This is a genomic window from Streptomyces sp. NPDC007905, assembly GCF_042959345.1.
GTDB lineage: Bacteria > Actinomycetota > Actinomycetes > Streptomycetales > Streptomycetaceae > Streptomyces.
Genome location: NZ_JBIBKS010000029.1, coordinates 1 through 56051, shown reverse-complemented (window position 1 = coordinate 56051; position 56051 = coordinate 1). Strand labels below are relative to the sequence as shown.

Here is a 56051-nt window from a genome sequence, read left to right as displayed (position 1 = left end):
ACTGCCCTTTTGTCTTTCCGTCCGTCGCCGCTCATCACTTCTCCGTGCAGCCGGCGCACGGTCCGGCCCGTTTCGAAAAGAGTTCGGTTTCTGGCGACGGACGCCGCCCGCCTCCTCGTAGAGCAGACGAAGGCACCACCCGTACCGCTACGCACCACCACCCTTGGTCCGACTCGCGAACCCACGAGGTACCTGTGGCTCTCCTCTCCGCACTCCGTCTTCACCGCCCCCCGCGGTCGCGGGGGCGTCTCGCCGTCGGGTTGCTGGCACTCTTCGCCGGCACCCTGCCGAGTGTGTCGGCCGGCGCCACCACCCCGCCCTCCGGATCAGTCAGCGACACTGCGCCCACGACCACGTGGAGCGCCGGTCCCTTCGCCGTCCCGAACGTCTCCGGCACGACCGGGACGGTGAGCTGCGGTAATGGGCAACTCTGCGACGACTACAGCCTGAAGGTGTCCGTGCCCGTGGGCTACGACGCCGGTCACAGCCTGCGCGTCGACGTCAAGTGGCCCGACTCCGCAGCCGACTTCGACGTGTACGTCCTCGACGCGGACGGCCGCGAGGTGGCCGCCTCCGCCTCTTCCAGCGACCCGGAGACCGTGCTGCTTCCGGCGGTGTCGGCGTCGTACACCGTGCGCGTGGTGCCGTACGCACCGCTCGGCGACAGCTTTACCGGTACCGCGAGCCTGATCGCCGACCCGACCGATCCGCCGCCGAGTACGGCCACCCCTCCGACCTACGAGAACTCCTCGGCACCTGGCAGTATCGCGGACGCCCACAACGCGGGTGAACCCTCGATCGGCGTCGACCACGCGAGTGGCGCCGCGATGTTCCAGGCATACACCTCGACGCTCAAGGTCACCTACGACAGCGCCGGCGCCGCCACGTGGCAGGACAAGAGCGCGAACGCGGCCAACGGCTGTCCCCAGGGCAGCACCACAAGCCTCGACCCGATCCTGTTCACCGACCCGATCACCCACCGCACCTTCGAGTCGCAGCTCATCGGCAAGACCGCCCTGACCTGCTACACCGACGACGACGGTGAGACGTGGACGCCGACGGGCGGCTCGGGCATCAACTCCGGTGTGGACCACCAGACCATCGGCGGCGGTCCCTTCAACACGGGCGAGCCGGGCGCCGTCACGTCGTACCCGAACGCCGTCTACTACTGCTCCCAGGACATCGCCGACGCTTCCTGCGCGGTCAGCCGGGACGGCGGTCTGACATATGGACCGGCCGTCCCCATGTACTCGCTACTGGACTGCGGCGGCCTGCACGGGCACGTGAAGATGGGCCCGGACGGCACGGTGTACGTGCCCAACAAGGGCTGCGGCGGCCATCAGGCTGTGGCCGTCTCCGAGGACAACGGGCTGACCTGGGCCGTCCGTAAGAACCCGGCCAGCACCCCTGGTGACTCCGACCCGAGCGTGGGCATTGGGGCCGGGGGGACCGTCTACATGGGCTACCAGAACAGCGACGGCACGGCCCGTGTCGCTGTCAGCCACGACAAGGGCCGGACGTGGCTGTACGACCAGAACGTCGGCGCTGCCCTCGGCATCAAGAACGTCGTATTCCCTGCCGTGACCGCCGGCGACGACAACCGCGCCGCCTTCGCATTCCTCGGCACCACCACGGGTGGCAACTACCAGGACCCGGCCGCCTTCAAGGGCCTGTGGCATCTGTATGTGGCCACCACCTACGACGGCGGCCAGTCCTGGGCCACCGTCGACGCCACCCCCACCGACCCCGTTCAGAGAGGATCGATCTGCACGGGCGGCACCACCTGCGGCAAGGACCGCAATCTCCTCGACTTCATCGACGTCACAGTCGACGCCCAGGGCCGCGTGCTCGCCGCCTACGCCGACGGCTGCACCGGCACCTGCGCGAGCGGCGGGGCGCAGAACTATGACGCACTGGCCTCCATCGCCCGCCAGTCCTCCGGCAACACGCTGTACGGCGCCCACGACGCCGTGGTCCGCGGCAAGCACAAGAAGCCCTGAGGAGGCCACCGTATGAAGTCATCGCCCTCGGTCGCCGCACTGGTAGGCGCCGTCCTCAGCCTCGCCGCGGTCACCGGATGCTCGGCGACGAACAAGCACGCAGAGCTCCCGGGGGCGACGCCGCACGCGGCCGGGCAGGCAACCGCTCCACCGGCCGGGACAACGGCCGGCGGTGCGCAGGGAGGCTGTCCCACTGCCGCCTCGCTGCCGTTGCCCAAGGACTTCCCGGAGAACCTGCCGGTGCCCGACGGCGCGGTCGTGACGTCGGTGGAGCACCGCACCGGCGGCCGGCTCGTCGTCGCCACCGTCGTACGGGGCGGCTTCGACGCCGCCCTGTCATTCCTGCACAAGCGGCTCCCGAAGGCCGGATACGCGCTGAAGGACGGTGAGGTGGAGGAGGACGACGCCGAGTCGAACTTCTCCTCCACGACCGTCCGAGGCCGCTGGGCCCTGCGGAAGATGCCCGACTGCGAGAAAGGGGTGTACCTGACGTACCTGACGTCTGCCGTCTCCTGACCTCGGCCCGCCCTAGGTGTTCTGTCCGGGGCGGTTGTGGACAGGTGAGCGAGGTCTCGGCTGAGGGATCTTGAACAGGTGAGGGCCTCCGACTGATTGTTCGACTGACGGATCGTTCACGAGGGCAGGTTCGGCTACCGGGCCTCCCCCGCACCACCGAATATCCGGCGCGCCTCTTGGCACGTCGCCCCGGGTGCCCAACACTGTGCCGATGACGCAGCGCGTGGAGCTCGCTACCGTGATGGACCGGCTGGCCGTGGACGAGATGGTCACCGAGTACGCGGTGGCCGTGGACGACGGTGACTGGGCGGCGTATCGAGGGCTGTTCACGGTGGACGGGCGGGCCGACTACCGTTCCGCCGGTGGCATCGAGGGCGAGGCCGGCCGGGTGGCCGGGTGGCTCGCCGGGAGCCTGGAGCTGTTCGCGATGCGGCAGCATCTGATCGTCAACCGGCAGGTGCGGTTCGGGATCCTGGAGCACGACACCGGGGACACCGCCCGGGTGCGGGCCGACTACCTCAGCCCCATGCGGTTCGCCGACGACGGCGTCGGCGGCTCCGGCGCGCCGGACCTGGTCTGCGGCGGCCGGTACGACTTCGAGCTGCTGCGCACACCGGAGGGCTGGCGGCTGCGCTCGGTCGTGGTGCACGAGATGTGGCGCCGGATGCCCGAGCGGAGCCCGGCGGCCGTGCCCGAGTGAGCCGCTGAGCCGCCCACGGCGTCCTCTGTCGGAGATCGCTCACGGCGCGCACACTGGAAGCAGCCCTGGGTAGGGAGATCCGTATGAGGACGATCGACCGCTGGCTGACCTCCCCCTGGCGGCGCTCGTGCGCCGCCGCCCTCGCGGGCGCCCTGCCCGTGCTCGCGTTCCCCGCGCCTTCGCTGTGGTGGTTCGCGTATGTCGCGCTGGTCCCCTGGATCCTGCTGGCACGCTGGGCGCCGACCGGGCGGCGCGCGGCGTACGACGGCTGGTGCGGAGGCTTCGGGTTCTTGATGGCCGTGCACCACTGGCTGCTGCCGAGCCTGCACGTGTTCATCTTCCTGATAGCCGGGCTGCTGAGCGTGCTGTGGATGCCCTGGGGCTGGCTGACACGCCGGTACCTCAGTGGGACGCCGTCGCCGGGGCGGGGCGCGGCCGCGCTGCTGGTCCTGCCGTCGGCATGGCTTGCGGTGGAGCTGGTGCGCTCCTGGCAGGGCCTGGGCGGCCCCTGGGGCATGCTCGGCTCCAGCCAGTGGCAGCTGGGCCCGGCGCTGCGACTGGCCTCGGTGGGCGGGGTGTGGCTGCTCAGCTTCCTGGTGGTGGCGGTGAACGTCGCGGTCGCGGTGCTGGTGTCGGTGCGGGAGTCCCGGGTGCCCGCGGTGGCCTCCCTGGTCGCCACGGCGGCGGCGACCTCGGCCGCCTGGGCGTGGGCGCCGCGCCCTGACGTCGACGGTGGGGTGCGGATCGCCGTCGTCCAGCCGGGCATCGTCGACGGACACGCCAGCGCCGAGAAACGCTTCGACCGCGAGGAACAGCTGACCCGGCGGCTCACCGGGCAGGGTGTCGACCTGGTGGTCTGGGGCGAGTCCAGCGTCGGCTTCGATCTGGGGCACCGGCCCGACCTGGCTCGGCGGATCGCCGCGCTGTCCCGGCAGACCGACGCCGACGTGCTGGTCAACGTGGACGCCCGGCGCGCCGACCGGCCCGGCATCTACAAGAGTTCGGTGCTCGTCGGCCCGACCGGCCCGACCGGCGAGCGCTACGACAAGATGCGGCTCATCCCGTTCGGCGAGTACATACCGGCCCGCTCCCTGCTGGGCTGGGCCACCTCGGTGGGCAGGGCGGCCGGCGAGGACCGGCGGCGCGGCACCGAACAGGTCGTGATGAACGTCGGGCACGGACTGCGGGTCGGCCCGCTGGTGTGCTTCGAGACCGCGTTCCCGGACATGAGCCGTCATCTCGCCGAGGACGGCGCGGACGTGCTCCTCGGCCAGTCCTCCACCTCGACCTTCCAGGGCAGTTGGGCCCCCGAGCAGCACGCCTCGCTGGCCGCCCTGCGTGCCGCCGAGACCGGCCGCCCGATGGTGCACGCGACCCTGACCGGTGTCTCCGCCGTCTACGGCCCGAGCGGACGGCGCCTCGGCCCGTGGCTCGGCACCGACGCGAGCACCGCCCGCGTGTACGACGTACCGCTCGCGCACGGCGTCACGCCGTACGTCCGCTACGGCGACTGGCCCGTGCACGGCGCGCTGCTCGTGCTGGCCGCCCTGGGCGCGACCGAGGGTGTGCGTGCGCTCAGGCAGCGCCGGAGCGGTCCAGAACCGCTCGTACCACCCGCTCGCACAGCTCATGGGTCGCCAGTGCGTCCCGGGCGCTGAGCACCTTGCCCGCGCGCACGGCTTCGAGGAAGGCGAGGACCGCCTGCTCGATGCCCCGCTGGCGCGCCACGGGCACCCAGTCGCCGCGCCGGCGCACCGTCGGCTGCCCCTTGTGATCGACGACCTCGGCGAGGTTGAGCACCTGCCGCTTGGTGTCCTGCCCGGAGACCTCCAGGATCTCCTCGGCGGAGCCGCTGAGCCGGTTCATCACGCCGAGCGCGGTGAAGCCGTCCCCGGCGAGCTGGAGCACGACGTGGTGGAGCAGGCCGCCCTCGGTACGGGCGCGCACGGTCACGTCGTCGACCGGGCCCGGCACCAGGAACCGCAGGGTGTCGACGACGTGGATGAAGTCGTCGAGGATCATCGGGCGCGGTTCCTCGGGGAGCCCGATCCGGTTCTTCTGCATGAGGACCAGCTCGCGCGGGTGGTCCAGGCACTGCGTGTACGCGGGGGCGTACCGGCGGTTGAAACCGACGAAGAGCGGGACGTTCCGCTGCTCGGCCAGGGTCACCAGCCGCTCGGAGTCGGCGAGTTCGTAGGCGAGCGGCTTGTCCACGTACGTGGGCACGCCCGCCTCCAGCAGCCGGGTGACGATCTCCGGGTGGACGGTGGTGGGCGCGTGCACGAAGGCCGCGTCGAGGCCCGCCTCCAGGAGGGAGTCCAGGGTCGGGTGCCGCCGTTGCGCGGGCAGGTGCAGGCAGTCCGCGACCCGGTTCAGCGTGGCGGGTGTGCGGGTCTGGAGGTGGAGGTCGATCTCCGGCTGGGTGCCCAGCACCGGCAGGTACGCCTTCTGCGCGATGTCCCCGAGTCCGATGCAGCCGACCTTCAACGTGCTCTCCCCTACCGCTCGCCTGCGCGTGCTTCCCCGGAAGCATACGGGGGCCGCCAGTCGGCGATGCCGTCGAAGCCGCGCGGGAACAGCGCGGGACCGGCCTTGGACAGGGCGGTGACGGCGGTGTCGCGCGCGGCGACGGCGGCGCGGCTGCCGGCCTGTCGAGGCGGGCGACTCGGATGGCTTGACGGGTGACCGCGGTCGCACGAGGGAGGCGGGCGGCGGTGTAGGCGTCCAGGCCGTCGCTGGTGGTGGGCCAGGACGACGGCCTCCTCGATCGCCTGGTTGCCGCCTGTCCGAGCGTCGGCGGCATGGCGTGGGCGGCGTCGCCGAGGAGGGCGGCCCGGCCCGAGTGGCAGGCGGGCAGGGGCTCGGCGATGTGGTGGACGTCGTGGCGGAGCACGTCCTCGGGGCGGCCGGCGACGATGACGGCGGGGATCGGTCGTGCCAGTCGCCGTACCGGCGCAGGAGTTCGGCCCTCTCGTCGTCGGGAGCGTGCTGGGCTGCGGGAGCTGCTGGGGGGAAATGCTGGAAACCTGAAAATTCGCTGGTGGCCCGGCACGCGGCGTTGCGAGGATGCGGGCATGACGACCGAACGGCGAGAACCCGCCCCGAACGCCGGTGAACGCGCCATGCTCGAGGGCTGGCTGGACTACCACCGCAAGACACTGGCCTGGAAGTGCGAGGGACTGACCGACGAGCAGCTGCGGACCGCGTCCGTACCGCCTTCCGAACTGTCCCTCATGGGCCTGGTGCGGCACATGGCCGAGGTGGAACGGGGCTGGTTCCGCAAGGTGCTGGTGGGCGACGACGCCGGGCCGATCTACTACACCGAGGACGACCGGGACGGCGAGTTCCACCTCACCGGGGCGGATTCCTGGGAGGAGGCGTACGGCACCTGGCAGGCGGAGATCGAGACGGCCCGACGCAACGCGGCCGGCTTCGGGCTCGACGACCTCTCCCAGGGAACGAGCCGGTTCACCGAGGAGCCGTTCAGCCTCCGCTGGATCTACACGCACATGATCGAGGAGTACGCCCGGCACAACGGCCATGCCGACCTCGTCCGCGAGAGGATCGACGGGGCCACCGGCGACTGACCGTCACCCACGGTACGCAAGGGCCCTCCGTAAGGAGCACGAGATCACCCGTGCGGGGGCCTCAATCTCCGGTGTACGGTGCCAAGGCCGGGGCCGACCCAGCAGAGTTGCCCGGGTGCATCGAACGACGACGACCGCAGCGCTCCTGGTCACCGTGGCCGTCTCGGCCCTCTCCGGCTGTGTGACGGTACAACACTCGGCGACGCCCGGGCCCCCGCCGGACACGGCACCCTCGCAGCCCACCGCGCCCCGGCCGGAGGGCAGGGCGCAGCCGCGGGTGGTGCAGGCACCCGCGCGGGAGGCGCTGGAGATGGCCGGCCCGTCCGGGAACCCGCACCACACCGCTCCGGCCGCCCCGCACCGGGCACCGGCGCCACCCCCGGCCGGCCACCGCCCGGCGGCACCGCCCGCACGCTCCCGGCCGCACGCGGACCGTCCGCGGCGGCCGCGGGTCGACGTCCCGGACGTGGCACGGCCGGCCCCGAAGGCCCCTGACGTGTGCGCCCTCGGCAAGGAGTACGGCGGCTGGCGCGGGGACAGCCCCGAGGCGGCGATCTGTGAGCAGGCGTACGGCCATTGACCTGGGCGTACGGATGTGTGCCGGCTAGGCCGTGTATCGAAAATGGATCTTGGGCCGTGAATGATCACGGTTCCTGGGGCGGGGAGATCTCACGCACGAGCACTGGGCGGTGCTGGAGCCGTTGGTGCCGAAGGGTGCCAGGGCGGGGGGCGGCCGCTCCGGCCTCGGCGGCAGTTGATCGCCCGCGGCGCCGGCCGAAGCACACCATCCATACCGACCACGAAGGTGAACGGTTCGGCCGGCTCCGCCGCCGATTGCTCCGCGAACCAGCCACCGAAGTCAGCCGCCGATCCGACGCCCGCCGTCACCAGGCCGGACCGCAGCCCTCGCCGATCCGGTCCGGCTGCGCCTGTTCTCGGCGGTGGCCTCGCACCAGAAGCTCAAGGAGGCCGGGCTGCTCACCTCCGAGCGGCGCGGCACGTGGGTCTGCTACCGGGTCGAGCCCTCGGTCGTGGCCGCCATGGGGCGCATGCGCGCGCCCTGGGGCCGAGCCACTGGGGCGAGTGCGCCACCGGGAGGCGAACCACCGCGTTCGCCGAAGGACGTCGGATCGAATGTTCCCTGGGAGCGGCTCGTACCGGGACTCATACCGGGACCTCCGGATTCTCGTGTGAGCGGAGCCTGGTGGCGGCGCCTGTCGCGCGGCGCCCGGCGCGATCAGGTAATCAGGAAAGGTGAACAAGGACGCGAGCGACCCCTTCGTGCATGTCCGGGGTGCCAGTGAGAACAACCTGCGGAACATCGATGTCGACGTTCCGCGGGACGCGATGGTCGCCTTCACCGGTGTTTCCGGTTCGGGCAAGTCCTCGCTCGCGTTCGGCACGCTCTACGCGGAGGCCCAGCGGCGTTACTTCGAGTCCGTGGCACCGTACGCCCGAAGGCTGTTGCAACAGGTCGGCGCACCGCACGTGCAGGAGATCACCGGACTGCCACCGGCCGTGGCCCTGCAGCAGCGACGCGGGTCGCCGAGCTCGCGCTCGACGGTCGGCACCATCACCACGCTGTCCAATCTGCTGCGCATTCTGTACTCCCGTGCCGGCACCTATCCGCCCGGGGCCGCACGGCTGGATGCCGAGTCGTTCTCGCCCAACACCGCGGCCGGCGCCTGCCCGGAATGCCATGGACTGGGCGTCGTGCACGACGTCGCCGAGGACCTGCTCGTCCCGGACCCCTCGCTGAGCATCCGGGAGGGGGCGATCGCCGCCTGGCCGGGCGCCTGGCAGGGCGCCAACCTGCGCAGTGTGGTGAACGGCCTGGGCATCGACATCGACCGGCCGTGGCGCAGGCTCAGGAAGAGGGACCGGGACTGGCTGCTGTACACGGACGAGCAGCCCTCCGTGTACATCGAGCCGGAGGAGGACCGCATCGACTACGGCTACCAGGGCAAGTTCTGGAGCGCCCGCAAGCACGTCATGCACGTCCTCGCCGACTCCAAGAGCGAGAAGATGCGCGAACGGGCGCTCCGGTTCGTCAGGAGTGTGCCCTGCCCCGAGTGTCACGGCAGCGGACTGCGGCCCGAGGCGCTCGCGGTGACCTTCGCCGGACGTTCCATCGCCGAGATCAACGCGATGCCGCTCACCGAGGTCGTGGCGCTGCTGCGGCCCGTCGCGAGGCGGTCCAAGGCCGACGCCACCACGTCGACCGCCCGGTCCGGGGAGACGACCGAGGTCGCGGTCCGGATCTGCGGCGATCTGGTCGCGCGCATCGACGTACTGCTCGACCTGGGCCTGGGATATCTCAGCCTCGGGCGCCGCTCGACGACCCTGTCGCCCGGCGAGGCGCAGCGCCTGCGGATCGCCACCCAGCTGCGCTCGGGGCTGTTCGGCGTCGTCTACGTCCTCGACGAACCCTCCGCGGGCCTGCACCCGGCTGACGCGGAACCGCTGCTGGACGTGCTGGACCGCCTCAAGGCGGCGGGCAACTCGCTGTTCGTCGTGGAGCACGACATGGACGTCGTACGGCGGGCGGACTGGGTGGTCGACATCGGCCCCGGCGCGGGCGAGGGCGGCGGACGCGTGCTGTACAGCGGCCCGGTCGCCGGTCTTGAAGGGGTCGGGGAGTCGGCCACGAGCCAGTACCTGTTCGGGCGCGCCCGGCCGCTCGACCACCGCCCGCGCACACCGCACGGCTGGCTGCACCTGCGCGGCGTCTCCCGCCACAATCTGCTCGACGTGTCCGTCGACGTACCGCTCTGCGTACTGACGGCGGTGACGGGCGTGTCCGGTTCCGGAAAGTCGACGCTGGTGACGCAGGTGCTCGCCGAGGTCGTCCGCGGCCACCTCGGACTCGTGTCCGAGGAGCCCGACGAGGCGCAGTTGGAGGTCGACGTCCAGGACGCGTCGGGGGTCGAGTCGTTCGACCGGCTGGTCCTGGTCGACCAACGGCCCATCGGCCGAACTCCCCGGTCCAACCTGGCCACGTACACGGGGATGTTCGACGCGGTGCGCAAGCTGTACGCGGCGACGGACGAGGCCAGGGCGCGCGGCTACTCGGCCGGGCGGTTCTCCTTCAACGTGCCCGAAGGACGGTGCGAGACCTGCCAGGGCGAAGGATTCGTCGCGGTGGAACTGCTGTTCCTGCCCGGCACCTACGCGCCGTGCCCGACCTGCCAGGGCGCCCGGTACAACGCCGAAACGCTGGAAGTCACCTACCGCGGCAAGAACATCGCGGAAGTGCTGGCGCTGTCCGTCGACGCCGCCGCCGAGTTCCTGTCCGCCGTCCCGGCCGCCTCCCGCAGTCTGGAGACGTTGCGCGAGGTGGGACTGGGGTACCTGCGGCTGGGCCAGCCCGCGACGGAACTCAGCGGTGGTGAGGCGCAACGCATCAAACTGGCCACCGAACTGCAGCGAGCCCGCCGCGGGCACGCGCTCTACCTGCTCGACGAGCCGACGGCGGGGCTGCACCCCTCGGACATCGCGCTGCTGCTGCGACAGCTGCACCGGCTCGTCGACGCCGGCAACACGGTCGTCCTCGTCGAGCACGACCTGGACACGATCGCCACCGCCGACTGGGTCATCGACCTCGGGCCGGGCGGCGGCGACGCGGGCGGGCGGGTGGTCGCGGCGGGCCCGCCGGCCAAGGTGGCGAGGGCCCGCCGCAGCGCCACCGCGCGCTATCTCGCGGCCCGGCTCGCGCGCACCTGACGACGGCGCGAGGGGCTGAGCACCGCTCAGCCGGGTCGGGGCGCGGGGCCGCGCGCGTCGCCATGCCGCATTCCAGCTCGTGGCGGATATCGCTCGTGGCTTTGTCCACGAGAACGGGCTCCGGCACAGCTTCTGTGAACTCATCACAGACAGTCGCCGCGGATCCCACCCCTCGCGAAACGGTTGGCAGGCGCAGCGTCGGTTCCGGCAGGGTTCCGTCCCTATGGACTGCACCTTCTGCCGCCTGATACGGAACGACTCCGCCCGGTGGGTGACGCGCGGTCCCGTGGCCAGCGCGTTCGCTCCGTTGGATCCCCTCGCGCCAGGTCACACGGGCAGGCGTGCCGGGCGTCGGGGGGCAGGCGGGACTTTCGCACCAGGCCCTAGCTGGTGGGCCGCTGCCGGGGCGGCCCCCAGGAGTCGCCGCCCGGAAAGCCGTCGTCCCCGAGGCGCAGTTCCAGACGGCTGATCGCCGCCCGTACCCCGTCGCCGTAGCCGTCGTCGGACAGGGAGCCGGCGGCGCGGCGGGCCCGGCGCAGATGGCTGCGCGCGGCCTCGGCGCGGCCCAGCTTGACGTAGTCGGCGGCCAGGTTGAGGTGGAGGGAGGGGAAGAAGGCGCGCACGCTCAGTGGGTCGCCTGCGCCGCGGCCGTCCGCCAGTTCCTCGGCCGCCGACAACGCCCGCAGGTCCCAGGCCAGTTCGTCGGACGGGTCGTCCTGGGTGTCGGCCAGGTAGTGGGCCAGGGTGCACCGGTGCAGCGGAGCGCCGTGCTCGCCGATCTCCGCCCACAGCTGGAGGAAGCGGCGTCTGGCCTCCTCGCGGTCGCCACCGTGATGCAGCATCACGACCTGCCCGATCCGCGTCAGCACGGCATCCGGCGCCGCCTGCTCCGGTCGCTCCGCCACCACGTCCTCCGGGCCGTCGTCGGCTGTCTGGTCAGCCGCATGTGCCGACGCTAACCGGCGGCACCGGCAATCCCGGGCAGGCAGCCCCGTACGACATGGGCCGCGCGGGCGCGGGCCGCGCTTTGCGTCATGCGCGCCGATCAGCCCAGGTTGGGGATCCGCCAGTCGACGGGCTCGTGCCCCTGCCGGGCCACCGCCTCGTTGATCTGCGTGAACGGGCGGGACCCGAAGAACTTCTTCGCGGACAGCGGCGAGGGGTGCGCGCCCTTGACCACGATGTGCCGGCTCTCGTCGATCAGCGGGAGCTTCTTCTGCGCGTAGTTGCCCCACAGCACGAAGACCGCCGGGTCGGGCCGGGAGGACACCGCGCGGATGACGGCGTCGGTGAACTTCTCCCATCCCCTGCCCTTGTGCGAGTTGGCCTCGCCTCCACGGACGGTGAGCACCGCGTTGAGCAGCAGCACGCCCTGCCGGGCCCACGGCATCAGATAGCCGTTGTCCGGGACGGGCAGGCCCAGCTCCTGCTGCATCTCCTTGTAGATGTTCCTGAGGGAGGGCGGGGTCTTCACTCCCGGGCGGACGGAGAAGCACAGGCCGTGCCCCTGGCCCTCGCCGTGATACGGGTCCTGGCCGAGGATGAGGACCTTGACCCTGTCGTACGGCGTGGCGTCCAGCGCGGCGAAGACCTCCTCGCGCGGCGGATAGACGGGACCCTTCGCCCGCTCCTCCTCGACGAACTCGGTCAGCTCCTTGAAGTAGGGCTGCTGCAGTTCGTCACCCAGAACCCCGCGCCAGGACTCGGGCAGCATGGCGATGTCGGTCACGTCAACGTCCTCACGATGTGCGGTCACTTCCAGGCCCCAGAACCTACAGGCGACCACTGACAACCGGTGCCGCGAGGGCGGTTCACCAGCTGGTCTTGCGGTGCAGCTCCCACATCATCATGATCGTCGACGGGTCCAGGGCCTGCTCGCCGCCCGAGATGTCGTCGCTGGCCGCCACGTACTGCCGCCCCTGCCACAGCGGGACCAGGCGGGCGTCGTTCACCATGATCTGCTGAGCCGCCTCCAGGTCCTTCACCACCTTGGCGCGGTCGCTCTGGGCGCGCGAGCGGGGCAGCAGCACCGAGGTGATCTGCTTGGACGGGTAGGGCGTACCGAGGGCGTTGTGCTCGCCGACGAACGGCGCGATGAAGTTGTCGGCGTCGGGGAAGTCCGGGAACCAGCCGCGGCCGAACACCGGGTACTCGCCCTTCTGGTAGCCGACCACATAGGTCTTCCAGGGGCGGCTCTTGAGGGTGATCGTGAACAGGCCGGAGGCCTCCAGCTGCCGCTTGAGCTCCTGGAACATCACGGCCGTCTCGGAGCCGTAGCGGTCGGTGGTGTACCAGAGGGTGAGCGGGACGCGCTGGGTGATGCCCGCGTTCGTCAGGACCCTGCGGGCCTTGGAGACGCTCGGGTCGCCGAAGTCGTCGAAGAAGGCCGTGGTGTGGGCGGTCAGGCCCTTGGGGACCATGGAGTACAGCGGGTCCACGGTGTCCTTGTAGACCTTGTGCGCGATCGCCCCGCGGTCGACCACCTGGGCGATGGCCTTGCGGACGGCGGGCTGCTTGGCCCACGGGTCCTTGGGGTTGAACACCAGGTAGCTGATGTCGGTGCCCGCGCCGTCCACCAGCTGCAGGTCGGAGCTGCTCTGCCGCTGCAGGGTGAGGATGTCGTCGGCGGCCAGGCCGCGGTAGGTGACGTCGATCTGCTTGTCGCGCAGCGCCTTGACCATGGTGGCCGAGTCTTGGAAGTAGCGGATGGTCACCGCGTCGTTCTGCCGGTCGGCGAAGCCCTCGTAGTGGTCGTTGCGGACCAGGACGGCCTGCTTGTCCTCGTCGTAGGACTGCAGCTCGTAGGGCCCGGAGCCGAAGACCTTGTCGTCCTTGCGCAGGGAGTTCGCGGGGTAGTCGTCGGGGTCGACGATCGACATGGCCGGGGTGGCCAGCACGAACGGGAACGTGGCGTCGGACTGGTTGAGGTGGAAGACCACCTCGCGGTCGCCGACCGCGTCCACCCGGTCCAGGCTGCCGAGCAGTCCGGCGGGACCGCCGGGCGCGTTGATGGTGCGGATGCGGTCGATGGAGTGCTGGACGGCCTCGGCGTTCAGCGGGGCGCCGTCGGCGAACTTCATGCCCGCGCGCAGCTTGCAGCGGTAGGTGCGGCTGCTGGAGTCGGTGAAGGAACACCTCTCGGCCGCGTCGGGCTGGGGGGTGGTGGCGCCGTTCGGGTAGGCGAGGAGCGTCTGAAAGATGTTGCGGTACAGCTCCCAGGAGCCGTCCCAGGCGCCGGCCGGGTCCAGCGTGCTGGGGGCGCTGGTGGTTCCCACGACGATCGGCCCCTTGCCGGCGGAATCGCCGTTGGACAACAGGCTGCAGCCGGCCACCAGGGATATGGACGCGATCGCCGCGACTCTCCGCAGGAATCGGTTCCGGTTGAACACGCGCACGCTCCTCGATCCGCCATACCAAGGGTCGGCAGACCATACCGCAGCGTCCGCTCCCCCGAACCTCCCCCGGAACAACACTTCTTGATCGATTGAGCTATGACTACGTTGTCATCCCACGGTACGCATCCCGCAGGGCGTTTCGGGCGCCGTTCCGCTGGGAAACGGCGCCCGAACGAGACGACCGGCAGAGGCGGTCAGCCCACGCCGGCGTTGAGGAAGATGCCGCCGTCCACGACGAGCGTCTGACCGGTGACCCAGTCGGACTGCTGGGAGGTGAGGAACGCGGCCGCCCCGCCGATGTCGGCGGGCACGCCGAGCCGGGCCAGCGGGTAGGCGGCGGCCGCCTCCGCCTCCCGGCCCTCGTACAGGGCCTCGGCGAACTTGGTCTTCACGACGGCCGGGGCGATCGCGTTGACCCGCACCTTCGGCGCGAACTCGTGCGCCAGCTGCTGGGTCAGGTTGATCATCGCGGCCTTGCTGACGCCGTAGGCGCCGATGAACGGCGAGGGCGCGAGGCCCGCGACGGAGGCGATGTTGACGATGGCGCCGCCGTTGTCCTTCTGCCAGGCGTGCCAGGTCTTCTGGGCGAAGCCCAGCGCCGAGACGACGTTGGTCTCGAAGACCTTGCGGGCGACGTCCAGGTCGAGGTCGGCGATGGGCCCGAAGACCGGGTTGGTGCCGGCGTTGTTGATCAGGAAGTCGAGGCGGCCGAAGGCCTCTATGGTGCGCTCGACGGCCTCGGTCTGGTGGCCGAGGTCGTGGGCCTTGCCGGCGACGCCGATGACCCGCTCCGAGCCGAGCTGCTCGACGGCCTCCTTCAGCGCGTCCTCGTTGCGGCCGGTGATGCACACGCGGTCACCGCGGGCGACCAGCGCCTCGGCGATGCCGTAGCCGATGCCGCGACTGGCGCCCGTGATGAGGGCGACCTTGCCGGAAAGCTCCGGGCGTTCAGTCATGTCCGTGTTCTCCGTTTTTCCCGAAGCCCTAGTTCAGCGGTCCGCCGGCGACGTACAGCACCTGGCCGGAGACGAAGCCGGCCGCCTCGCCGGTGAAGAAGGCGATGGCGTTGGCGATGTCCTCGGGCTCGCCGACGCGCTGCACCGGGATCTGGGTGGCGGCGGCCTTCTTGAAGTCCTCGAAGCCCATGCCGACGCGGTCGGCGGTGGCCTTGGTCATCTCCGTGGCGATGAAGCCGGGGGCGACGGCGTTGGCGGTGATGCCGAACTTGCCGAGCTCGATGGCGAGGGTCTTGGTGAAGCCCTGCAGACCGGCCTTGGCGGCGGAGTAGTTGGCCTGGCCGCGGTTGCCGAGCGCCGAGGAGGAGGAGAGGTTGACGACCCGGCCGAAGCCCGCGTCGACCATGTGCTTCTGGACGGCCTTGGTCATCAGGAACGAACCGCGCAGGTGGACGTTCAGGACGGTGTCCCAGTCGGAGACGCTCATCTTGAACAGCAGGTTGTCGCGCAGCACGCCCGCGTTGTTGACGAGGATCGTCGGGGCGCCCAGCTCCTCCACGATCCGGGCGACGGCCGCCTCGACCTGCGCCTCGTCGGAGACGTCCGCGCCGACCGCGATGGCCTTGCCGCCGGCCGCGGTGATCTTCTCGACCGTGTCCTTGCAGGCGGCCTCGTCCAGGTCGATCACGGCGACCGCGCGGCCTTCGGCGGCCAGTCGTACGGCGACTGCGGCGCCGATGCCGCGCGCCGCGCCGGTGACAACCGCAACCCGCTGTTCAGTGGTGGACATGTGCTGCTTCTCCTCGCCCTTGAGAGAACGTATCTGGCCCCGAGAGAGCCAAGCATGCGGTGAGCGACCGCTTAGTACCTTCAGCACCCGTGACGCTAGAAGCCCTGGCACCCGGTGTCAACGGGACACCGGGCCGGTGTGATCCATTACCTCACCAGGAGGTCCAGCAGGCGCTCCGTTTCGGCCGGCGGATCGGTGGTCAGTCCGGTGTGCACCGGCCCGGGCTGCACGATGGTGGAGCGGGGCGCGATCAGCCAGCGGAAGCGGCGCCCCGCGTCGTCGCGGGCCGCCTGCCCTGCCTCCTCGCCGCCCGCGCACACCCGCTCGACGGCACCGAGCGCGGCCCGCACCCCCGCGACGTCGGCGTTCGCGTCGAGGGCCAGCAGCCGGGCCTCGTCCAGGTGAGTCCGGGCGCCGACGTAGGCCTGGGCGCGGCAGTAGACGAGCACGCCCGCGTTGATGCACTCGCCGCGCTCCACGCGGGGTACGACCCGCAGCAGCGCGTACTCGAACACGTCCCGGTCGCCGCCCTGGCCCGCCCGGGTGATGTGGCGCTCGGTCACATGACCGGCCATGTGGATGTGGCGCTCGCTCACTTGCCCTCCTCGATGCCGGTGATGCGCTCGGCGATGACGGCCGACCGGGCGAGCAGGGGCCGCGCATAGGCCCGCCGGAGGTCGTCCGGGGTGTCGAAGCCGGGTTCGCCGGCGAGCCAGGCGTCGGGGATCTCGGCGGTGACCTCGGTGAGGAGGTCCTCGGTGACCAGGGGCGCCAGCTCGGCCCCGGCCGCCGTGACGTCCGGGGTGAACCGGGCGAGGGCGTGGTCGCGGGCGTCGTAGGGGCGTGCCGCGGAGGCCTCGGCGGAGGGCCAGTTGTGGTGCCAGATCATCGTGGCGCCGTGGTCGATGAGCCACAGCTCGCCGTGGTGCACCAGGAGGTTGGGGTTGCGCCAGGAGCGGTCCACGTTGTTGATCAGCGCGTCGAACCAGACGATCCGTCCGGCCTCCCCGGGGCTGACCGGGAAGGCGAGCGGGTCGTAGCCGAGGGCTCCGGAGAGGAAGTCCATGCCGAGGTTGGTGCCGCCGCTGGACCTCAGCAGCTCCTGCACCTGCTGTTCGGGCTCGCCGAGTCCCAGCACGGAGTCCAGCTGGAGGGTGACCAGGCGGGGCATCCGGAATCCGAGCCTGCGGGCGAGTTCGCCGCAGACGACCTCGGCGACCAGTGTCTTGCGGCCCTGTCCGGCGCCGGTGAACTTCATGACGTACGTCCCGAAGTCGTCGGCCTCGACGAGCCCCGGCAGCGAGCCACCCTCACGCAGGGGCGTGATGTAGCGGGTCGCGGTGACTTCCTTGAGCATCGTCCCAGGCTACTGGGGCGACTGCCGGCCCGTCCGACAGCTGTGACCTACAGCCGTGGTGCACGTCGGTCTCGTGCCACGGAGGCAAGGATCCGGGTGCCGTCTGAACAGGCGGGGCCCCAGGACCGTACCCCTGGACGGATCACGAACAGCCCCGCGGAAGGAACGCCCACATGACCAGCGCATCGCTCATGCCCGAATCGGGACCGGCCCGCCGTACCGTCATGGCGGCGGCCGGAGCGGCCGGGCTCGCCGCCGCGCTGACCGCCTGCGGTTCGGGCGACGATTCGTCGAACACCGGCAACACCGGGGCCGGTTCCTCCGGCTCGACCGGAGGCACCGGGTCGACCGGTTCCTCGCAGGACAGCGGCTCCTCGTCCTCGGGCGGCTCGGCCGGCGGCACGGCCCTCGCCAAGACCTCGGACATCCCGGAGGGCGGCGGCAAGATCTTCAAGGACCAGGGCGTGGTGGTCACGCAGCCGACGGCGGGCACCTACAAGGCGTTCTCCTCGAAGTGCACCCATCTGGGCTGCGCGGTCGGCAGCATCGCGAACGGCGTGATCGTCTGCCCGTGTCACAACAGCCACTTCTCCGTCGAGGACGGCAGTGTGAAGAAGGGTCCCGCGACCCAGGCGCTGCCCGCCGAGAAGATCACCGTCTCCGGCGACGAGATCAAGCTGGCCTGAGCCGCGTCACGCCCGCCGGCGCGGCCGTTCGAGGCAGCCGAGCACCTCGTCCGTGGTCGTGATGGTGGCGACCAGGGCGAGAGTGTTGCGGATCACGAGGGGTGTGTACTCGGCGGGCACGCCCGCGATGGCGTCGGCCGGGACGACGGCGGTGTAGCCGCGGTTGACGGCGTCGAACACCGCGTTGGGGATCGCCACGTTGGCCGAGACGCCGGTGACGACCAGGGTGCGGCAGCCGAGGTTGCGCAGCAGGGCGTCGACATCGGTGCCCTGGATCGGGGACAGGCCGTGCAGCCGTCGTACGACGAGGTCCTCCTCGGCGACCTCGATCGGGGGCGCGACCCGCACCGCGGTGGTGCCGGTCAACTGCTGGACGGGAAGCCGTTCGGCGGCGCGGAAGAGGCGGGCGTTGCGGCCGGCGCCGCGGCCGTCCGGGCGGCGCTCGGCGATCGCGTGGATGACCTGGATCCCGGTCTCGTGCGCGGCGGCGACCAGGCGGGCCACGTTGCGCAGGGCGCCGGAGGAGCGGGCCTCGCGGGCGAGTTCGGGCAGCGCGCCGTCCGGGCCGACCACCCCCTGCTGGCACTCCACGGTCAGCAGCACGGTCCCCGGCGGATCGAGCAGTTCGCCCAGCTCTTCGTACGACGGCATGGCGCCTCCTTCGGCCGAGGTGCGGGGCGGTGAGAGTAACCAGATCGAGGCGTGAGGGGAAGCCGACCCATTCCCTTTTCTGACGTGATGTCAGAGGATCACCGGTAGACGGATGTTCTCTGGCACGACGTGGGAGAAGAGGGGGCCGTATGACCGTCACTCAGCAGCGCCGGGGCCGGAAGATCATGATGACGCCCGGTGAGCTGGACGAGTTCCTCACGACCCAGCGCACCTGCCGGGTCGCGACCGTCTCGGCGGACGGCGCGCCGCACGTGAGCGCGCTGTGGTTCGCCTGGGACGGCACCTCGCTGTGGCTGTACTCGGTGGTGCGCAGCAGGCGCTGGGCCCAGCTGCGCCGCGACCCCCGGGTGGCGGTCGTGGTCGACTCGGGCGAGGAGTACGACCAGCTGCGCGGGGTCGAGCTGTCCGGGCGGGTGGAGTTCGTGGGCGAGGTACCGCGGACCGGAGAGCTGTGCGCCGAACTCGACACGGCGGAAACGCTGTTCGCACGCAAGAACTTCGGTCTGGACGAGATGCCGCACGACGGCCGGCACGCCTGGGCCCGGCTGACCCCGGAGAAGATCGTGTCCTGGGACTTCCGGAAGCTGGGGATGGCGTAGCTCTCAGCCGAGCCGCCGCGCCGACTCCCGCAGGGCCTCCACCGCCGCGCGGATCGAGGGGCGGCGGTCGGCGTCGGCCCGCCAGAGGACGTACACATGCCTGCGCACACGCTGCTGGAGCGGGATCATGACGATGCCAGGGGGCACCGGGTGCCGGCCCAGCAGCGGCGCGATGCACACACCCAGCCCGGCGGCCACCAGGCCGAGTTGGGTGTGGGTCTCGCCCGCGCGGTGGCCGACGATCGGCTCGATGCCTTTCGAGCGCAGCGTGAACATCAGCCACTCGTGGCAGAACTCGCCCTCGCCCCAGGTGATCCACTCGTCCTCCGCGAACTCGGCGAGGTCCACCTCGTCCCGGTCCGCGAGCCGGTGCCCGGCGGGCATCGCGACATCGGCCGGGTCGTCCAGCAGGGGCGCCTTGACCAGGCCGTCGGGCACCGGCATCGGCTTGTTGTACCAGTCGAGGACGACGGCGAGGTCGAGGTCGCCGCGCACGACGCCGGCGACGCCCTGCTCGGGTTCCAGTTCGCTGGAGCGCACCCGCAGCCCCGGGTGCTGGGCGCGCAGGGCGGACAGCGCGCTCGGGAACAGGCCGCGGGCGGCCGTCGGGAACGCGGAGAGGCGCAGTTCACCGACGACCTGGCCCCGGTGCGCCTCCAGGTCGGACTGGGCGAGCTCCACCTGCGACAAGATGCGGGCCGCGTGTTCGGAGAGCAGCCGTCCGGCGTCCGTGAGCCGCACGCCCCGCCCGTTCTTGGCCAGCAGCTGCTGGCCGACCTCCCGCTCCAGCTTGCCGAGCTGCTGGGAGACCGCGGACGTGGTGACGTGCAGCGCGTCGGCGGCGGCGCTGACCGAGCCGTGCCGGGCGAGGGCGTCCAGGGTGCGCAGGCGCTCGAGGTTCAACATGTAAGTGATACTAAGAGATATCAGGTGAGAAATATCGATTGTGCTACGAGGTTGCCTCCAGCATCGTTGAGGCCATGAGCACGGTCACCGCATCCAGGACCCAGTCCCCCGCCCCGTCCCGGCCCCACGCCCGCCTCGACTGGCGGCTGCGCTTCGGCGCGCTCTCGCTGATCTGGGGCTTCAGCTTCCTGTTGATCAAGGTGGGCACGTCGGGCTACGCACCCTTCCAGGTCACCCTGGGCCGTCTGGTGTTCGGTACGGCGGTACTCGCGGCGGCGATGGCCGTGAAGCGGGAGCGGCTGCCGCGGGGGGCGCGGACCTGGGGGCACCTGGCGGTCGCCGCGTTCTTTCTGAACGCCCTGCCGTTCTCCCTCTTCGCCTACTCGGAGCTCACCATCCCGTCCACGCTGGCCGGCGTCTGCAACGCCACCTCGCCGCTGTGGGGCATGGCCCTCTCCCTGGTCGCACTCTCCGAGGACCGGCCGACACGGGTTCGCTTCGCCGGCCTCGGCCTGGGCTTCCTCGGGGTACTGACCGTGCTCGGGGCCTGGCAGGGGTTCCATGGGCTGGATGCGACGGGTACGGCGATGGCGCTGCTGGCGTCGCTGAGCTATCCCGTCGGCTGGATCCATGTGCGGCGGACGCTGGCCGGAACCGGGAACTCGCATCTGTCGATGACAGGGGCGCAGTTGCTGCTGGCGACGGTTCAACTGGCCGTGGTGACACCTCTGTTCACGTCGTTCCCGTCCCATTTCCCGGTCGCCCCGCTGCTGGCGATCGCCGCGCTGGGGGCCCTGGGGACCGGGCTTGCGGTGCTCATTCAGTACGGGTTGGTCGCCGAGGTCGGGCCCACGACGGCACAGATGGTCACGTACTTCATTCCGGTCATCGCCACGGCTGCTGGTGTGGCGATTCTCGGGGAATCGCTGCGCTGGACCACACCGGTCGGGGCGGTCGTCGTCCTGGCGGGGGCCGCGCTCACCCAGGTGAAGCCGAAGGGGGTACCTCCCGAGGGCCGTGCGCGACTGCGGGTTCGTCGTGGCTGGTCGCGCAGTTCCCCGCGCCCCCAGCGCTGCGACCGGATGCCCTGACCTACGCATAAGTCCGGGCCGGTGTCGGGCCCACCGCCGCCGCCACCGCCTCCGCCAGCGGACCGGCCTCCTCGGGAGCCAGCGTCGAGATCGTGATGCGGATGCCCGGAGGCGAGGCCAGGCGGAAGCGGGCTCCCGGAGTGACCGCCCAGCCCCCGTGCAGCAGGCGGGCCACCGCGCCCGTCTCATCGGGGACGGGCACCCAGACGTTCATGCCACTGCGGCCGTGCGCCGCCACCCCGCGCTCGGCCAGCTCCTCGATCACAGCGTCCCGGCGACCCTTGTACGCCGCCGCCACCGCGCTCGTGTCCACCGCGCCGTCGGCCCACAGCCGCACCACGGCCCGCTGGACGAGCCGACTCACCCACCCGGGACCCAGCCGCTGCCGCCCACGCACCCGGTCGACCGTGACGTCGTCGCCGGTGAACACCGCCAGGCGCAGATCCGGGCCCCAGGCCTTGGCCGCGGAGCGCACGAAGGCCCAGTGCCGGGTGACCCCGGCCAGCGGATGCAGAGGAACATCGACGATGCCGTGGCCGTGGTCGTCCTCGATCAAGAGCGTCTCCGGATGCTCCCGGAGCACCGACCGGAGCGCACGCGCGCGTGTGGCGGTCAGCGCGGCGCCGGTCGGGTTCTGCGCCCGGTCCGTGACGATCAGGGCCCGCGCCCCCGACTCCAGCGCGCGGCGGACGTCGTCGGGGCGTGGCCCTTCGTCGTCCACGCCGACGGGCACCGTGCGCAGTCCGAGCGCCGGGACCAGATCCAGCACGCTGCCCCAGCCAGGGTCCTCCACAGCGACCCGATCGCCCGGCTTGAGGTGCACCGCGAGGACCCGCTCGACGGCGTCCAGAGAGCCGGAGGCCACGGCGACGGGTCCGTCCGGCACCCCGTCGGCATCCAGGGCGGCGCGGGCGATGCGCACCAGCTCCGGCTCCACCGGGTCGTGCCCGTACAGCACCGGTTCCCGGTCGCTCTGCGCCGCGGCCGCGGCGAACGCGTCCGCCAGCCGTGGCAGCAGCGCGGGGTCCGGGTTGCCGTCGGCCATGTCCCGCACCCCCTCCGGCACGTCCACCCGGATCTGCTCGCGCCCCGTCGTGGCCGGCTTGGGCCGGACCCTGCTGCCCCGGCGCCCGGCGGTCTCGATCACCCCGCGCTCGCGCAGGGTGCGATAGGCGGCCGCCACCGTGTTCGGGTTCACCCCGAGCCGGGCCGCCAACTCCCGCATGGGAGGCAGCGACTGGCCCGGTTCCAGCTCCCCGGCGCCCACCGCACGCTCGACACTGGCCGCGATCTCCGCTGCGCCGTGTCCCTGGATCCGATACTCTCCTAGCACAAAACTAATTATGCACTAGTGCAATGGAGGCGTCATGCAGGGGACCCAGGAAACTCCGCCGCAGTCCGCCGCGTACACCCCGACCGGCCGCACGGTGCCCACGCGATCCGCGCAGAGGGCGTCGTACGACAAGGACGTGGTGCACGCGATACTCGACGAGGGCTACGTCTGCCACCTCGGCTTCGTCCGCGACGGTGCCCCCGTGGTGCTGCCTACGCTGTACGCCCGGGTGGGCGAGCGGCTCTATGTCCACGGGTCCACCGGTTCGCGGCCGTTGCGGATGACCGGTGAGGCCGACCCGGGCCTCGCGGTGTGTCTGACGGTCACCCATGTCGACGGGCTGGTGCTGGCCCGTTCGGCCTTCCACCACTCGGTCAACTACCGCTCCGTGGTGGTGCACGGCATCGCGCACGAGGTCACCGACCCCGAGGAGCGGCGGCTGGCCCTGGACGCACTGGTCGACCACGTGGTGCCGGGCCGGGCCGCCGACTCCCGGCCCGCGAACAGGAAGGAGCTGGCCGCCACCGCGGTGATCCGCCTCGACCTCGACGAGGTCTCCGCCAAGATCCGCACGGGTGGCGCGAACGACGAGCCCGAGGACCTCTCCCTGCCGCACTGGGCCGGGGTCGTCCCGCTCCGCAAGGGTTACGACACCCCCGTCGCCAACGCCGACCTGGCGCCCGGCATCGAGGTGCCGGGCTACCTGGCGGCGCTGTGACGTAGGCCGCCGGTCGCTCAGACGGGGAGCGGCTCCCGGCGCCCGCGGGCCTCGCTCGACGCCAGGCCCGCGACCGCGCCGAGCATCAGCAGGGTGCCGGTCAACGTGGCCGCGGTGAGGTGCTCACCGAGCAGGACGACGGCGAGCACGGCCGCGGTCACCGGCTCCAGCAGCATGATCACGGAGACGGTGGCGGACCGTACGACGGCGGCGCCGGCGAAGTACAGGGCGTAGGCGAGCGCCGTCGGGACGGACGCGATGTACGCGAGGAGCACCAGCAGCCGCACGGGGTGGTCGGTGTGCGGGAACACTCCCTCGGCCAGGGCGAACGGCAACAGACACAGGGCGGTGACCCCGAAGGCCCCCATGGTGGTGCCGGAGGCGTCGGCGCCGGCGTCGCGCCCCCACCACCGGGTCAGCAGCGTCATCGCGCAGTAGCCGGCCGCGGACACGAGGGCGTAGAACACACCGAGCGGCCGGACGGTCCCTGCCGAGCCGCCGAGGGTCAGCACGACCAGCCCGGCGAGGGCCCCGCCGACCGCGAGGACGCCGCCCGCGCCCAGCCGCTCCCCCAGGGTGAGCCGGGCGCCGAGCGCGATGAGGACGGGCCCGGCACCGAGGGTGACCACGGTGGCCACGGCCAGCCCGGTCGACTCGACGGCCGCGAAGTAGGCGGTCTGGAACACGGCAAGCCCGAGACCCGTGGCAAGGGCCTTGCCGGCCCTGCGGCGCAGCGGTTCGGGCGTGGCCGTGCGCCCCCGGGAGCGCAGCAGGCGGCCGGCCAGCAGCAGCACGAGCCCGGCGGCGCAGCGCCAGAAGGAGAGGGTGAAGGCGCCCATCTCGCCGGTCCGGTAGACCAGGGAGGCGGCGGCGCCCACGGTGCCCCAGGTGGCACCGGTGACGATCAGGTAGAGCAGGCCACGCCCGACGGGCAGGCCTGAGGCAGCGTTCGACACGAGATTTTCTCCGCAGAAGCGCACGAGAGTGCGGAAGTTCGGAAGGCGGCCCGCCTCGGCGGGGCGCGGGGACTTCGTCTGCGGGCAGCACCGTCACCGCCCGGCGCCGTGTGCCAGGGCGTGATCTTGCCGGAGGCCCGCCTCAGGCGGCCGGGGGCGGAAGGACGAGTGCGTTCGACGGCATGACCAGCACCTTAGGCGGCCGTACCCCGGGCGGACAACTCTCTTTCCGCGCCGGCCGCGGCCACCGGGTCCGGCGAGCCCTTGGCGGGTGTCGAGGACTGGGCGATGAACGCGCCGACGAGGACGACGGCGCCGCCCAGGACCTGCGGTGCCGACAGGTGCTCGCCGAGCAGCACCCAGGCCAGCACGGTCGCGATGACCGCCTCCAGACAGGCGACGACACCCGCGACCTGGGGGGACAGCCGCCGCACGGAGAGCACGCCGGTGATGTACGCGACGACCGTGGCGACCAGGATGATCCAGGCCAGCAGGGCGACGGCCGGCACGGCGGTGCCGTTCAGCCGCGCGGAGCCGACCAGCACCGCCCAGTTCATGCTCCAGGGGCGGGCCACGACGGTCAGTACGGCGGCGCCGACGAGCAGGCCGTAGGCGATGACGCCGAGCGGGTCCGGCGCCTGGTCACCCGTCTCGCTGCCCTGGTCGGCGAGGACGAAGTAGCCGACCTGGCAGCAGGCTGCGCCGAGCGCGAGCACCAGGCCGAGCGCGTCGAAGCTCAGCCCCGACCACACCTCCACCACACAGGCGAGACCACCGGCGGCGAGGACCACTCCGAGTGCGGCCGCGCGTGACACGGGCCGCCGCTGCACGAACCGCACCCAGCCGAGCACGAGCGCGGGAGCCAGGTACTCGACGAGGAGCGCCACGCCGACCGGGATGCGGGAGAGCGCGGCGAAGTAGCAGGCCTGGACACCGGCGACGGCGAGCAGCCCGAACCCGGCGAGCAGCGCGGGGCGGCGGCGCAGCAGGGCGCGGTGCCGCACGGCGAGCGGCAGCATCACCATTGCGGCGCCCGCGACCCTGAGCCACACCACGTGGAGCGGGTCGAGTCCCGCCTCGATCAGCGGCTTGGCCGCCACTCCGGACCCGCCGAAGGCCAGTGCCGAGGCGAGCGCGAGACCGAGCCCGACGCCCTTGCCGCGGCTGCCCTGACTGCTCTCAGACGTATGCACCGGCACATGATGACAGGCGACGACAGGAGCGTCATCCCCATTGACACCTGTCTCAGGGGATGGACAGGGGCGGGTCGGTCCGGTCCCCGGTTGCGCAGGCCGCCCCGCCGTCGCCGGCGTACTCCCCCGCCGGGGTCTCCATCCGGGCGCGCAGATCGCGGGTGGGGATGCCGGCGCTCTCGAGGACCTCGACGGCGCGGGACTGCGGGTCCAGGACCAGCGCGGCGAGCAGATCGGTGCCGACCGCCCGTACATCACCGCGCTGCCGGGCGCGGCGACGGGCGTCCTCCATGGCGGCGGCCGCGACGGGCGACCAGGCCCCCGCGTCCTTGGGCTCACCGCCGTACAGGGCGGGGTCCGGTACGACGGTGATCGCGCCGGAGTCCTCCACGGCGCTCTGCCAGCGCAGCCCGTAGCCGATGCTGCGCTGCACGAGGTAGCCGAGCAGCCGGGCGAGCTGCGGCGGGTCGCCGACGGCGGAGCGGACCTCGGGATCGGACTCGAGGAGCGAGTGGAGCAGATGGGCGGTGTCGATCAGCCGGTCCCCGTCGCGCACGGCCCTCCTGCGGGCACCGGCGACCACCGCCGCCAGCCCGGCACTGAGCGCGGCGTCGTCGTCCGGGCGCCGGCCGCCCTGGTCATCGGCGGGCTGCCGGGCTATACGGTGTTGCACATCCTCCACCCCATCAGCCCCGAGGGCCGGGGTCATCCGCGAGGGGAACCATCTTCGCGTCCCACACAGAGTGGACATCGGCGCCCGGAATCTCATCCCTGGGGAGGAGATCAGGCCCGATTGCGGACAAGGGCGCGCGCCGCTTCGCCTCGTGTGCTCCATGCCATCGGGGCGCCACGATTCCTGACGGTTCATCAGTATTGAATGTTCGAGGCCCCGCGGCTACGTTCCGCGACACCGTAGCCCGATACGAAGGGGTGGTCGCATGGCCGAAGTCAGCGCGGAGGCACGCATCCAGGCACCGGCCGAGAAGGTGTGGGCCCAGCTCACGGACTGGTCGGCGTACGGCGAGTGGAACGCCACCCACACCAGCTTCCCCAAGGGCGGACCCGAGAACCTGGCGGTGGGCGGGACGTTCCAGGAGAACATGAAGCTGATGGGCTTCCCGGCGGAGGTCGACTGGACCATCGAGGAGCTGGAACCGGCTCGGGTGTTCGCCATCCGCGGCAAGGGTCCGATGGCGGTGACCGTCGCCACCCGCTACACGCTCACCCCGGACGGCGACGCCACCACGGTCCGCATCGACGGCGAGTTCACCGGCGCCGCGGTGTCACTGATGGCGGGCAGGCTCAAGGACTCGGCGACGGCCGCCCTGGACGAGTCGCTGCGCAAGCTCGGCGGACTGGTGGCCTGAGCTCGGCCCCGGCTCCGGCCCGGCCGACCACGGACGCGGACACGGACACGGACACGCGAAGGCGCCCCGCAAAGTCTCCACGGGGCGCCTTCTCGACGGCCGTACGGCCTCAGTCCTCGTCGGCGAGGATGAGGTACAGCTTCTTACGGGCGTCGTTGACGACGGCCAGCGCCTTCTCGCGCTGCTCCTTGGTGCCGGTGTTCCAGACCTGCCCGAAGGCCTGCATCAGGCCGAAGCCGGCCTGCCGGACCTCGCCGAGGGCCTCCCAGTCGACCCCGCGCGAGGCCTCCTCCCAGGGGGCGTCCGGACCTTCCTCGGCGGCGGTGCGCCCACTCTCGGAGAGAGCGAACAGCTTCTTGCCCCCCTCACTCTCACTGGCGATGAGGCCCTCGTCCTCCAGCAGTTGGAGGGTGGGGTAGACCGAGCCGGGGCTGGGCTTCCACGCACCGCCGCTGCGCTCGGCGATCTCCTGGATCATCTCGTAGCCGTGCATGGGCCGGTCCTTGAGCAGGGCCAGGATCGAGGCGCGCACGTCACCTCGCCGCGCCCGTCCCCTCGGGCCTCCGCGCCCTCGCGGCCCCCAGGACCCGGGGCCGAAACCGGGCCCGCCGGGACCGAAACCGGGGCCGCCAGGACCGAAGGGCCCGAAGGCGGCCCGCCGGCCGTCGAATCCACCGAAGCCGCCTCGACCGCGTCGGCCGGGGCCGTCCTGACCATGTCCACGCTCGAATCCGTGGGTACGCATCGTGACCACTCCATTCCATCGCTGATCTGTCGCGTATCGATCGCGTTCCTTCGCGATGTCTCAACGATATATCGGTAGCCACAGCGTGACAACCCCCTCCCCGACCGCCGCATGCGTGCTGCTCAGCCCCCGGCGGCGCGCAGCCGGTGGCGACGCCGGAGGCGAGGTCGGCGCGCGGGGCCGCGAGTTCGGCCATGCGCTCGTCGACGACGCGGCGCCTGTCGGCGAGCAGCGCGGACAGCGCCTCGGCACCGTCGGGGGCCGTCGCGCAGCCCGGCGCCTGGTGAAATCGGTCCAGGACTCGTGAAGTGGCCTTGGTCCGCGGCCTCCCGCGGCTCTAGCGTCTGCGCCATGCGCATTCGAATCGTCGACGCCTTCACCGACCGGCCCTTCGCCGGCAACCCGGCGGGGGTCCTCCTGCTGGACGACGTCTTCCCTGGGGACCAGTGGCTGCAGAACGTGGCGCTGGAGGTCAACCACGCCGAGACGGCGTTCGCGCACCGGCTGCCGGAGGGCGGCGAGGCGGACTGGGCGCTGCGCTGGTTCACGCCCGTCGCCGAGGTCGCGATGTGCGGGCACGCGACCCTCGCCACCGCCCATGTCCTGCACACCACCGGTGCCCACGAGGGGCCGGTGCGGTTCGCCACCCGCAGTGGGGTGCTCGTCGCCACGCCCGGCGCGGACGGCTGGATCACCATGGACTTCCCCACGGCTCCCCTCACCCCGGTGGCGGTCCCCGAGGGGCTCGCCAAGGCGCTGGGCGCCGAACCGGTCGTCGCCTACGACACCGGGCCCCAGGTCGGCGACCTGCTGGTGGAACTGGCCGACGAGCGGACGGTCCTCGGGCTCGCTCCCGATCACAAGGGCCTCATGGCGCACTCCTCGCGCGGCGTCATCGCCACCGCCCGCGCCGACGACCCGTCTCACGGACACGACTTCGTCTCCCGGTGCTTCTTCCCGAACGTCGGCATCGACGAGGACCCGGTCACCGGCAGCGCCCACACCGCGCTCGCGCCGCACTGGGCCGCGCGCCTGGGCCGGGACGACCTCACCGGTCTGCAGGCCTCCCGCCGCAGCGGCCTGGTCCGCACCGGGCTGCGTGGGGACCGCACGCTGCTCACCGGCCGCGCGGTCACGGTCATCGAGGGCGAACTGCTCGCCTGAGTGGACGGGGTGGACCTCAGGCCGTCGGCAGCCAGCCCACCTTGCCCGCGAGCAGGGCGTAGCCGACGAACGCGCCGATGTCGAGCAGGGAGTGCGCGCCGACCAGTGGCCCGACCCGGCCCCAGCGGCGGTAGAGCAGGACGAGGACCACACCCATGGCCATGTTGCCGAGGAAGCCGCCGATGCCCTGGTAAAGGTGGTACGAGCCGCGCAGCACCGCACTGGCCACCAGTGCGGTCCCGGGGGTCCAGCCCAACTGCCCGAGCCTGCGCAGCAGATAGCCGACGACGATGACCTCTTCGAGGACCGCGTTCTGCAGCGCGGACAGGATCAGCACCGGGAACTTCCACCACACGTCGGGCAGCGCCTCGGGCACCACGGTGAGGTTGAAGCCGAGGCCGCGGGCGGCCAGGTAGAAGGCGATCCCGGTGCTCCCGATCACGGCCGCGATCCCCGCACCCCGGCCGAGGTCGGCCCAGGGACGGGTGCGGTCGAAGCCGAGCGTGCGCAGACTCTCGCCCTCGCGCATCAGCAGGTGGGCCACCAGGGCCACGGGGACCAGTGCGCTGGCGATGCCGAAGAGCTGCCAGGCGAGGTCCAGCCAGGGGCGGCCGGGCGCGGCCGAGGCGTTGAGGGTGGCCGCCTGGTCCTTGAGGCCGCCCGGTTTGGTGACCGACCCGACGAAGCTGATCAGCGCGGACACCCCGCTCGCCCCGAGCGAGAGCCCCAGAACGAGCAGCGTCTCGTCCCGGAGGATCCGCCGCGAGAACCGCTCCCGCGGATGAGCATCGGCCAGCGGGTCAGCCTCCACGTGCACTCCTGCCTTCGGTCCGGTCATGCGAGGCACAGCATGCCGGATCAAGATACGGAGCGCTTGCCCGGGCCGGGCTTCCGCGCTGGGAGGCCTGTGGCTCATGCCGACGACGGGCTACCGGACCGTGCCGACGACGCGGGTCCGGCCCGCAACGGGCGCGTGGTCGTCGGTTGCCGATGCTCCGCCTCTGCGCCCTCCCGCGTCTTGCGGCCGGCACGCACCAGACCTCCCTCGGTCGGCCGGACAGGCACCGGCCGACCCCGACCCGGAGGACACCCCCTGGGATCGTGCCACGCGAGCCGGCGGCCGGTACGGCGCTCAGCCCACGGACCCGCCGGCCCTCACCCCAGCAGCACCGGCTCGGGCAACCCCACGGGCCAGGTGTGCACCGGCTCTCCCGCGTGCATCAGCTCGGCGTAGCGCCGTGTCGTCGCCGCCAGTGCGGCCTCCCGGCCGAGGCCCTGCTCCAGGGCCCGGTGGAAGGTGGCCGCCTGCCAGGACGCGCCGTTCACCCGGCGCCGGCAGCGCTCCTCGATGACGCCCAGGTAGAGGTCCCGGTCGGCGGCTTCGACACCCCACGCGTCCAGGCCCGCCGAGGCCAGGGGCAGCAGCTCGTCGCGGACCAGGGTGACCGCGTCGACCTCGCCGGTGCCTCCGTAGCGTCCCCGGCGCGGCCACACGAAGCGCGCGTCGATGCCGTGGCGGCACGCCGCGTCGAAGTTGGCCTCGGCCGCCTCGAAGGGCAGCCGGGTCCACACCGGACGCGACTCCTCGGCCAGGGCGCGCACCAGGCCGTAGTAGAAGGCCGCGTTGGCGATCACGTCGGTGATGGTCGGCCCGGCCGGCAGCACCCGGTTCTCCACGCGCAGGTGCGGGACGCCGTCCGCGACGTCGTAGACGGGCCGGTTCCAGCGGTACACCGTGCCGTTGTGCAGAACGAGCTCGGCGAGCTTGGGTATGCCACCGGCATCGAGGACGTCCAGCGGCTCCTCGTCGGCGCAGATCGGCAGCAGCGCCGGAAAGAAGCGCAGGTTCTCCTCGAACAGGTCGTACGCGGAGGAGATCCACCGCTCGCCGAACCACGTCCGCGGCCGTACCCCCTGGGCCTGGAGTTCCGGCGGACGGGTGTCGGTGGCCTGCAGGAACAGCGGCGGCCGGGACTCGCGCCACAGCTCGTGCCCGAACAGGAACGGCGAGTTGGCGCCGACGGCGATCTGCGCGGCGCAGGCCGCCTGCGCCGCGTTCCACACGTCGGCGAATCGGGCCGGGGTGACCTGGAGGTGCAGCTGTACGGAGGTGCAGGCCGCCTCGGGGACGATGGATTTCGAGGTACAGGTCAGGTGCTCGACGCCGTCGATGTCGAGGAGGAAGTCCTCGCCCCGGGCGGCCACGATCTGGTCGTTGAGTAGGGTGTAGCGGTCCACCTCGGAGAGGTTGGAGGAGACCAGGTCGTCGCGGCCGAGCGTGGGCAGAATGCCGATCATCACGATTCCGGCGTCCACCTCGCCGGCCTTCCGGTCGGCATACGCCAGGGAGGTGCGCAGTTCCTCGGCGAGCTGGTCGAATACCCGGCCCGCCAGTCGGTGTGGGGCTATGTTCACTTCCAGGTTGAACATGGCCAGTTCTGTTTGGAAATCACGGCTCGCGATGCGCTCCAGCACCTGCCCGTTCAGCATTTTCGGCAGACCGTCGGGGCCGACGAGATTCAATTCGATCTCCACCCCCATGAGGTTCTTGGGGCGGTCGAACCGCTTCTCGGCCAGCAGCCGCTCCAGTCCCGCCAGACACGTGTGGAGCTTTTCGCGGTAGCGCTGGCGATCGGACAGGTCGAACCGCCCTGCCACGACCTTTTCCCCCATCGAAGTGTCCCTCCTCGGATGGGCGGGCCGCAGATCCGGCCGCCGGGGTCCCGGTCAGGTGGGATGATGCCCAGCGGAAGCGATCGATAACGTCCCACGCGGGCCCGGCACCCGCTACCCTGTCTGAATGTTCCCCGCGGCACATTCACGGGGCATGATGCAACTTGCATCTTCGGGTGCCCCGATCGCCTCGTGAAAAACGCCGACGACATTCGGCCGACCGCAGCGGCAGCGTATTACGAGGTCAGCAGCGCCACACCGGGCGGGAAATCGGGATGATTTGCGCGAATCATCGGCTGAATAGCGGCTTGTCCGGTCGGCCGGAATCGGATAGACGAAACATCATCTGAACACGCGTCGTATAAACTTCGCGAGCAAGGCCTAAGGTTGGCGCCCGCAGTCCCGGTTTCTGTCGTGTTCCTGCCGTCAAGTGACGGGCGGCAGGCCTCAGCCGCACCCTCGTTCACCGATCCGGGCCGCCACCTCTCAGGCCACCCCCGTGAGCAGACAGCGCCGTCCGCCCCACCCTCCCTCGCGCCGCCGCGCCTGTCGAACGAGAGGCGACCCACCATGCCGCTGCACGTGCCCCCTGCCCCCGCGCCCGCACTGCGCTCCGTCCTCACGGCCCTCGGTTCCCCCACCGCGGTCCGTGAGGCCCGAACTCCCTCCCTGCGCGCCGCGCAGGGGCCAGCGACGCCCGAACTCCCGCTTCCCGTCTACGTGTTGGACCGGATCACCGCGCAGGGCCTGTCCGCGACCCGGTTGGCCGGCTGGCGCTTCCTGATCCGCTGCGGCGATCGCGCGGTGGCCGCGGCCGACACCATGCTGACCCCGGACGGCTGGGCCTTCTCGCACTTCTTCGAGGGCCCCTATATCGCCTCCACCGAGCGCGCACTGCAGCAGGCCGAGGCGCTGCAGCAGCCCTACCAGCCGCGGCTGCTGTCCGTGCCGGGCCTGTACATGCTCACCCTGTGGCTGCACGGCGACGTCGCCGCCGACCCCGGCGAGGGCCATCCGGCCGCCACCGACCTGCTCGTCCCGCTGGCCCCGGCGCCTCCCGGCATCTCGGCACACCGCCCGCACCGGGTCGCCGAGTTGCTTCCGGTGCTGACCCATCGGGCGACTCCCATCAAACTGCTCGGCTCGCCTGCCTGAACGGGGCTCGCGTACCCCGCTTCCCGGAAGGGAAGCGGGGTACGACTTGTTTTTCCCGGCGCATTGCGCTCGTACGAGCCATTACCCGCTCCTACGAGCCAGAAAAGGATCTCTTCCGTCCGGACTAGCCCTATCCGGCCACTCCGAACCACCCAAAGGGACAGTGCAGTTGGAATGAACCGTCCGGGCGGGTGACGCGTCATGAACCTGTGAGAAGCGGTGCTGCGAAATCCCTGCGGAATGACGCCTCAGAGGGCAACACTGGGTTCCGACCGACTATCACCACGGGGGACGGACATGACCACAACAGAGCGAGAGATCCCATCCATGTGCCAGCACCAGCCGCCCTGTCCGCCAGCCGAGTCCGCCGACCGGGAGTCCGCCCGTCTTGTGGCGCACCACCCTGAGCAGGGGTGGAGTCTGCTGTGCAACGGAGTCCTGCTCTTCGAGGACACGGGTGAGCTGCTGCCCGACGGCCGCGTCATCGCCCCGCACCGCCCGCTCGGTGCGGACCGGGTGATGACCGCCGCCTGAGCAGCACACCGGGCGGTCCGCCGTACCGCCCGTGACCCAGAGGGGCCGGCCGCACGCTCATGGTGCGCACCGGCCCCGACGCGTGTGCGGGGGCTGCTACCGCCCGTAGTCGTGCGCTATCGCAGCGCCTCCCGCAGCGCTGGGCGGCGAGTGGTTCGCCGATCCCTCCTACGTCATGGCGACCCTCTTCCTGGTGATGACCTGGAAGTACTTCGGCTTCCACATGCCGGGCCCTGGCAGCGCTTCCGTAATGTCACCCTGCCGCTGCTCGCGCCCACCCTGCGCATCAGCGTCTTCCTGTCCGTCATCGGGGCGATCCAGCTGCGTCGAGGCCGACGGCCCCCAGCACGTGGTCGGTGAGTCCGTCGTCCGGGGCGAAGACCATGCCGACGAGCACGCCGGTGATGGCCTCGGACAGAACGTAGGGCGCGAAGAACAGCATCCGGTACACCGCCCGGCCGCGCAGCCGCTGGTTGAGCAGGACCGCCATGGCGAGCGCGAAGGGCAGCTGGAGGGCGAGCGCCAGCACGACCAGGACCAGGCAGCGCCACAGGTCGCCCAGGGAGACCGGGTCCTGGAAGAACCGGGTGAAGTTGTCACCGCCGATGTAGTCGGAGGGCATGCCGAAGCCGCCCCACCGCCGAGGAATCCCTCGATCCACACGGGGTCCGACCACGGACCCTCGGGGCCGCTCGGCAGTGACGAGGAAGGTCCCTCCGGCCCCGACGTTGGTGGTGACGACGTGGAAGAGCCCGCCGCAGTGCCGGATCGTCGGCGCGCAGATGCCGCCGGAGGCCGGTGCCTCGTCCGGCAGCGCCAACTGCCCCGGCCGGTCGAGGGCGTTGCCGACCTGGCGCCAGTGCACCAGCTCCCGGCTGTGGAACAGCGGAAGGCCGGGGAAGTACTCGAAGCTGGAGCACACCAGGTAGTACTCGTCCCCCACGCGGCACACGCTCGGGTCCGGGTGGAAGCCGGGGATGACGGGGTTCTCGTACGTCCGCATGTACGCCTCACAGGTAGTCGAAAGTTTCCAACCTGGCGGCGAATCTCCTGATCCCTACGGTGGGACTCGGCAGGAACGAGCGACAGCGGGGCCAGGCGGCCGGCCTCCTCATCGGTCCGGCGCACCATGACACCGCACGGGAACTCAGCAGCCGCGTACAGCACTTCGGCCTCGGGCAGGTCCCGCCGGTAGCCACGGATGTGTACGAGGGAGGTCGGGGCGACGCTGACGGGCTGCAGACGGACCGGGCGTCGGAGCGGACGGTGGCGGTGGCGGTGGCGGTGGCCGTGGCGGTCAGGAACCTGGCAGAAAAATCCTCCCGTCGGCTGGTCGAATCGCCCGGACGGGAGTGGGATGGGAGGGAGGCCCTGTGCGGGACCCGGCGAGGGAAGGCGCCCGCGGGCTTCCGTGAGGAACGGTGGAGTCATGTCCGGTTACGAGGCCTCGGCGACCGCCCGGGTGGTGGTCGGCGTGAGCGGCTCCCTGGGCAGCGTCACGGCCCTGCGCCGGGCCACCGCGCTGGCCCGCCGACTGGGAGCCGAGCTATGGCCGGTGCTGGCCTGGGAGCCGCCCGGCGGCGATCCCGCCGCGCACCGCTCCCCGGCCGCCGGTCTGCTGGTCGAGGAGTGGCAACGGCTGGCCAGGCAGCGGCTCGCCTCGGTGCTCGACGAGATCTTCGGCGAGGACGGCCCGGGGACCGCGATGCACGCCGTCATCGTCCGCGGCACCCCCGGCAGGGTGCTGGTGGCAACCGCGGACCGCGAGGACGACCTTCTGGTGGTGGGCGCCGGGCGGCGCGGCCTGCAGCGCGCCTTCTCGGGCCGGGTCTCCCGGCACTGCCTCACCCACGCCGTCTGCCCGGTCCTCGCGGTACCGCCGTCGCCGCTGGAGTCCGACCTGGTGACCGTGCACCGTCGCAACGCCTGGCACCTGCGCATGGACACCCGCGGTCTGTGAGGAGCGGCCGGCGGCCCTGTGCCGTGGGCGCGCACACATGGCCGCTGCTGCACTGACGGCTGACGGTGTTCAGGGTGGCGGTTCCGCGGTAGCCGGTCCTTCCCGCGGGCCCCCGGGGCGGCGGCATCGCTGCGGCTGCGGTTCGGCTTGTGCCGGGGCAGCATGGAGGTGTCATACGAGATGACGCTCGGTGTCCGGTCACCAGTGCCCGGCCGCCCCATCCCGTACCGCCCAAGACACCCCCGCCGGCCTCCGGGCCTCCGCTTCTTGAAGTGTCATCGCCTCTCGCCGGGCCTTTCTTAACGCAAGATTGATGCCCTTGGACCCCAGATGCGTGGGCCCGGGCGTCACTCTCTGCTTACGCTGGTGCCGCCGTCCGTGTGATGGCCGGAAACAGCTGAGCCGCCCACCAGGAGCACGCCGATGGTCACGACCGAGCACCCCGCCAGCCGCCTGCGCGCCTGGATGCTGGAGGGGCTGTCCGACATGGGCAGGCACGGCGGCCACACCGGACCCCACGCGGAACCGGAGCCCCCGCACAAGGGCCAGCGCTGGTGGCGTGTGATGTGCCTGACCGGTGTCGACTACTTCTCGACCCTCGGCTACCAGCCCGGCATCGCGGCCCTCGCGGCCGGCCTGCTGTCGCCCATCGCGACCATCGTGCTCGTCATAGTCACCCTGGCCGGTGCCCTTCCGGTCTACCGCCGGGTGGCGGAGGAGAGCCCGCACGGCGAGGGTTCCATCGCGATGCTCGAACGACTGCTCTCGTTCTGGCAGGGCAAGCTGTTCGTCCTCACCCTGCTGGGCTTCGCGGCCACCGACTTCCTGATCACCATCACACTCTCCGCCGCCGACGCCTCCACCCACCTGGTGGAGAACCCGCACCTCACCAGCGTGCTCCACAGCTACCAGATGCTGATCACGCTGTTCCTGGTCGCCCTGCTCGGCGCGGTGTTCCTCAAGGGCTTCCTGGAGGCCATCGGCGTCGCGGTCGCCCTGGTCGGCATCTATCTCGTGCTCAACGTCGTGGTCGTGGGCGTCGGCATCTGGCACGTCGTCACCGCCGAGCACCTGGTCACCGACTGGGCCAACGCGCTGACCGCGGAACACGGCAACGTCTTCGTCATGATCGGCGTGGCCCTGATCGTCTTCCCGAAACTCGCCCTCGGTCTGTCCGGATTCGAGACCGGCGTGGCCGTCATGCCGCACGTCCAGGGCGACGCGAGCGACACCGAGGCCCTCCCCAAGGGCCGTATCCGGGACACCAAGAAGCTCCTGACGACCGCGGCCGTCATCATGAGCTGCTTCCTGATCGCCACCAGCTTCATCACCACGCTGCTGATCCCGGAGAACGAGTTCAAGCCGGGCGGCCAGGCCAACGGCCGCGCGCTCGCCTACCTCGCCCATGAGTACCTGGGCGGGGCCTTCGGCACGGTCTACGACGTCTCCACGATCGCCATCCTGTGGTTCGCGGGCGCCTCCGCCATGGCGGGGCTGCTCAATCTCATGCCCCGCTACCTCCCGCGCTACGGCATGGCCCCCCACTGGGCCCGCGCCGTGCGCCCGATGGTCATCGTCTTCACCCTGATCGCCTTCCTGGTGACCTGGATCTTCGACGCCAGCGTGGACAAGCAGGGCGGTGCCTACGCCACCGGTGTGCTGGTGCTGATCAGCTCGGCGGCCATCGCGGTGACCATCGCCGCCCGCAAGGCGGGGCAACGGGGCTGGACCGTCACGTTCGCGGTCATCTCGGTGGTGTTCCTCTACACGACCGTCGTCAACGTCATCGAACGCCCGGACGGTGTGAAGATCGGCGCCTGCTTCATCGCGGGCATCATCCTGGTCTCGCTGCTGTCCCGGCTGGCCCGCGCCTTCGAACTGCGCGTGACCTGCGTGAGGATGGATCCGATGGCGGAACGATTCATCCGGGACATGGCCAGCCGCAAGATGCGGTTCATCGCCAACCAACCCGACCGGCGCGACAAGGCCGAGTACCGCGACAAGCTCGAGCAGATCCGCGCCGACAACGACATGCCCGAGCAGGAGGACTTCGTCTTCGTCGAGGTCACGGTGACCGACCCCTCCGAGTTCGAGGGGTGCCTGACCGTACGCGGCGAGGTTCTGCACAACCGGTACCGCGTGCTGACCGTGGAGTCCGCCTCCATCCCCAACGCCCTGGCGGCGCTCCTCCTCCATGTCCGGGACATGACGGGCCGCACCCCGCACATCTACTTCGAGTGGACCGAGGGCAACCCGTTCGCCAACTTCCTGCGGTTCTTCCTCTTCGGCCAGGGCGAGGTCGCCCCGGTCACCCGCGAGGTCCTGCGCGAGGCGGAACCGAACCGCGACCGGCGCCCGCGCGTGCATACGGGCTGAGCACACGCCCCCTGCCCGCGTCGGCCGGCCGGCATCGGGGGCCGCCGCCGGCCGACGCCATGTCGCGTCGCACCCTCCGGTCGGCCCCACCTCCGCGTATACCGTTCGGTGGCCCTATCGTGACCCGCATGCAGTCCTACACGATCGGCCAGGCGGCACGGCTGCTCGGCGTGAGCCCGGACACCGCCCGCCGCTGGGCCGACGCCGGCCGGGTGGCCACCCATCGCGACGAGGCCGGACGGCGGCTCATCGACGGCAAGGACCTCGCCGCGTTCTCGGTCGAACTGGCCAAGGCGGGCGGCGGCGAGGAGGACGCCTCCTACACCTCGGTCCGCAATGCCTTCCCGGGCATCGTCACCGCCATCAAGCTCGGTGACGTCGCCGCCCAGGTGGAGATCCAGGCGGGCCCGCACCGGCTGGTGTCGCTGCTCACCCGGGAGGCCGTGGAGGAGCTGGGCCTGGAGGTCGGCATGGAGGCCACCGCGCGCGTGAAGTCCACGAACGTACACATCGACCGCGTCTGAACCGACCGGCCCCGCTGGTGCTCGCCGACAGGGGACCCGTTCTGCTCGCCGTCATGACCGACGGCACCCCGCTGCACGCAGGCCGGCCCCCGGATGGTGCTTTCGCAGGACCGTTGCGGTGGCCGGCACATCAACGGCATCACGGCGATACGGGTCCACGGGCGCACGGCTTCGCCGGTCCAGCGCCGGCCACACCCGGTCGCGCGTCAGCTGCGGCTCCGCACACCGCGCGCTCCGCACACCGCGCGCTCCGCACACCGCGCGCTCCATGAAGTGCACGCGTGCGCGGCACGTCGGCGTAACTGGGGGAGCCGACAGCGGCGGAAGGCGGCCGCGTCCAGCGCGCCCCGCTCGTCCGGCCGGCCGTGGCTGCTCGAAGAGGGCCGCTGGTCGTGCGGGCGCGGACCGGTGAACCGGGTGGTGCTGGATGCTGCTGGTGGCGATCTCCCGCCACACCGTATCCGCCGATCGGCGCCGTACAAACGCACATGCAAGCTCCACATCAGAAGTCCGCAGCTCATGCGATGCGACAGAGGACTTACAGCTAGCAGATGCGGCAGTATCATCGCCGCACGGCCGCAGCTCGGCCGTGGCAGGGCGCGACCGTTGCCCCATGAGTCTGAGGAGTCGATCCGTGATGACCCGTTCCGTGCGCCGGATCCGCCGGATGCTGCAGCTGGCCGGTGTGGGAGCCGCCGCCCTGACGGCACTCAGCGCCTGCTCCTCCTCCGATGCCTCGTCCACCACCAAGTCGGGCTCCGGCTCCCCGAAGCTGTCCGGCACGGTCACCGTGTTCGCCGCCGCCTCACTGAAGGAGAGCTTCACGACCCTGGGCAAGGAGTTCGAGAGGCAGCACCCGGGCACCAAGGTCGGCTTCAACTTCGGCGGCAGCGACACGCTCGCCGCCAACATCACCAGTGGTGCCCCGGCGGACGTCTTCGCCGCGGCCAGCCCCAAGACCATGGCGATCGTCACGGACAAGAAGGACGCGGCCGGCACCCCGGCCGCCTTCGTCCGCAACCAACTGGAGATCGCCACCCTGCCCGGCAACCCGGGCAAGGTGTCCTCCCTGAAGGACCTCACCGAGTCGGGTCTGAAGGTCGTCCTGTGCGACAAGACCGTGCCGTGCGGCGCCGCCGCCCAGAAGGCCCTGGACGCCAGCGGCCTGAAGCTCACCCCGGTCTCCTACGAACAGGACGTCAAGGGCGCCCTGACGAAGGTCGAGCTGAAGGAGGCCGACGCCGCGGTGGTCTACAAGACCGATGTGAAGGCCGCGGGTGACAAGGTGGAGGGCGTGGAGTTCCCCGAGTCGGCCAAGGCCATCAACGACTACCCGATCGCCCTGCTGAAGAGCGCGCGGAACGCCGAGGCGGCGCAGGCGTTCATCGCGCTGGTGCGGTCCGCCGAGGGCCAGAAGGTCCTGAGCGGGGCCGGGTTCCTCAAGCCGTGACCTCGCTCGACAAGCCGGGCGCCGTGGCAGGCCCCCGCACGGGTGGGCCGCGCCGCCGCCGCGCCCGCATGGTGCCGCTGCCCCTGCTGGTGCCCGGTGTCGTGGCCCTGGCGTTCCTGCTGCTGCCGCTCGTCGCGTTGCTCGTCCGCGCTCCCTGGCGCAGCCTGCCGGACCAGCTGACCGGCGTCGAGGTGTGGCAGGCGCTGCGGCTGTCCCTGGTCAGCGCCACGGCGGCGACCGCCGTGTGCCTCGTCCTGGGTGTCCCGCTGGCCTGGCTGCTGGCCCGTACGGACTTCCGCGGCCGGGGACTCGTACGGGCCCTGGTGACCCTGCCCCTCGTCCTGCCGCCGGTGGTCGGCGGTGTGGCTCTGCTGCTCGCCCTGGGCCGCAACGGGGTCGTCGGCCAGTGGCTCGACTCCTGGTTCGGCATCACTCTGCCGTTCACCACCACCGGTGTGGTGATCGCGGAGGCCTTCGTCGCGATGCCGTTCCTGGTCATCAGCGTCGAGGGCACGCTGCGGGCCGCCGACCCGCGTTACGAGGAGGCGGCCACCACGCTCGGTGCCTCCCGCTTCACCGCGTTCCGCCGGGTCACCCTGCCGCTGATCGCTCCGGGCATCGCCGCGGGCGCCGTCCTGGCCTGGGCCCGCGCGCTCGGCGAGTTCGGGGCGACGATCACCTTCGCGGGCAACTTCCCCGGCCGCACCCAGACCATGCCCCTCGCGGTCTACCTCGCCCTGCAGAACGACCCCGACGCCGCCATCTCGCTCAGTCTGGTCCTGCTGGCCGTCTCCATCGCGGTGCTGGCGGGGTTGCGCGACCGCTGGCTGACGGGATCATGACGATGCCGCGAGGATGGAAAGACGCCACCGTACCTGTGCCGACGGACGGACACATGACCGACACCGACGCCCTCAAGGCCGCCCTAGGGGTGGGGGGCGAGCAGGGACTCGATGCCCGAGTCGTCGTCGACCGGGGTTCCTTCCGGCTCGACGTGACCCTGACCGCCGCGCCCGGGGACGTCGTCGCACTGCTGGGCCCCAACGGCGCCGGCAAGACGACCGCGCTGCGCGCCCTCGCCGGTCTTGTCCCCCTCACCGAGGGCCACCTGCGGCTGGACGGCATTTCCCTGGAACGCACCCCGCCCGAGTCCCGCCCGGTCGGCGTCGTCTTCCAGGACTACCTTCTCTTCCCGCATCTGTCCGCCCTGGACAACGTGGCCTTCGGCCCCCGCTGCCAGGGCGCCGGCAAGGCCGAGGCACGCGCCCGGGCCGCCGTCTGGCTGGACCGCATGGGCCTCGCCGACCATGCCGGCGCCAAGCCCCGCCGGCTCTCCGGCGGCCAGGCCCAGCGCGTCGCACTCGCCCGCGCCCTGGCCACCAGGCCACGGCTGCTGCTCCTGGACGAGCCGCTCGCGGCCCTGGACGCCCGTACCCGGCTGGAGATCCGCGCCCAGCTCAGGCGCCACCTCGCCGGGTTCGAGGCGGTCGCCGTCCTGGTCACGCACGATCCGCTGGACGCCATGGTGCTCGCGGACCGGCTGGTGGTCGTCGAGCACGGCCGGGTCGTCCAGGAGGGCACGCCGTCGGACACCGCCCGCCATCCGCGCACGGACTACATCGCGCAGCTCGTCGGCCTCAACCTCTACCGGGGGCAGGCCGAGGGGCACACGGTACGGCTCGCTTCCGGGCCCGCGATCACCACCACGGAGGTGCTGTCCGGGCCCGCCTTCGTGGCGTTCCCGCCGGGCGCCGTCACACTGTTCCGGGACCGGCCCACCGGTGCCAGCGCCCGCAACCTGTGGCGCTGCGAGGTCGCCGGCCTGGAGACGCACGGCGACCAGATCCGCGCCGACCTCACCGGCGAACTCCCCCTCGCCGCCGACCTCACCGCGGTCGCCGCAGCGGAGCTCGGCCTGCACCCCGGCGCAGCTGTCTGGGCCACGGTCAAAGCGACTCAGACGCACGCATACCCGGCCTGAACGCATATGCGCTCTACGGTGGGTGCCCATGACACTGAGCATCCGCAACCAGCTCCCCGGGACCGTCACCCAAGTCCAGCCCGGAGAGGTCATGGCCGTGGTCAAGGTCCGACTGGACGGCGGGCAGGACCTCACCTCCGCCATCACCCTGGAGGCCGTCGAACAACTCGGCCTCGCCCCCGGCTCCCCTGTTCGCGCTCTGGTGAAGTCGACGGAGGTCTCCCTCGCCACCAGCCGCTACGAGGGCCTGTCGATCCGCAACCAGTTCCCCGGCGCGGTCACCCATCTGGAACTCGGCACGGTCATGGCGACGGTGAAAGTGTCTCTGGCCGGCGGTGAACTCACCGCGGCGATCACCAAGGACGCGGCCACCGACCTCGGTCTCTTCGTCGGCTCCGACGTGATCGCCCTGATCAAGTCGACCGAGGTGGCCCTCGCGACGGCCTAGGCGGATGCGCGAGGGCCCCCGCCCAGGCACGGACGGGGGCCCTCAGACGCTCGCTCAGTCCTCGTACGCGTCCAGCGGCGGGCAGGAGCAGACCAGGTTGCGGTCACCGTAGGCCTGGTCGACACGGCGCACCGGCGGCCAGTACTTGTCGGCGGCCGAGACACCGGCCGGGAAGACGGCCTCCTCGCGGCTGTACGGGTGCTCCCACTCCCCTCCCAGCGACCGCGCCGTGTGCGGGGCGTTGTGCAGCGGGTTGTCCTCCGCGGGCCACTGGCCGGAGCCGACCTTCTCGATCTCCGCGCGGATGGCGATCATCGCGTCGCAGAAGCGGTCGAGCTCGGCCAGGTCCTCGGACTCGGTCGGCTCGATCATCAGCGTGCCGGCCACCGGGAAGGACATGGTCGGCGCGTGGAAGCCGTAGTCGATCAGACGCTTGGCCACGTCGTCCACGCTCACGCCGGTCGCCCTGGTCAGCGGGCGCAGGTCGATGATGCACTCGTGCGCGACCAGGTTGCCGGGGCCGGTGTAGAGCACCGGGTAGTGCGGCTCCAGGCGCTTGGCGATGTAGTTCGCGGAGAGCACGGCCACCTGGGTGGCGCGCTTCAGGCCCTCGCCGCCCATCAGGCGGACGTACGCCCACGAGATCGGCAGGATGCCCGCGCTGCCCCACGGCGCCGCCGAGATCGGGCCGACGCCGGTCTCCGGACCGGCCGCCGGCTGCAGCGGGTGGTTGGGCAGGTACGGCGCCAGGTGCTCGCGGACCGCGACCGGGCCGACGCCCGGGCCGCCGCCGCCGTGCGGGATGCAGAAGGTCTTGTGCAGGTTCAGGTGCGAGACGTCGCCACCGAAGTGGCCCGGCTTGGCGAGGCCGACCAGCGCGTTGAGGTTGGCGCCGTCGACGTACACCTGGCCGCCCGCCTCGTGGACCCGGGCGCAGATGTCGGCGACGTGCTCCTCGAAGACGCCGTGCGTCGACGGGTAGGTGATCATGAGCACCGAGAGCTCGTCGCGGTACTGCTCGATCTTGGCCCGCAGGTCCTCGATGTCGATCTCGCCGTCCTCGGCGGTCTTGACGACGACGACCTTCATGCCGGCCATCACGGCGCTGGCGGCGTTGGTGCCGTGCGCGGAGGACGGGATGAGGCACACCGTCCGCTGCTCGTCACCGTTGGCGCGGTGGTAGCCGCGAACGGCGAGCAGACCGGCCAGCTCGCCCTGCGAACCGGCGTTCGGCTGGAGCGAGACCTTGTCGTAGCCGGTGACCTCGGCGAGACGTTCCTCCAGCTCGCGGATGAGCGTGAGGTAGCCCTCGGCCTGCCCGGCCGGGGCGAAGGGGTGCAGCTGGCCGAACTCGGGCCAGGTGACCGGCTCCATCTCGGTGGTCGCGTTGAGCTTCATGGTGCAGGAGCCCAGCGGGATCATGCCCCGGTCGAGCGCGTAGTCGCGGTCGGCCAGCTTGCGCAGGTAGCGCAGCATCGCGGTCTCGGAGCGGTGCTCGTGGAAGACCGGGTGGGTCAGGTAGTCGTCGGTACGCAGCAGCGCCTCGGGCAGGGCCTGCGCGGCCGCCGCGTCCAGGGCCTCGATGTCGCCCTCGACGCCGAAGGCGGAGAAGACGGCGGCCAGCTGGGCCCGGTTGGTGGTCTCGTCGCAGGCGAGGGAGACGTGGTCGGCGTCGACCGGACGCAGGTTGACGCCGTTGTCGCGGGCGGCTGCGACGATCTCGGCGGCCCTGCCCGGCACGCGCGCGGTGAGCGTGTCGAAGTAGGCGCCGTGGACGATCTCGACACCGGCCGCCTTCAGGCCCTCGGCGAGGATCGTGGCGTAGCGGTGGGTGCGGCGGGCGATGGCCTTCAGGCCCTCGGGGCCGTGGTAGACGGCGTACATGCCGGCCATCACGGCGAGCAGCACCTGCGCGGTGCAGATGTTGCTGGTGGCCTTCTCGCGGCGGATGTGCTGCTCACGGGTCTGCAGGGCGAGCCGGTAGGCCTTGTTGCCGTCCGCGTCCACGGAGACGCCGACCAGCCGGCCGGGCAGGCTGCGCGCGAACTTCTCGTGCACCGCCATGTAACCGGCGTGCGGCCCGCCGAAGCCCATGGGCACGCCGAAGCGCTGGGTGGTGCCGACGGCGATGTCCGCGCCCAGCTCGCCCGGCGAGGTCAGCAGGGTGAGCGCCAGCAGGTCGGCGGCGACGGTGACGAGGGCGCCCAGCTCGTGCGCCTGGTCGATGAGCGGCTTGATGTCGCGCACGGCACCGGAGGCGCCCGGGTACTGGATCAGCACGCCGTTGATCTCACGCGCGGCGATGTCGGCGGGGATGCCCTCGCTGAGGTCGGCGACGACGACCTCCACACCGGTCGGCTCCGCACGCGTCTCGATCACGGCGATGGTCTGCGGCAGCACATCCGCGTCGACCAGGAACACGCCCTTCTTGTTCTTGCCCATGCGCCGGGACAGCGCCAGCGCCTCCGCGGCGGCCGTGCCCTCGTCCAGGAGCGAGGCGCCGGAGGTCGGCAGGCCGGTGAGCTCGGCGACCATCGTCTGGAAGTTCAGCAGGGCCTCCAGGCGGCCCTGCGAGATCTCCGGCTGGTACGGCGTGTAGGCCGTGTACCAGGCCGGGTTCTCCATGACGTTGCGCAGGATGACCGGCGGGGTGAAGGTGCCGTAGTAGCCGAGCCCGATCATGGATCCGAGGACCTGGTTGCGGTCGGCGAGCAAGCGCAGCTCGGCCAGCACCTCGGCCTCGGTCCGGGCCCCCGGCAGATCCAGGGCGTCGGCGTTCTTGATCACATCCGGAACCGCGGCGGCGGTCAGCTCGTCGAGGGAGCCGTAGCCGACGTGCGCGAGCATCTTGGCCCGCGCCTCCTGGTCGGGCCCGATGTGGCGCTGCTCGAAAGGGATGCCCGCTTCGAGCTCGGAGAGCGGAATGCGATGGGTGGTCATTGCGGAGGCCTCCTGGTCTGACACGACCTTCGAGGGACACCACGGCGCGGGTGCCCCGACGGCCTCCCCCTCTGTCATCTCAACCTGAGAGCTTCACCGGGCGCCCGAGGGTCCCGGCTTTCACCGTCGGTGAGAGCGGGAGCCGTCGACACCCGCCCTGCTTTCCAGAGTGACCTCGTCCGTGCGGTACGTGAGCCTGAGAGATTCCGGGGAGGATTTGCTCCTTCGGCGCCTCCGAGGTGGTCGGAGGACTCTCCCGCACGGGGTCAGCAGCCGTTGTCAGCCTACCAGCGAGGTCAACGCGCGGGCTTTCGAGTGGCCGCCTCCTCGAATGTGCTCTTTTGTAGTGCTTACGGATGAGTTGCGACCAAGTGGAGGGAGAGGGACCGTGCAGACCGACATCGATCCGCGCAACCTGATCGGCCGCAAGGCGTTCGACCGCAACGGCACCAAGCTCGGCACCATCGACGAGGTGTACCTCGACGACGCGACGGGCGTGCCGGAGTGGGCGGCCATACGCACCGGGCTGTTCTCCCGGGACGCCTTCGTCCCCCTCGAGCCCAGCGAACTGATCGACGGCGCCCTCCGGGTCCCCTTCGACCGCGCGCTCATCAAGGACGCCCCCGACTTCGGCGTGGGCCGCCACCTCTCCCCCGAACAGGAACTCCAGCTCTACCACCACTACGGCCTCGACGTGACCCCACCTCACGCATTCCCGGACCACGACTTCGGCAAGCTGGCGGGCACCGAGGAGACCTGAGCCGTCCCCTCTCCGACCCCTCTGCCGGTCCCCTCATCGGCCGCCAGAACCCCGACCGCCTTCGCGACCGCGCCGTCCCCGGGCGTTGCGGCCGCGGCGCCCGTGTCCTCGGCGGTGGCGGTCTCCGACTCGTCCATGTCGTCACGGTGCGCACCCGGCACGGCCACTGACGCCCCTTTGTCGTCACCGTGCGCACCTTGTACGGCGTCTGGCATGTCCGTGCCGTCACCGTGCGCACCTGGCACGGCCACTGAAGCGCCTGTGCCGTCGCCGTGCGCCCCTTGTACGGCGTCCGACGTGCCCGTGTCGTCACCCGCGCCCGGCACGGCCGCCGACGTTCCCGTGCGTTCTCTGTCCGCTCCCACGCCCGCAATGCGCGTAACGTCCTGGCCCGGGCCCGCCGGCGGGTGGGCAACCGCTCCGCCGGCCGCCCCGAGCGGCAGCGGATCCGCCGGCTCCAGATCCGGATCGTCGACCCGGAACGTGCGCACCCGCCCCGGCTCCGACTGCGGTGTCTCGAAGCGCACCGTGACCCGCCCCAGACCGCTGCCCTGCACCCAGCCGTGCCCGTACGCGGCGTGCCGTACGTCGTTCCCCGCCCGCCAGTGCCGTTCGACCGGCTCCGGTTGCTCCTGCACCGCCTCCGGCGCGGCCTCCTCCGGTGCCTCCGCTGCCCGCTCGCCCGCCGCCTGCGCGAACAGGTCCTCCTGGGTGTAGTCGGCGAGCCCGGAGACGCCCACGCCGAGCAGCCGCACCCCGCCCGTGGTGTCCACGGACTCCAGCAGCCGCGCGGCCGCCTCCCGGATCACCGCAGGGTCGTCAGTGGGGCCGCGAAGCGTCTCGGAGCGGGTCAGCGTCGAGAAGTCGTAGCGCCGCACCTTGAGCACGATGGTCCGCCCCGACAGCCCGGCACCGCGCAGCCGCCCCACGCACCGGTCAGCGAGCCGCTGCACCTCGAGGCCAACCCGCAGCCGGTCGTGGATGTCCACGTCGTAGGTGTCCTCGACCGACACCGACTTGGTCTCCCGCTCGGCCACCACGGACCGGTCGTCGCGCGCCAGCGCCATGGCGTACAGCGCGTGCCCGTGCGCCTTGCCGAGCAGCCGTACGAGTTCGTCCTCACCCGCCTCGGCCAGTTCCTCGACCGTGGTGATCCCGGCCCGCCGCAGATGGTCCCCGGTGGCCGGACCGACCCCGGGCAGGGTCCGCACCGACATGGGTCCCAGCAGCGCCCGCTCGGTCCCGGGCTCGATGAGCACGAGCCCATCGGGCTTGGCCTGCTCCGAGGCGATCTTCGCGAGCATCTTGGACGCGGCCAACCCCACCGACCCGGTGAGCCCCGTGACCGCCCGTATGTCCGCCCGCAGCTTCGCTCCGGCCAGCCGCGCCGACACCTCGTCACAGGCCGCTCCCCCGGCCTCCAGGTCCACGAACGCCTCGTCCAGGCTCAGCGGCTCCACCAGGGGTGACAGCTCCCGCAGCAGCGCCATCACCTGCTCGCTGATCGACCGGTAGAGGGTGAAGCGGGGCACGAGGTACGCGGCGTTCGGCGCCAGCCGGCGCGCCTGGGCCATCGGCATCGCCGAGTGGACCCCGAAGACCCGGGCCTCGTACGACGCGGTGGCCACCACGCCGCGCGGTCCGAGCCCGCCCACGACGACGGCCTTCCCCCGCAGGCTCGGCTTGGACGCCTGCTCCACCGAGGCGAAGAAGGCATCCATGTCGAGATGCAGGATCGTGGGCGCGTTTCTCACATCTCCGATGCTGCACCACGCCACTGACATTGATACTCGTAGGCGGCTTCCGGCACGCGGGCCCCCGGCCGAGGGGCCGACGCTCGGGCGGCCGCGCACGCGACCCCGCGGTCAGACCGCCCGGTTGCGCCGCCGCGCCAGTTCGTCCGCCGGGTTGGGCCCGACCAGCGTCTCCCCGGTGTCGATGCGCTCGCCGTGCAGTTGGGAGAGCGCGCTTTCCACGTCCCGCCAGACCACCCCGACGGCGATGCCGAAGATGCCCTGGCCGCCCTGGAGCAGGGCGTGGACCTCGTCGGGCGAGGTGCACTCGTACACCGTGGCACCGTCGCTCATGAGGGTCATGCGCTCCAGATCACGGAAACCGCGGTCCCTGAGGTGCTGGACGGTCGTACGGATGTTCTGCAGCGAGACCCCGGTGTCCAGGAACCGCTTGACGATCTTCAGGACGACAACGTCCCGGAAGCTGTACAGGCGCTGGGTGCCCGACCCGTAGGCGGGCCGTACGCTCGGCTCGACGAGGCCGGTACGGGCCCAGTAGTCGAGTTGCCTGTAGGTGATGCCGGCGGCCGCGCAGGCCGTGGGCCCGCGGTAGCCGATCTCCTCGGACGCCATGGACGCCGCCCCTCCGCCGTTCGGCACCGCCGTCGGTCGCTGCAGGGCGTGGTCGACCGCGCTACCGGAATGGGAGTACCCCCTGCCCGAACGCGGCTGAGAGCTTGGGGGAGGGTACGGACCGCTCTCCCCGAAACCTCGTCCGGGGGCACCCCCAGCCGTACCGTCGCCGCTCGTTCTCACGCCGACCTCCGTCCTTGACCTGCCTTCTCGACGGTAGGCAGTCACCAGGGGTGCGTCAACGATCGCCACACTCGGCACGCCGAGTGATAATCACCCTAGGAGTGGTTTCCCGTACCCCACCGCGGGGAAAGGCTAGCCGAATGCTCTCGTGGGGAGCCGTAGGACGCTCTCAATGGCCGGTGGCAATTGCCATGGCAGCGGCACGACCACCGCTGGGCGGCCGGTCCTGCGGACGCTCGGGCCGCCCCGGCCGGTCCCCGCCTCACTGGCTGCTGGTGCCGAAGTCCTCGGGCGAGATCTGGTCGAGGAACTCGCGGAACTTCTCCACCTCGTCCTCCTGTTCGTCCGGAATCGCGATGCCGGCGTCGTCCAGCACCGTGTCGCTGCCGTAGATCGGCGTTCCGGTGCGCAGGGCGAGCGCTATGGCATCGGAGGGACGGGCGCTCACCTCGACCCCGCTGGCGAAGACCAGCTCCGCGTAGAAGACGCCCTCACGCAGATCCGTGATGCGCACTTCGGTCAGCTCCTGGCCGACGGCCTCCAGCACGTCCTTGAACAGGTCGTGGGTCAGCGGTCGCGCGGGGGCCATGCCCTGCTGGGCGAAGGCGATCGCCGTCGCCTCCCCCGGCCCGATCCAGATGGGGAGGTAACGGTCGCCCCCCACTTCGCGCAGGAGCACGATCGGTTGGTTGGAGGGCATTTCGACCCGGACACCTACGACATCGAGCTCGTTCACACAGCAACCCTAGGCCGTGCCCGGGACGTTTGGGTAGTCGGGCCGGGAACAGGTGGCCGATCCAGCCGCCCGGACACCCCGCCGCTCAGGGCAACCGCACGCCGAGGGCCGTCTGCACCAGCGCGGCGTGCAGTTTCACCGTGAGCGCCGCCAGCTCCTTCGTACGGGCCTCGGCATGGGCCCTGGTCTGCGGGTTGCGGTGGCGCTTGAGGGGGGCCACCACCTGGTCCACGAGCCCCGCCTCGCGGTCGGCTGCGGCCCTCATCAGCCGCAGGTGACGCGGCTCGATCCCGAACCGGCCCAGCTCGGCGACGAGGGAGGCCACGGTCACGGCCTCGGCGTCGTACACCCCGTCCTCCAGGGGAGCGATGAGCCCGTACGACTCCCACTCCTCGAGGTCTCCCTCGGCGATGTCCGCGGCCGCCAGCAGCTCGGCCCGCCCGATCCGGGCCACCGTGGGACGCTCGGGCAGCTCCGGCATATCCTCCCCGGCGCGCTGGCGGCCCACCACGGGCAGCTGGACGGCCTCGCCCCGCTCCATGGCGTCCAGGTGTTCCCGGATCACCTTGAGCGGCAGATAGTGGTCCCGCTGCATCCTCAGGACATGAGCGAGGCGCTCGACGTCCCCCGCGCTGAACTTGCGGTACCCGGAAGGAGTCCGCTGCGGCTCGATGAGGCCCTCCGACTCCAGGAAGCGGATCTTGGAGATGGTGACTTCGGGGAACTCGTCACGCAGCACGTTCAGCACCGTGCCGATACTCATCAGCCCACTGTCCGTGGCGGCGGCACCGCTTCGGGCACCGCCGCTCGGTGGTTGAAGCATGGACCTTCCCTGGAGTCCCCGGACGGCGTCCGGAGGGTCAGATGCCCTGCCGGCTCGCGTAGAAGACCAGCCGGTACTTGCCGATCTGCACCTCGTCGCCGTTCGACAAAGCGACCTGGTCGATCCGCTCGCGGTTGACGTACGTGCCGTTCAGACTGCCCACGTCGGCCACCGTGAACGACCCGTCCGGAGAGCGCCGGAACTCCACGTGCCGACGGGAGACCGTCACGTCGTCCAGGAAGATGTCGCTCTGCGGATGCCGGCCCGCCGTGGTCAGATCGCTGTCCAGCAGGAAGCGGCTGCCCGAGTTCGGGCCCCGGCGCACCACCAGCAGCGCCGAGCCCAGCGGCAGCGCGTCGACCGCGGCCTGCGCCTCGGGCGAGAGCATCGGCACCGGCGCCTGCCCGGTCGCCTCGGCGTCGTACGCCTCGAGGCCGGAGATGGAAATGGTGGAGGTGGTCTCGGACGGGCGCTCCGGCGCCACACCCGGCCGCAGCGGCGCGCCGCAGTTCGAGCAGAAGCGCGCGTTCTCCGCGTTGCGGTTACCGCACCTCGTACACACCAGGACCGACATGGACGGATCCTCCTGCCGCGGCTGCCCCGCGGGGGCGTTGGACGCGTACGGGTCGGAAGTAAACCCTCCACCCGTACTTGAGGTTGACGGTTGCCCGAAACCTATGCCGCCGGACTGGGCAGGGTCAACAGACGCCGCGCCCTGGCCTCCGGAAATGTCACCGCCCGGACCAGCGACCTGGTCACGGAACAGCGGGCGCTGGCCCTCTGCGTCAGGCTGTGCGCGATGACGAGCGGTCGCGTTGTCGCTGCCCTCTCGCGCGCTCTTGCCGAACAACTTCGCAAACAACTTCACGGGCGATTCCCCTTGACCGAAACAGACCCGCCCGTGGGGCAGGACGAACCCTGATTGCCTACACCGGCCGACCCGGACACCCTGACAACGTCCGTAGCCACCAGACAGTTTCCACCACGCACCACCCCTTCGATGCGTCGACCCCCCGCAAGCTCATGCCCCTGCCGGACGTCCGCCATGCACCGCCGGTTCACTGGGAGGACGACCGAGCGTAGTCAGGCCGCTTCGCCTGTCGCAAGGCGTCCACGACGATCTTGACGGACCGTTCGACGGTTACCGTGGCCTGCTCCTTCTCCAGAGTCTGCACCACCCCTCCAGGGATGTTCAGTGCCGGCTCGAGATCCTGGGACTTGCCGATGACCTTGAAACGATAAGGGGCGTTGATCTTGTTCCCATCGACGCTCACGCTCGTGCCGGCGTCGGTGAAGTACGTGCTCGCGACCACCCGTACCCCGTTGACCTGAATCGCCTCCGCGCCGGCCGCGCGCAACTCCTGGATCGCGTCGAGCAGCATGTCCGCCTTGACCGTCCCCTTCGTGTCCTCGATCGTCATCGTGATGCCGGGACCCTGCGCCGCCACGGTGCCCGCCAGAATGCCGAGTTGCCGCTCCTTCTCGGCGGTCTGCCTGCGTGCCTCGGCGGCCTGGTCGGAGCTGCTCTGCAGCTCCTGACGCTGCTTGTCGAGTCCCTGCTTCTCGTCCTGAAGACGCTGAGTACGGGAATCCAGTTCATCAAGGATGCGAACAAGATCTTCCTGGCGGGCTCCGCGCAGCGCGCCATCGCTGTCGCTGTTCGACGCCACCTGCACGGCCAGCCCGAAACCGAGGCCGAACAGCAGTACGGCCACGATGAGTTGGGCCCGCGTGACCCGCGGCGGCCACAGCCCCTCGACCAGCCGCCGGCGCCCGGTGAGCTGCGGCTCGCCGCCCTCCGCGGGCGACTGCTCGGGCTCCGGGGCCGAGGGCGGCACCTCGTCGGGCAGTTCCTTGCGCAGCCTGTTCTCCGGCTGCTCGTCCTGGTTGCTCATCGCTCTCACGCCCGGAAGACGTGCCGCCGGATTGCCGCGGCGTTGGAGAAGATCCGGATACCGAGAACCACCACGACCCCCGTGGACAGCTGCGCGCCCACGCCCAACTTGTCGCCCAGGAACACGATCAACGCGGCCACGACCACGTTCGACAGGAACGACACCACGAAGACCTTGTCGTCGAAGATGCCGTCCAGCATGGCCCGCAGACCACCGAACACGGCGTCCAGCGCCGCCACGACGGCGATCGGCAGATAAGGCTCGACGACCGCCGGAACCTCAGGCCGGACCAACAAGCCGGCCACGACTCCCACGACGAGGCCCAGTACGGCGATCACGATGTGCCCTTCTCAGTCTTCTCGGCGTTCGGCTGTGCTGTACGTACGATCACACTCGGTGCGGAGGGCAACCGGACGTCGCTCTCCGTGGAGATGGTGGCGCGGATGGCGAAGTTCTCCTCCAGCGCATGCAGATAGAGCCCGTCCGCGCTGTTCTGGAACCTCGTACTCAACCGCTCCCCGTCCCCCACCGCCAGCACCGTGTACGGCGGCACGAGCGGCTTGTTGTCGACCAGTATCGCGTCACCCGCGGCTCTGATCGCGGACAGGCCCGTCAGCCGCTGTCCGTTGACGGAGACGGCCTCGGCCCCGGAGGCCCACAGCCCGTTGACCACCCGCTGCATGTCCCGGTCGCGCACCCGCCCGGTGTCGGAGAAACCCGAGGTCTCACGCGGATTGGTGCCGTCGCCCCCGGTACTTGCCTCCTTGGCGTCGTTCACCACGAGCTTCACCCCGGGGCCGTGCACCGCGGTGGCGCCCGACAGGATGCCCGCCAGGTCCGCGTCGGCGCTGCCGCCGCTCTGCTTCAGTGCCGCCCGCTGGCGCGCGCCGACATCGTCGCGCAGCTTGTCGACATCGTTCTCCAGCTTGTCCGCGTCCGAGGTCTCCCGGTCGATGCGGTCGATCAGCTCCTGGCGCTCCTTGGCCACCACGGGCGCCGCCACGCGCGCCTGCGCCGCACCCACGGTCACGACCAGCGCGGCGAGAACCAGCCCGGCCGCCAGGCCCAGCTTCGCCCGGAGCGTCTTCGGCAGTCCGCCTTCACCCTCGGACTGCCTCCGGGCAGCGGCCTCGGCGTACCCGTCGTCGAGGCTGTGGTCCATGACGTTGGTGATCAACGACATGGAGGCGTCCGGACGCCGCGGCTGCGGGGGGCTGCTCCGAACGGGGGGTTGCTGCGGCATGCCGCACATCGTCGCATGTCGCGACCAGTACCTCCGAACGGCCCCTCCGGCGTGCCGGACAGGCCCCCTTGGGGACACTTGTCCGGCACGCGCGCGTGCAGTGCCTTTTGCCGTCCGGGCTGCCGGTTCTAGCGGCCGGCGCTGTCCACCACGGCCGACCACTCGTCCAGCAGGGCCTGCGCGGAGGCATCGTCGGGCCCTTCGGCCCACAGGTGGGTGACGGCCTCGGCGGGGTCGGGAAGCACCATCACCCAGCGCCCGTCGGTCTCCACGACCCGCACGCCGTCCGTCGTATCGACGAAGCGATCACCGGCGGCCTCGACGACACGCCGCATCACCAGGCCCTTGACGGCCCACGGGGTCGCCAGGTCCCGCTTGAGGACGTGCGCCCGCGGAATCCGCGCATCGATCTGGCTCAGCGTGAGCTGTGTGCGCGCCACCAGCCCGATCAGCCGTACGAAGGCCGCCGTGCCGTCGTAGACACCGCTGAACTCGGGGACGATGAACCCGCCCATGCCGTCGCCGCCGAAGATGGTGCCCTCTTCGCGCCCCACGCGCGTGAGGTCGTCGGGAGACGTGGTCGTCCACTCGACCTGCGTGCCGTGGTAGGCGGCCACCTGCTCGGCGATCCGGGTCGTGGTGACGGGCAGCGCCACGCGTCCACTGCGCCGCTCGGCCGCCACCAGGTCCAGCATCACCAGCAGGGCCCGGTCGTCCTCGATGATCCGTCCCTTCTCGTCCACGAGCGACAGCCGCTCGCCGACGGGGTCGAACCGGACGCCGAACGCGGCCCTGGAGGACGCGACTATCTCGCCGAGGCGTACCAGCCCCTTGCGCCGCATGTCCCCGGTCTCCGTGGGTCTCGTCTCGTCGAGGCCGGGGTTGATCGTCAGCGAGTCCACACCGAGTTTGCCGAGCAGGCTCGGCAGGACGAGGCCGGCGCTGCCGTTGGAGGCGTCCACGACCACCTTCAGGCCCGATTCCGCTATCCCGGTCGTGTCGACGTTCCGCAACAGCGAGCCGGTGTAGGAGTCGAAGACGCTCGCCGGGAAGTACAGGTCACCGATCTCCCCGGGGAACGCCCGGCGGTACTCCTGTCGGGCGAACACCCGGTCCAGCTTGCGCTGGCCGCCCTGCGAGAGGTCCGCGCCCTGCCCGTCGAAGAACATGATGTCGACGGAGTCCGGCACGCCCGGCGAGGTCCGGATCATGATGCCGCCGGCACTGCCTCGCGCGGTCTGCTGTCGTGCCACGGGAAGCGGTACGTTCTCCAGGTCCCGTACGTCGATGGCACTGGCCTGGAGCGCGGAGATGACCGCCCGCTTGAGCGCCCGGGCGCCTCGCGAGTGGTCACGGGCCGTGGTGACCGTCGAGCCCTTCTTCAGCGTGGTCGCATAGGCACCCGCGAGCCGTACGGCCAGCTCGGGCGTGATCTCCACGTTGAGAATCCCGGTCACCCCGCGCGCTCCGAACAGCTGCGCCTGCCCTCTGGACTCCCAGATGACCGAGGTGTTGACGAACGCGCCCGCCTCGATGGTCTTGAACGGGTAGACCCGCACATTGCCCTGAACGATCGATTCTTCGCCGATCAGACACTCGTCACCGATGACCGCGCCGTCCTCGATCCGGGCGGCCCGCATGATGTCGGTGTTCTTGCCGACGACACACCCGCGCAGATTGCTGTGCTGGCCCACGTACACGTTGTCATGCACCACGGCCCTGTGCAGGAAGGCACCGGTCTTCACGACGACGTTGGAGCCGACGACGGTGTGCTCGCGGATTTCGGCGCCGGCCTCCACCTTGGCGTAGTCGCCGATGTACAGCGGTCCGCGGAGCACCGCATCAGGGTGCACTTCCGCACCCTCGGCCACCCAGACGCCCGGGGAGATCTCGAACCCGTCGATGTCGACGTTGACTTTGCCCTCGAGGACGTCGGCCTGGGCCTTGACGTAGCTCTCGTGGGTGCCGACGTCCTCCCAGTAGCCCTCGGCGACATACCCGTAGATGGGCTTGCCTTCCTTCATGAGCTGCGGGAAGACGTCGCCCGACCAGTCGACGGACACATCGGGCTCGACGTAGTTGAAGACCTCGGGCTCCATGACGTAGATGCCCGTGTTGACCGTGTCGGAGAAGACCTGCCCCCAGGTCGGTTTCTCGAGGAAACGCTCGACCTTGCCTTCCTCGTCGACGATGGTGATGCCGAACTCCAGCGGATTGGGCACCCGGGTCAGACAAACGGTGACCAGCGCGCCCTTCTCCTTGTGGAAATTGATCAGGTCGGTGAGGTCGAAGTCGGTCAGGGCATCACCGGAGATGACGAGGAAAGCATCGTCCTTCAACGCTTCCTCGGCGTTCTTCACGCTTCCGGCGGTACCGAGTGGCTTCTCCTCATTGGCATAGGTGAGCTCCATTCCGAGCTCTTCGCCGTCGCCGAAGTAGTTCTTGACGAGCGATGCCAGGAACTGCACGGTGACAACGGTCTCGTTGAGCCCATGCCTTTTGAGCAGCCGCAGCACATGCTCCATGATCGGGCGGTTCACCACCGGAAGGAGCGGCTTGGGCATGCTGGAGGTCATAGGGCGAAGGCGAGTGCCTTCGCCACCGGCCATCACGACGGCCTTCATGTCGGAAGCGTCCTCCTAAAGAGACGACGGTCTAGCCGACTTCACCCGTCCCGATTGTCCCGCAGTTTTCGACCGCGGGCCATCGGGCCACTATGTCTGGACAATCGACGAGTTCAATCGGCCGTGGCGTCCGCGCGGACCAGGTGGCGGACTTGGACCACGTAGAGCACTCCTGCCCACCAATAGAGGGTTGTACCCCATCCTGCGAACGCCCATCCGAAAACAGCAGCGAGTGACGCGATCCATCCGTTTCCGTCACTGAGCAGCAGCAGCGGGAAGGCACACATCAAGTTGAACGTGGCGGCCTTCCCCAGAAAGTTCACCTGCGGCGGCGGATAGCCGTGCCGTCTGAGGATGCCCACCATCACCAGCAGCATCAGCTCTCTCGCCAGCAGGAGGGCGGTCAGCCAGACCGGGAGGATCTCACGCCAGGTGAGGCCCAGCAGCGTGGAAAGGACGTACAGCCGGTCGGCTGCGGGATCGAGGAGCCGGCCGAGATTGCTGATCTGGTTCCAGCGCCGGGCGAGCTTGCCGTCCAGATAGTCACTGACCCCGCTGAAAGCCAGCACGAGGAGAGCCCAGCCATCGCTCTGGGGACCACCGAACTCGGGCCTGAGGATCAGCCAGAGGAAGACGGGTACGCCGACGAGCCGGGCCATGCTGAGGATGTTGGGGATGGTGAGGACCCGGTTTGTCTGGACACGGGTCTCTTGGACCTCCACCCGGGGGCCTCCTGTGCGAAACGAGTCAACGATGCTCCCTGACCCTACCTCAACGCAAAAAAGCTCCGGCCCCTGGGCTGTGTGCCCAAGAGCCGGAGCTGTAAAAGGAGTTCGGCGGCGTCCTACTCTCCCACAGGGTCCCCCCTGCAGTACCATCGGCGCTGTGAGGCTTAGCTTCCGGGTTCGGAATGTAACCGGGCGTTT

51 protein-coding genes, 1 rRNA gene, 6 pseudogenes and 1 riboswitch are annotated in these 56051 nt (G+C 70.9%); of the genes and pseudogenes, 26 read left to right on the top strand and 32 right to left on the bottom strand.

What is annotated here, in order from left to right:
• Positions 1-260 precede the first annotated feature (260 nt).
• The 4 genes from ACFZDC_RS36085 to lnt all read left to right on the top strand — a co-directional run bounded on the left by ACFZDC_RS36085 (position 261) and on the right by lnt (position 4874).
• Positions 261-2000, top strand: a complete 1740-nt coding sequence (locus ACFZDC_RS36085) for a sialidase family protein (RefSeq protein WP_391330531.1) — start codon at positions 261-263, stop codon at positions 1998-2000.
• Positions 2001-2012: 12 nt separating this feature from the next.
• Positions 2013-2516 (top strand): hypothetical protein, encoded by a 504-nt coding sequence (locus ACFZDC_RS36080; protein WP_391330530.1) that lies wholly within the window; start codon positions 2013-2015, stop codon positions 2514-2516.
• 211 nt (positions 2517-2727) lie between these two features.
• The gene (locus ACFZDC_RS36075; RefSeq protein ID WP_391330529.1) at positions 2728-3216 is read left to right on the top strand and encodes a nuclear transport factor 2 family protein; all 489 of its coding nucleotides are present in this window, start codon (positions 2728-2730) and stop codon (positions 3214-3216) included.
• Between the two features lie 83 nt (positions 3217-3299).
• Positions 3300-4874: an apolipoprotein N-acyltransferase gene (lnt, locus tag ACFZDC_RS36070; protein ID WP_391330527.1), complete on the top strand. Its 1575-nt coding sequence runs from the start codon at positions 3300-3302 to the stop codon at positions 4872-4874.
• Here the strand turns inward: lnt and ACFZDC_RS36065 are convergent.
• The gene (locus ACFZDC_RS36065) at positions 4792-5703 is read right to left on the bottom strand and encodes a Gfo/Idh/MocA family oxidoreductase (protein WP_391330525.1); all 912 of its coding nucleotides are present in this window, start codon (positions 5701-5703) and stop codon (positions 4792-4794) included. The genes lnt and ACFZDC_RS36065 overlap by 83 nt on opposite strands.
• Positions 5704-5714: 11 nt before the next feature.
• A pseudogene (locus tag ACFZDC_RS36060) lies at positions 5715-6219 on the bottom strand (FAD-dependent monooxygenase); the annotation flags it as partial.
• A 71-nt stretch (positions 6220-6290) separates the two neighbouring features.
• On the opposite strand from ACFZDC_RS36060, the gene ACFZDC_RS36055 reads away from it, so the two are divergent.
• The 4 genes and pseudogenes from ACFZDC_RS36055 (at position 6291) to uvrA (ending at position 10526) form a co-directional block, all read left to right on the top strand.
• On the top strand, positions 6291-6803 hold the full coding sequence (locus tag ACFZDC_RS36055; RefSeq protein ID WP_391330523.1) for a DUF664 domain-containing protein: 513 nt from the start codon (positions 6291-6293) through the stop codon (positions 6801-6803).
• Between the two features lie 115 nt (positions 6804-6918).
• The gene (locus tag ACFZDC_RS36050) at positions 6919-7383 is read left to right on the top strand and encodes a hypothetical protein (protein WP_391330521.1); all 465 of its coding nucleotides are present in this window, start codon (positions 6919-6921) and stop codon (positions 7381-7383) included.
• Between the two features lie 253 nt (positions 7384-7636).
• Positions 7637-7855, top strand: a pseudogene (locus ACFZDC_RS36045) (transcriptional regulator); the annotation flags it as partial.
• A 202-nt stretch (positions 7856-8057) separates the two neighbouring features.
• Positions 8058-10526, top strand: coding sequence for an excinuclease ABC subunit UvrA (gene uvrA / locus ACFZDC_RS36040; protein WP_391330519.1), 2469 nt, complete (start codon positions 8058-8060; stop codon positions 10524-10526).
• A 383-nt stretch (positions 10527-10909) separates the two neighbouring features.
• Here the strand turns inward: uvrA and ACFZDC_RS36035 are convergent, their stop codons facing one another.
• The 7 genes from ACFZDC_RS36035 to ACFZDC_RS36005 all read right to left on the bottom strand — a co-directional run bounded on the left by ACFZDC_RS36035 (position 10910) and on the right by ACFZDC_RS36005 (position 17024).
• Positions 10910-11431, bottom strand: coding sequence for a hypothetical protein (locus tag ACFZDC_RS36035; protein WP_391330517.1), 522 nt, complete (start codon positions 11429-11431; stop codon positions 10910-10912).
• Positions 11432-11571: 140 nt separating this feature from the next.
• Entirely contained in the window at positions 11572-12255 is a 684-nt protein-coding gene (gene ung, locus ACFZDC_RS36030) for a uracil-DNA glycosylase (RefSeq protein WP_391330515.1), read from the bottom strand.
• A gap of 82 nt (positions 12256-12337) precedes the next feature.
• A complete protein-coding gene (locus tag ACFZDC_RS36025) occupies positions 12338-13915 on the bottom strand; it encodes an ABC transporter substrate-binding protein (RefSeq protein WP_391330514.1) in 1578 nt (525 codons plus the stop codon).
• 200 nt (positions 13916-14115) lie between these two features.
• Positions 14116-14877 (bottom strand): glucose 1-dehydrogenase, encoded by a 762-nt coding sequence (locus tag ACFZDC_RS36020; RefSeq protein WP_391330512.1) that lies wholly within the window; start codon positions 14875-14877, stop codon positions 14116-14118.
• Positions 14878-14905: 28 nt separating this feature from the next.
• Positions 14906-15667 carry a 3-oxoacyl-ACP reductase FabG gene (fabG, locus tag ACFZDC_RS36015; RefSeq protein ID WP_391330510.1) on the bottom strand — a complete coding sequence of 254 codons (762 nt, stop codon included), beginning with the start codon at positions 15665-15667 and terminating at the stop codon, positions 14906-14908.
• A 146-nt stretch (positions 15668-15813) separates the two neighbouring features.
• Entirely contained in the window at positions 15814-16263 is a 450-nt protein-coding gene (locus ACFZDC_RS36010; RefSeq protein WP_391330508.1) for a DUF3037 domain-containing protein, read from the bottom strand.
• Positions 16260-17024 (bottom strand): HipA family kinase, encoded by a 765-nt coding sequence (locus tag ACFZDC_RS36005; protein WP_391330507.1) that lies wholly within the window; start codon positions 17022-17024, stop codon positions 16260-16262. Before ACFZDC_RS36005 ends, ACFZDC_RS36010 begins: the two co-directional genes overlap by 4 nt.
• A 173-nt stretch (positions 17025-17197) precedes the next feature.
• Between ACFZDC_RS36005 and ACFZDC_RS36000 the strand changes: the two genes are divergently transcribed.
• Positions 17198-17710: a Rieske 2Fe-2S domain-containing protein gene (locus ACFZDC_RS36000; protein ID WP_391330506.1), complete on the top strand. Its 513-nt coding sequence runs from the start codon at positions 17198-17200 to the stop codon at positions 17708-17710.
• 6 nt (positions 17711-17716) lie between these two features.
• Here the strand turns inward: ACFZDC_RS36000 and ACFZDC_RS35995 are convergent, their stop codons facing one another.
• Positions 17717-18361, bottom strand: a complete 645-nt coding sequence (locus ACFZDC_RS35995) for an isochorismatase family protein (RefSeq protein ID WP_391330504.1) — start codon at positions 18359-18361, stop codon at positions 17717-17719.
• A gap of 149 nt (positions 18362-18510) precedes the next feature.
• Between ACFZDC_RS35995 and ACFZDC_RS35990 the strand changes: the two genes are divergently transcribed.
• Positions 18511-18981 (top strand): pyridoxamine 5'-phosphate oxidase family protein, encoded by a 471-nt coding sequence (locus ACFZDC_RS35990; protein ID WP_391330502.1) that lies wholly within the window; start codon positions 18511-18513, stop codon positions 18979-18981.
• A gap of 3 nt (positions 18982-18984) precedes the next feature.
• Here the strand turns inward: ACFZDC_RS35990 and ACFZDC_RS35985 are convergent, their stop codons facing one another.
• Positions 18985-19887: a LysR substrate-binding domain-containing protein gene (locus ACFZDC_RS35985; RefSeq protein WP_391330501.1), complete on the bottom strand. Its 903-nt coding sequence runs from the start codon at positions 19885-19887 to the stop codon at positions 18985-18987.
• A gap of 74 nt (positions 19888-19961) precedes the next feature.
• On the opposite strand from ACFZDC_RS35985, the gene ACFZDC_RS35980 reads away from it, so the two are divergent.
• Positions 19962-20978, top strand: coding sequence for an EamA family transporter (locus ACFZDC_RS35980; RefSeq protein WP_391330499.1), 1017 nt, complete (start codon positions 19962-19964; stop codon positions 20976-20978).
• Position 20979: 1 nt separating this feature from the next.
• Here ACFZDC_RS35980 and ACFZDC_RS35975 read toward each other — a convergent pair whose 3' ends face one another.
• On the bottom strand, positions 20980-22311 hold the full coding sequence (locus ACFZDC_RS35975) for an aminotransferase class I/II-fold pyridoxal phosphate-dependent enzyme (protein WP_391330497.1): 1332 nt from the start codon (positions 22309-22311) through the stop codon (positions 20980-20982).
• Between the two features lie 34 nt (positions 22312-22345).
• Between ACFZDC_RS35975 and ACFZDC_RS35970 the strand changes: the two genes are divergently transcribed.
• Positions 22346-23029, top strand: coding sequence for a pyridoxamine 5'-phosphate oxidase family protein (locus tag ACFZDC_RS35970; protein WP_391330495.1), 684 nt, complete (start codon positions 22346-22348; stop codon positions 23027-23029).
• A 17-nt stretch (positions 23030-23046) separates the two neighbouring features.
• Here ACFZDC_RS35970 and ACFZDC_RS35965 read toward each other — a convergent pair whose 3' ends face one another.
• From ACFZDC_RS35965 to ACFZDC_RS35955, 3 genes are all read right to left on the bottom strand, one after another.
• Positions 23047-23985 carry an EamA family transporter gene (locus ACFZDC_RS35965; protein WP_391330493.1) on the bottom strand — a complete coding sequence of 313 codons (939 nt, stop codon included), beginning with the start codon at positions 23983-23985 and terminating at the stop codon, positions 23047-23049.
• Between the two features lie 194 nt (positions 23986-24179).
• Positions 24180-25184: an EamA family transporter gene (locus tag ACFZDC_RS35960; protein WP_391330491.1), complete on the bottom strand. Its 1005-nt coding sequence runs from the start codon at positions 25182-25184 to the stop codon at positions 24180-24182.
• A gap of 46 nt (positions 25185-25230) precedes the next feature.
• Positions 25231-25851: a Clp protease N-terminal domain-containing protein gene (locus ACFZDC_RS35955; RefSeq protein WP_391330489.1), complete on the bottom strand. Its 621-nt coding sequence runs from the start codon at positions 25849-25851 to the stop codon at positions 25231-25233.
• A gap of 265 nt (positions 25852-26116) precedes the next feature.
• Between ACFZDC_RS35955 and ACFZDC_RS35950 the strand changes: the two genes are divergently transcribed.
• On the top strand, positions 26117-26545 hold the full coding sequence (locus ACFZDC_RS35950; protein ID WP_391330487.1) for an SRPBCC family protein: 429 nt from the start codon (positions 26117-26119) through the stop codon (positions 26543-26545).
• Between the two features lie 109 nt (positions 26546-26654).
• Here the strand turns inward: ACFZDC_RS35950 and ACFZDC_RS35945 are convergent, their stop codons facing one another.
• A complete protein-coding gene (locus tag ACFZDC_RS35945) occupies positions 26655-27290 on the bottom strand; it encodes a helix-turn-helix transcriptional regulator (protein ID WP_391330485.1) in 636 nt (211 codons plus the stop codon).
• An 85-nt stretch (positions 27291-27375) separates the two neighbouring features.
• Between ACFZDC_RS35945 and ACFZDC_RS35940 the strand changes: the two genes are divergently transcribed.
• On the top strand, positions 27376-27597 hold the full coding sequence (locus tag ACFZDC_RS35940) for a hypothetical protein (protein ID WP_391330483.1): 222 nt from the start codon (positions 27376-27378) through the stop codon (positions 27595-27597).
• A 44-nt stretch (positions 27598-27641) separates the two neighbouring features.
• Positions 27642-28454, top strand: a complete 813-nt coding sequence (locus ACFZDC_RS35935; RefSeq protein WP_391330481.1) for a PhzF family phenazine biosynthesis isomerase — start codon at positions 27642-27644, stop codon at positions 28452-28454.
• Positions 28455-28470: 16 nt separating this feature from the next.
• Here ACFZDC_RS35935 and ACFZDC_RS35930 read toward each other — a convergent pair whose 3' ends face one another.
• Positions 28471-29271 (bottom strand): type II CAAX prenyl endopeptidase Rce1 family protein, encoded by an 801-nt coding sequence (locus ACFZDC_RS35930; RefSeq protein WP_391330566.1) that lies wholly within the window; start codon positions 29269-29271, stop codon positions 28471-28473.
• Positions 29272-29609: 338 nt separating this feature from the next.
• A complete protein-coding gene (locus ACFZDC_RS35925) occupies positions 29610-31127 on the bottom strand; it encodes a glutamate--cysteine ligase (RefSeq protein ID WP_391330479.1) in 1518 nt (505 codons plus the stop codon).
• 570 nt (positions 31128-31697) lie between these two features.
• Here ACFZDC_RS35925 and ACFZDC_RS35920 point away from each other — a divergent pair.
• From ACFZDC_RS35920 to ACFZDC_RS35910, 3 genes and pseudogenes are all read left to right on the top strand, one after another.
• On the top strand, positions 31698-32282 hold the full coding sequence (locus tag ACFZDC_RS35920) for a hypothetical protein (protein ID WP_391330477.1): 585 nt from the start codon (positions 31698-31700) through the stop codon (positions 32280-32282).
• A gap of 327 nt (positions 32283-32609) precedes the next feature.
• Positions 32610-32816: a DUF5999 family protein gene (locus tag ACFZDC_RS35915; RefSeq protein WP_317447797.1), complete on the top strand. Its 207-nt coding sequence runs from the start codon at positions 32610-32612 to the stop codon at positions 32814-32816.
• Positions 32817-32955: 139 nt separating this feature from the next.
• Positions 32956-33140, top strand: a pseudogene (locus ACFZDC_RS35910) (sugar ABC transporter permease); the annotation flags it as partial.
• On the opposite strand, the pseudogene ACFZDC_RS35905 reads toward ACFZDC_RS35910, so the two are convergent.
• Positions 33133-33456 (bottom strand): annotated as a pseudogene (locus tag ACFZDC_RS35905) (carbohydrate ABC transporter permease); the annotation flags it as partial. The pseudogenes ACFZDC_RS35910 and ACFZDC_RS35905 overlap by 8 nt on opposite strands.
• Before the next feature lie 11 nt (positions 33457-33467).
• A pseudogene (locus ACFZDC_RS35900) lies at positions 33468-33819 on the bottom strand (family 43 glycosylhydrolase); the annotation flags it as partial.
• A gap of 426 nt (positions 33820-34245) precedes the next feature.
• Here ACFZDC_RS35900 and ACFZDC_RS35895 point away from each other — a divergent pair.
• The 7 genes from ACFZDC_RS35895 (at position 34246) to ACFZDC_RS35865 (ending at position 41555) form a co-directional block, all read left to right on the top strand.
• Positions 34246-34776, top strand: a complete 531-nt coding sequence (locus ACFZDC_RS35895) for a universal stress protein (RefSeq protein WP_391330476.1) — start codon at positions 34246-34248, stop codon at positions 34774-34776.
• Between the two features lie 423 nt (positions 34777-35199).
• Positions 35200-37152, top strand: coding sequence for an amino acid transporter (locus ACFZDC_RS35890; protein ID WP_391330474.1), 1953 nt, complete (start codon positions 35200-35202; stop codon positions 37150-37152).
• A gap of 128 nt (positions 37153-37280) precedes the next feature.
• Entirely contained in the window at positions 37281-37676 is a 396-nt protein-coding gene (locus ACFZDC_RS35885) for a molybdopterin-binding protein (RefSeq protein WP_094214403.1), read from the top strand.
• Positions 37677-38313: 637 nt separating this feature from the next.
• Positions 38314-39126, top strand: a complete 813-nt coding sequence (modA, locus tag ACFZDC_RS35880; protein ID WP_391330472.1) for a molybdate ABC transporter substrate-binding protein — start codon at positions 38314-38316, stop codon at positions 39124-39126.
• On the top strand, positions 39123-39968 hold the full coding sequence (gene modB / locus ACFZDC_RS35875; RefSeq protein ID WP_391330471.1) for a molybdate ABC transporter permease subunit: 846 nt from the start codon (positions 39123-39125) through the stop codon (positions 39966-39968). The genes modA and modB overlap by 4 nt, the downstream gene beginning before the upstream one ends.
• 53 nt (positions 39969-40021) lie before the next feature.
• Complete coding sequence (locus tag ACFZDC_RS35870; protein WP_391330469.1) at positions 40022-41107, top strand: ATP-binding cassette domain-containing protein; 1086 nt, start codon at positions 40022-40024, stop codon at positions 41105-41107.
• 28 nt (positions 41108-41135) lie between these two features.
• The gene (locus tag ACFZDC_RS35865) at positions 41136-41555 is read left to right on the top strand and encodes a TOBE domain-containing protein (protein ID WP_391330468.1); all 420 of its coding nucleotides are present in this window, start codon (positions 41136-41138) and stop codon (positions 41553-41555) included.
• A 54-nt stretch (positions 41556-41609) separates the two neighbouring features.
• Here ACFZDC_RS35865 and gcvP read toward each other — a convergent pair whose 3' ends face one another.
• Entirely contained in the window at positions 41610-44495 is a 2886-nt protein-coding gene (gene gcvP, locus ACFZDC_RS35860) for an aminomethyl-transferring glycine dehydrogenase (protein ID WP_391330466.1), read from the bottom strand.
• Positions 44496-44669: 174 nt separating this feature from the next.
• A riboswitch (glycine riboswitch) is annotated at positions 44670-44764 on the bottom strand.
• 119 nt (positions 44765-44883) lie between these two features.
• On the opposite strand from gcvP, the gene ACFZDC_RS35855 reads away from it, so the two are divergent.
• Positions 44884-45255 carry a PRC-barrel domain-containing protein gene (locus ACFZDC_RS35855; RefSeq protein WP_391330464.1) on the top strand — a complete coding sequence of 124 codons (372 nt, stop codon included), beginning with the start codon at positions 44884-44886 and terminating at the stop codon, positions 45253-45255.
• Between the two features lie 392 nt (positions 45256-45647).
• Here the strand turns inward: ACFZDC_RS35855 and ACFZDC_RS35850 are convergent.
• From ACFZDC_RS35850 to rrf, 11 genes and pseudogenes are all read right to left on the bottom strand, one after another.
• Positions 45648-47009 (bottom strand): annotated as a pseudogene (locus tag ACFZDC_RS35850) (DNA polymerase IV); the annotation flags it as partial.
• 111 nt (positions 47010-47120) lie between these two features.
• The gene (locus ACFZDC_RS35845; protein WP_391330462.1) at positions 47121-47804 is read right to left on the bottom strand and encodes a MerR family transcriptional regulator; all 684 of its coding nucleotides are present in this window, start codon (positions 47802-47804) and stop codon (positions 47121-47123) included.
• Positions 47805-48066: 262 nt separating this feature from the next.
• Entirely contained in the window at positions 48067-48540 is a 474-nt protein-coding gene (locus tag ACFZDC_RS35840) for a bifunctional nuclease family protein (protein WP_026253112.1), read from the bottom strand.
• Positions 48541-48625: 85 nt separating this feature from the next.
• The gene (locus ACFZDC_RS35835; RefSeq protein WP_391330460.1) at positions 48626-49363 is read right to left on the bottom strand and encodes a MerR family transcriptional regulator; all 738 of its coding nucleotides are present in this window, start codon (positions 49361-49363) and stop codon (positions 48626-48628) included.
• A gap of 37 nt (positions 49364-49400) precedes the next feature.
• A complete protein-coding gene (locus ACFZDC_RS35830; RefSeq protein WP_391330458.1) occupies positions 49401-50231 on the bottom strand; it encodes an FHA domain-containing protein in 831 nt (276 codons plus the stop codon).
• 190 nt (positions 50232-50421) lie between these two features.
• Positions 50422-51258: a DUF881 domain-containing protein gene (locus tag ACFZDC_RS35825; RefSeq protein WP_391330456.1), complete on the bottom strand. Its 837-nt coding sequence runs from the start codon at positions 51256-51258 to the stop codon at positions 50422-50424.
• A 5-nt stretch (positions 51259-51263) separates the two neighbouring features.
• On the bottom strand, positions 51264-51596 hold the full coding sequence (locus tag ACFZDC_RS35820) for a small basic family protein (RefSeq protein WP_003988855.1): 333 nt from the start codon (positions 51594-51596) through the stop codon (positions 51264-51266).
• Positions 51593-52441 carry a DUF881 domain-containing protein gene (locus tag ACFZDC_RS35815; RefSeq protein WP_391330454.1) on the bottom strand — a complete coding sequence of 283 codons (849 nt, stop codon included), beginning with the start codon at positions 52439-52441 and terminating at the stop codon, positions 51593-51595. Before ACFZDC_RS35815 ends, ACFZDC_RS35820 begins: the two co-directional genes overlap by 4 nt.
• Before the next feature lie 188 nt (positions 52442-52629).
• Positions 52630-55125, bottom strand: coding sequence for a sugar phosphate nucleotidyltransferase (locus tag ACFZDC_RS35810; RefSeq protein WP_391330452.1), 2496 nt, complete (start codon positions 55123-55125; stop codon positions 52630-52632).
• Positions 55126-55238: 113 nt separating this feature from the next.
• A complete protein-coding gene (locus ACFZDC_RS35805) occupies positions 55239-55847 on the bottom strand; it encodes a CDP-alcohol phosphatidyltransferase family protein (protein ID WP_391330450.1) in 609 nt (202 codons plus the stop codon).
• Between the two features lie 109 nt (positions 55848-55956).
• Positions 55957-56051: ribosomal RNA gene (gene rrf, locus ACFZDC_RS35800) — 5S ribosomal RNA — on the bottom strand; the annotation flags it as partial.

What these genes read in the sequence shown, in the direction of transcription:
- ACFZDC_RS36080 (WP_391330530.1), top strand. Translation starts at nt 2,013, where the DNA reads ATGAAGTCATCGCCCTCGGTCGCCGCACTGGTAGGCGCCGTCCTCAGC.
- ACFZDC_RS36075 (WP_391330529.1), top strand. Translation starts at nt 2,728, where the DNA reads ATGACGCAGCGCGTGGAGCTCGCTACCGTGATGGACCGGCTGGCCGTG.
- lnt (WP_391330527.1), top strand. Translation starts at nt 3,300, where the DNA reads ATGAGGACGATCGACCGCTGGCTGACCTCCCCCTGGCGGCGCTCGTGC.
- ACFZDC_RS36055 (WP_391330523.1), top strand. Translation starts at nt 6,291, where the DNA reads ATGACGACCGAACGGCGAGAACCCGCCCCGAACGCCGGTGAACGCGCC.
- ACFZDC_RS36020 (WP_391330512.1), bottom strand. Translation starts at nt 14,877, where the DNA reads ATGACTGAACGCCCGGAGCTTTCCGGCAAGGTCGCCCTCATCACGGGC.
- fabG (WP_391330510.1), bottom strand. Translation starts at nt 15,667, where the DNA reads ATGTCCACCACTGAACAGCGGGTTGCGGTTGTCACCGGCGCGGCGCGC.
- ACFZDC_RS36005 (WP_391330507.1), bottom strand. Translation starts at nt 17,024, where the DNA reads ATGCTCAAGGAAGTCACCGCGACCCGCTACATCACGCCCCTGCGTGAG.
- ACFZDC_RS36000 (WP_391330506.1), top strand. Translation starts at nt 17,198, where the DNA reads ATGACCAGCGCATCGCTCATGCCCGAATCGGGACCGGCCCGCCGTACC.
- ACFZDC_RS35995 (WP_391330504.1), bottom strand. Translation starts at nt 18,361, where the DNA reads ATGCCGTCGTACGAAGAGCTGGGCGAACTGCTCGATCCGCCGGGGACC.
- ACFZDC_RS35990 (WP_391330502.1), top strand. Translation starts at nt 18,511, where the DNA reads ATGACCGTCACTCAGCAGCGCCGGGGCCGGAAGATCATGATGACGCCC.
- ACFZDC_RS35985 (WP_391330501.1), bottom strand. Translation starts at nt 19,887, where the DNA reads ATGTTGAACCTCGAGCGCCTGCGCACCCTGGACGCCCTCGCCCGGCAC.
- ACFZDC_RS35980 (WP_391330499.1), top strand. Translation starts at nt 19,962, where the DNA reads ATGAGCACGGTCACCGCATCCAGGACCCAGTCCCCCGCCCCGTCCCGG.
- ACFZDC_RS35970 (WP_391330495.1), top strand. Translation starts at nt 22,346, where the DNA reads ATGCAGGGGACCCAGGAAACTCCGCCGCAGTCCGCCGCGTACACCCCG.
- ACFZDC_RS35950 (WP_391330487.1), top strand. Translation starts at nt 26,117, where the DNA reads ATGGCCGAAGTCAGCGCGGAGGCACGCATCCAGGCACCGGCCGAGAAG.
- ACFZDC_RS35945 (WP_391330485.1), bottom strand. Translation starts at nt 27,290, where the DNA reads ATGCGTACCCACGGATTCGAGCGTGGACATGGTCAGGACGGCCCCGGC.
- ACFZDC_RS35935 (WP_391330481.1), top strand. Translation starts at nt 27,642, where the DNA reads ATGCGCATTCGAATCGTCGACGCCTTCACCGACCGGCCCTTCGCCGGC.
- ACFZDC_RS35925 (WP_391330479.1), bottom strand. Translation starts at nt 31,127, where the DNA reads ATGGGGGAAAAGGTCGTGGCAGGGCGGTTCGACCTGTCCGATCGCCAG.
- ACFZDC_RS35920 (WP_391330477.1), top strand. Translation starts at nt 31,698, where the DNA reads ATGCCGCTGCACGTGCCCCCTGCCCCCGCGCCCGCACTGCGCTCCGTC.
- ACFZDC_RS35915 (WP_317447797.1), top strand. Translation starts at nt 32,610, where the DNA reads ATGTGCCAGCACCAGCCGCCCTGTCCGCCAGCCGAGTCCGCCGACCGG.
- ACFZDC_RS35895 (WP_391330476.1), top strand. Translation starts at nt 34,246, where the DNA reads ATGTCCGGTTACGAGGCCTCGGCGACCGCCCGGGTGGTGGTCGGCGTG.
- ACFZDC_RS35890 (WP_391330474.1), top strand. Translation starts at nt 35,200, where the DNA reads ATGGTCACGACCGAGCACCCCGCCAGCCGCCTGCGCGCCTGGATGCTG.
- ACFZDC_RS35885 (WP_094214403.1), top strand. Translation starts at nt 37,281, where the DNA reads ATGCAGTCCTACACGATCGGCCAGGCGGCACGGCTGCTCGGCGTGAGC.
- modA (WP_391330472.1), top strand. Translation starts at nt 38,314, where the DNA reads ATGACCCGTTCCGTGCGCCGGATCCGCCGGATGCTGCAGCTGGCCGGT.
- ACFZDC_RS35870 (WP_391330469.1), top strand. Translation starts at nt 40,022, where the DNA reads ATGACCGACACCGACGCCCTCAAGGCCGCCCTAGGGGTGGGGGGCGAG.
- ACFZDC_RS35865 (WP_391330468.1), top strand. Translation starts at nt 41,136, where the DNA reads ATGACACTGAGCATCCGCAACCAGCTCCCCGGGACCGTCACCCAAGTC.
- gcvP (WP_391330466.1), bottom strand. Translation starts at nt 44,495, where the DNA reads ATGACCACCCATCGCATTCCGCTCTCCGAGCTCGAAGCGGGCATCCCT.
- ACFZDC_RS35835 (WP_391330460.1), bottom strand. Translation starts at nt 49,363, where the DNA reads ATGCTTCAACCACCGAGCGGCGGTGCCCGAAGCGGTGCCGCCGCCACG.
- ACFZDC_RS35825 (WP_391330456.1), bottom strand. Translation starts at nt 51,258, where the DNA reads ATGAGCAACCAGGACGAGCAGCCGGAGAACAGGCTGCGCAAGGAACTG.
- ACFZDC_RS35815 (WP_391330454.1), bottom strand. Translation starts at nt 52,441, where the DNA reads ATGTCGTTGATCACCAACGTCATGGACCACAGCCTCGACGACGGGTAC.
- ACFZDC_RS35810 (WP_391330452.1), bottom strand. Translation starts at nt 55,125, where the DNA reads ATGAAGGCCGTCGTGATGGCCGGTGGCGAAGGCACTCGCCTTCGCCCT.